The sequence below is a fragment of the Deinococcus metalli genome (genome assembly GCF_014201805.1).
Classification (GTDB): Bacteria; Deinococcota; Deinococci; order Deinococcales; family Deinococcaceae; genus Deinococcus; species Deinococcus metalli.
This window is the reverse complement of sequence record NZ_JACHFK010000015.1, coordinates 55,493-107,798: the sequence shown is the minus strand read 5'-3', so window position 1 is coordinate 107,798 and position 52,306 is coordinate 55,493. Positions and strand designations below refer to the sequence as shown.

57 protein-coding genes and 1 pseudogene (1 of these 58 only partly in view) are annotated in these 52,306 nt (G+C 65.5%); 29 read left to right on the top strand and 29 right to left on the bottom strand.

What is annotated here, in order from left to right; translation table 11 throughout:
• From HNQ07_RS21365 to HNQ07_RS21355, 3 genes are all read right to left on the bottom strand, one after another.
• The coding region (locus HNQ07_RS21365; protein ID WP_221275271.1) for an ABC transporter permease at positions 1-2,221 on the bottom strand (2,221 nt) is incomplete at its 3' end.
• A gap of 68 nt (positions 2,222-2,289) precedes the next feature.
• Complete coding sequence (locus tag HNQ07_RS21360) at positions 2,290-3,321, bottom strand: permease prefix domain 1-containing protein (RefSeq protein WP_184115605.1); 1,032 nt, start codon at positions 3,319-3,321, stop codon at positions 2,290-2,292.
• Positions 3,322-3,323: 2 nt separating this feature from the next.
• On the bottom strand, positions 3,324-3,650 hold the full coding sequence (locus HNQ07_RS21355; protein WP_184115603.1) for a PadR family transcriptional regulator: 327 nt from the start codon (positions 3,648-3,650) through the stop codon (positions 3,324-3,326).
• A gap of 183 nt (positions 3,651-3,833) precedes the next feature.
• Between HNQ07_RS21355 and HNQ07_RS21350 the strand changes: the two genes are divergently transcribed.
• Entirely contained in the window at positions 3,834-4,625 is a 792-nt protein-coding gene (locus HNQ07_RS21350) for a hypothetical protein (protein WP_184115601.1), read from the top strand.
• 50 nt (positions 4,626-4,675) lie between these two features.
• On the opposite strand, the gene HNQ07_RS21345 is transcribed toward HNQ07_RS21350, so the two are convergent.
• The 4 genes from HNQ07_RS21345 to HNQ07_RS21330 form a co-directional block, all read right to left on the bottom strand.
• Positions 4,676-5,824, bottom strand: a complete 1,149-nt coding sequence (locus tag HNQ07_RS21345) for a permease prefix domain 1-containing protein (RefSeq protein ID WP_184115599.1) — start codon at positions 5,822-5,824, stop codon at positions 4,676-4,678.
• Positions 5,821-6,141 (bottom strand): PadR family transcriptional regulator, encoded by a 321-nt coding sequence (locus tag HNQ07_RS21340; protein ID WP_184115597.1) that lies wholly within the window; start codon positions 6,139-6,141, stop codon positions 5,821-5,823. The genes HNQ07_RS21345 and HNQ07_RS21340 overlap by 4 nt, the downstream gene beginning before the upstream one ends.
• Positions 6,142-6,230: 89 nt before the next feature.
• Entirely contained in the window at positions 6,231-7,406 is a 1,176-nt protein-coding gene (locus HNQ07_RS21335; protein WP_184115595.1) for a permease prefix domain 1-containing protein, read from the bottom strand.
• 3 nt (positions 7,407-7,409) lie between these two features.
• Positions 7,410-7,733, bottom strand: coding sequence for a PadR family transcriptional regulator (locus tag HNQ07_RS21330; RefSeq protein ID WP_184115594.1), 324 nt, complete (start codon positions 7,731-7,733; stop codon positions 7,410-7,412).
• A 419-nt stretch (positions 7,734-8,152) separates the two neighbouring features.
• Between HNQ07_RS21330 and HNQ07_RS23885 the strand changes: the two genes are divergently transcribed.
• From HNQ07_RS23885 to HNQ07_RS21305, 5 genes are all read left to right on the top strand, one after another.
• Entirely contained in the window at positions 8,153-8,587 is a 435-nt protein-coding gene (locus HNQ07_RS23885; protein WP_191240087.1) for a GntR family transcriptional regulator, read from the top strand.
• Entirely contained in the window at positions 8,584-9,477 is an 894-nt protein-coding gene (locus tag HNQ07_RS21320) for an ABC transporter ATP-binding protein (RefSeq protein WP_184115593.1), read from the top strand. Before HNQ07_RS23885 ends, HNQ07_RS21320 begins: the two co-directional genes overlap by 4 nt.
• On the top strand, positions 9,474-10,307 hold the full coding sequence (locus HNQ07_RS21315; RefSeq protein WP_184115592.1) for a hypothetical protein: 834 nt from the start codon (positions 9,474-9,476) through the stop codon (positions 10,305-10,307). The genes HNQ07_RS21320 and HNQ07_RS21315 overlap by 4 nt, the downstream gene beginning before the upstream one ends.
• Before the next feature lie 232 nt (positions 10,308-10,539).
• Positions 10,540-10,746 carry a hypothetical protein gene (locus HNQ07_RS21310; protein WP_184115591.1) on the top strand — a complete coding sequence of 69 codons (207 nt, stop codon included), beginning with the start codon at positions 10,540-10,542 and terminating at the stop codon, positions 10,744-10,746.
• A 96-nt stretch (positions 10,747-10,842) separates the two neighbouring features.
• Positions 10,843-11,796, top strand: coding sequence for a leucine-rich repeat domain-containing protein (locus HNQ07_RS21305; RefSeq protein ID WP_184115590.1), 954 nt, complete (start codon positions 10,843-10,845; stop codon positions 11,794-11,796).
• 115 nt (positions 11,797-11,911) lie between these two features.
• Here the strand turns inward: HNQ07_RS21305 and HNQ07_RS21300 are convergent, their stop codons facing one another.
• From HNQ07_RS21300 to HNQ07_RS21285, 4 genes are all read right to left on the bottom strand, one after another.
• Positions 11,912-12,469 carry a type I phosphoribosyltransferase gene (locus HNQ07_RS21300; RefSeq protein ID WP_229832260.1) on the bottom strand — a complete coding sequence of 186 codons (558 nt, stop codon included), beginning with the start codon at positions 12,467-12,469 and terminating at the stop codon, positions 11,912-11,914.
• Between the two features lie 196 nt (positions 12,470-12,665).
• Entirely contained in the window at positions 12,666-13,565 is a 900-nt protein-coding gene (locus tag HNQ07_RS21295; protein WP_184115589.1) for an alpha/beta hydrolase, read from the bottom strand.
• Positions 13,566-13,700: 135 nt separating this feature from the next.
• On the bottom strand, positions 13,701-14,303 hold the full coding sequence (locus HNQ07_RS21290) for a uridine kinase family protein (protein ID WP_184115587.1): 603 nt from the start codon (positions 14,301-14,303) through the stop codon (positions 13,701-13,703).
• A gap of 11 nt (positions 14,304-14,314) precedes the next feature.
• Positions 14,315-14,617 carry a hypothetical protein gene (locus tag HNQ07_RS21285; RefSeq protein WP_184115585.1) on the bottom strand — a complete coding sequence of 101 codons (303 nt, stop codon included), beginning with the start codon at positions 14,615-14,617 and terminating at the stop codon, positions 14,315-14,317.
• A gap of 101 nt (positions 14,618-14,718) precedes the next feature.
• Between HNQ07_RS21285 and HNQ07_RS21280 the strand changes: the two genes are divergently transcribed.
• A complete protein-coding gene (locus HNQ07_RS21280) occupies positions 14,719-15,255 on the top strand; it encodes an HIT family protein (RefSeq protein WP_184115583.1) in 537 nt (178 codons plus the stop codon).
• A gap of 169 nt (positions 15,256-15,424) precedes the next feature.
• On the opposite strand, the gene HNQ07_RS21275 is transcribed toward HNQ07_RS21280, so the two are convergent.
• The gene (locus HNQ07_RS21275; protein WP_184115581.1) at positions 15,425-16,828 is read right to left on the bottom strand and encodes a toll/interleukin-1 receptor domain-containing protein; all 1,404 of its coding nucleotides are present in this window, start codon (positions 16,826-16,828) and stop codon (positions 15,425-15,427) included.
• Positions 16,829-17,280: 452 nt separating this feature from the next.
• On the opposite strand from HNQ07_RS21275, the gene HNQ07_RS21270 reads away from it, so the two are divergent.
• Positions 17,281-17,490 carry a hypothetical protein gene (locus HNQ07_RS21270; protein ID WP_184115579.1) on the top strand — a complete coding sequence of 70 codons (210 nt, stop codon included), beginning with the start codon at positions 17,281-17,283 and terminating at the stop codon, positions 17,488-17,490.
• Between the two features lie 298 nt (positions 17,491-17,788).
• On the opposite strand, the gene HNQ07_RS21265 is transcribed toward HNQ07_RS21270, so the two are convergent.
• The 3 genes from HNQ07_RS21265 to HNQ07_RS21255 all read right to left on the bottom strand — a co-directional run bounded on the left by HNQ07_RS21265 (position 17,789) and on the right by HNQ07_RS21255 (position 22,490).
• On the bottom strand, positions 17,789-20,812 hold the full coding sequence (locus tag HNQ07_RS21265; protein WP_184115577.1) for a Tn3 family transposase: 3,024 nt from the start codon (positions 20,810-20,812) through the stop codon (positions 17,789-17,791).
• 4 nt (positions 20,813-20,816) lie between these two features.
• Positions 20,817-21,374, bottom strand: coding sequence for a recombinase family protein (locus tag HNQ07_RS21260; protein WP_184115575.1), 558 nt, complete (start codon positions 21,372-21,374; stop codon positions 20,817-20,819).
• A gap of 222 nt (positions 21,375-21,596) precedes the next feature.
• A complete protein-coding gene (locus tag HNQ07_RS21255) occupies positions 21,597-22,490 on the bottom strand; it encodes a LysR substrate-binding domain-containing protein (RefSeq protein ID WP_184115573.1) in 894 nt (297 codons plus the stop codon).
• 80 nt (positions 22,491-22,570) lie between these two features.
• On the opposite strand from HNQ07_RS21255, the gene HNQ07_RS21250 reads away from it, so the two are divergent.
• The 4 genes from HNQ07_RS21250 (at position 22,571) to HNQ07_RS21235 (ending at position 26,283) form a co-directional block, all read left to right on the top strand.
• The gene (locus HNQ07_RS21250) at positions 22,571-23,710 is read left to right on the top strand and encodes a TDT family transporter (protein WP_184115571.1); all 1,140 of its coding nucleotides are present in this window, start codon (positions 22,571-22,573) and stop codon (positions 23,708-23,710) included.
• Between the two features lie 62 nt (positions 23,711-23,772).
• A complete protein-coding gene (locus tag HNQ07_RS21245) occupies positions 23,773-25,056 on the top strand; it encodes a molybdopterin-dependent oxidoreductase (protein ID WP_184115568.1) in 1,284 nt (427 codons plus the stop codon).
• Between the two features lie 351 nt (positions 25,057-25,407).
• Positions 25,408-25,773, top strand: coding sequence for a c-type cytochrome (locus HNQ07_RS24265; protein WP_229782269.1), 366 nt, complete (start codon positions 25,408-25,410; stop codon positions 25,771-25,773).
• A gap of 81 nt (positions 25,774-25,854) precedes the next feature.
• Complete coding sequence (locus HNQ07_RS21235) at positions 25,855-26,283, top strand: hypothetical protein (RefSeq protein WP_184115564.1); 429 nt, start codon at positions 25,855-25,857, stop codon at positions 26,281-26,283.
• 104 nt (positions 26,284-26,387) lie between these two features.
• On the opposite strand, the gene HNQ07_RS21230 is transcribed toward HNQ07_RS21235, so the two are convergent.
• The gene (locus HNQ07_RS21230) at positions 26,388-26,564 is read right to left on the bottom strand and encodes a hypothetical protein (protein WP_184115562.1); all 177 of its coding nucleotides are present in this window, start codon (positions 26,562-26,564) and stop codon (positions 26,388-26,390) included.
• A 56-nt stretch (positions 26,565-26,620) separates the two neighbouring features.
• Between HNQ07_RS21230 and HNQ07_RS21225 the strand changes: the two genes are divergently transcribed.
• From HNQ07_RS21225 to HNQ07_RS21215, 3 genes are read left to right on the top strand one after another with little or no spacing between them, the layout of a single operon-like run.
• Positions 26,621-28,258: a beta-propeller fold lactonase family protein gene (locus HNQ07_RS21225; protein ID WP_184115560.1), complete on the top strand. Its 1,638-nt coding sequence runs from the start codon at positions 26,621-26,623 to the stop codon at positions 28,256-28,258.
• A gap of 11 nt (positions 28,259-28,269) precedes the next feature.
• Positions 28,270-29,004, top strand: a complete 735-nt coding sequence (locus HNQ07_RS21220) for a plastocyanin/azurin family copper-binding protein (RefSeq protein ID WP_184115558.1) — start codon at positions 28,270-28,272, stop codon at positions 29,002-29,004.
• 29 nt (positions 29,005-29,033) lie between these two features.
• Complete coding sequence (locus tag HNQ07_RS21215; RefSeq protein WP_157451516.1) at positions 29,034-29,483, top strand: CHRD domain-containing protein; 450 nt, start codon at positions 29,034-29,036, stop codon at positions 29,481-29,483.
• Between the two features lie 48 nt (positions 29,484-29,531).
• Here the strand turns inward: HNQ07_RS21215 and HNQ07_RS21210 are convergent, their stop codons facing one another.
• The 6 genes from HNQ07_RS21210 to HNQ07_RS24255 all read right to left on the bottom strand — a co-directional run bounded on the left by HNQ07_RS21210 (position 29,532) and on the right by HNQ07_RS24255 (position 32,149).
• Complete coding sequence (locus tag HNQ07_RS21210) at positions 29,532-30,236, bottom strand: anti-sigma factor (RefSeq protein WP_184115556.1); 705 nt, start codon at positions 30,234-30,236, stop codon at positions 29,532-29,534.
• Positions 30,233-30,787, bottom strand: a complete 555-nt coding sequence (locus tag HNQ07_RS21205) for an RNA polymerase sigma factor (protein ID WP_184115554.1) — start codon at positions 30,785-30,787, stop codon at positions 30,233-30,235. The genes HNQ07_RS21210 and HNQ07_RS21205 overlap by 4 nt, the downstream gene beginning before the upstream one ends.
• Before the next feature lie 118 nt (positions 30,788-30,905).
• Positions 30,906-31,238, bottom strand: coding sequence for a hypothetical protein (locus HNQ07_RS21200; protein WP_184115553.1), 333 nt, complete (start codon positions 31,236-31,238; stop codon positions 30,906-30,908).
• A complete protein-coding gene (locus HNQ07_RS21195; protein WP_184115552.1) occupies positions 31,235-31,696 on the bottom strand; it encodes a putative iron-sulfur cluster-binding metallochaperone in 462 nt (153 codons plus the stop codon). Before HNQ07_RS21195 ends, HNQ07_RS21200 begins: the two co-directional genes overlap by 4 nt.
• Positions 31,697-31,729: 33 nt before the next feature.
• Positions 31,730-31,993 (bottom strand): MerR family DNA-binding protein, encoded by a 264-nt coding sequence (locus HNQ07_RS24260; RefSeq protein WP_229782270.1) that lies wholly within the window; start codon positions 31,991-31,993, stop codon positions 31,730-31,732.
• A gap of 21 nt (positions 31,994-32,014) precedes the next feature.
• Positions 32,015-32,149: a MerR family transcriptional regulator gene (locus HNQ07_RS24255; RefSeq protein WP_229782271.1), complete on the bottom strand. Its 135-nt coding sequence runs from the start codon at positions 32,147-32,149 to the stop codon at positions 32,015-32,017.
• A 461-nt stretch (positions 32,150-32,610) separates the two neighbouring features.
• Here HNQ07_RS24255 and HNQ07_RS21185 point away from each other — a divergent pair.
• Positions 32,611-32,874 (top strand): annotated as a pseudogene (locus tag HNQ07_RS21185) (hypothetical protein); the annotation flags it as partial.
• Between the two features lie 4 nt (positions 32,875-32,878).
• Here the strand turns inward: HNQ07_RS21185 and HNQ07_RS21180 are convergent.
• From HNQ07_RS21180 to HNQ07_RS21155, 6 genes are all read right to left on the bottom strand, one after another.
• Positions 32,879-34,036 carry a hypothetical protein gene (locus HNQ07_RS21180; protein WP_184115551.1) on the bottom strand — a complete coding sequence of 386 codons (1,158 nt, stop codon included), beginning with the start codon at positions 34,034-34,036 and terminating at the stop codon, positions 32,879-32,881.
• A 26-nt stretch (positions 34,037-34,062) separates the two neighbouring features.
• Positions 34,063-34,905 carry a serine/threonine protein kinase gene (locus HNQ07_RS21175; RefSeq protein ID WP_184115550.1) on the bottom strand — a complete coding sequence of 281 codons (843 nt, stop codon included), beginning with the start codon at positions 34,903-34,905 and terminating at the stop codon, positions 34,063-34,065.
• Positions 34,902-35,603: a hypothetical protein gene (locus HNQ07_RS21170; protein WP_184115549.1), complete on the bottom strand. Its 702-nt coding sequence runs from the start codon at positions 35,601-35,603 to the stop codon at positions 34,902-34,904. The genes HNQ07_RS21175 and HNQ07_RS21170 overlap by 4 nt, the downstream gene beginning before the upstream one ends.
• Positions 35,604-35,797: 194 nt before the next feature.
• Positions 35,798-36,949 (bottom strand): erythromycin esterase family protein, encoded by a 1,152-nt coding sequence (locus HNQ07_RS21165; RefSeq protein WP_184115548.1) that lies wholly within the window; start codon positions 36,947-36,949, stop codon positions 35,798-35,800.
• 568 nt (positions 36,950-37,517) lie between these two features.
• Positions 37,518-38,948, bottom strand: coding sequence for a replication initiator protein A (locus tag HNQ07_RS21160; RefSeq protein WP_184115547.1), 1,431 nt, complete (start codon positions 38,946-38,948; stop codon positions 37,518-37,520).
• A gap of 672 nt (positions 38,949-39,620) precedes the next feature.
• A complete protein-coding gene (locus tag HNQ07_RS21155) occupies positions 39,621-40,118 on the bottom strand; it encodes a hypothetical protein (RefSeq protein WP_184115546.1) in 498 nt (165 codons plus the stop codon).
• A 134-nt stretch (positions 40,119-40,252) separates the two neighbouring features.
• Here HNQ07_RS21155 and HNQ07_RS21150 point away from each other — a divergent pair, with 134 nt between their 5' ends.
• The 8 genes from HNQ07_RS21150 (at position 40,253) to HNQ07_RS21115 (ending at position 47,809) form a co-directional block, all read left to right on the top strand.
• On the top strand, positions 40,253-40,651 hold the full coding sequence (locus tag HNQ07_RS21150) for a hypothetical protein (protein ID WP_184115544.1): 399 nt from the start codon (positions 40,253-40,255) through the stop codon (positions 40,649-40,651).
• A gap of 407 nt (positions 40,652-41,058) precedes the next feature.
• Complete coding sequence (locus tag HNQ07_RS21145; RefSeq protein ID WP_184115542.1) at positions 41,059-41,460, top strand: hypothetical protein; 402 nt, start codon at positions 41,059-41,061, stop codon at positions 41,458-41,460.
• Entirely contained in the window at positions 41,453-42,208 is a 756-nt protein-coding gene (locus HNQ07_RS21140; protein ID WP_184115541.1) for a hypothetical protein, read from the top strand. The genes HNQ07_RS21145 and HNQ07_RS21140 overlap by 8 nt, the downstream gene beginning before the upstream one ends.
• Before the next feature lie 9 nt (positions 42,209-42,217).
• A complete protein-coding gene (locus HNQ07_RS21135) occupies positions 42,218-42,646 on the top strand; it encodes a hypothetical protein (RefSeq protein WP_184115539.1) in 429 nt (142 codons plus the stop codon).
• A gap of 49 nt (positions 42,647-42,695) precedes the next feature.
• Complete coding sequence (locus HNQ07_RS21130; RefSeq protein WP_184115537.1) at positions 42,696-44,519, top strand: type IV secretory system conjugative DNA transfer family protein; 1,824 nt, start codon at positions 42,696-42,698, stop codon at positions 44,517-44,519.
• 125 nt (positions 44,520-44,644) lie between these two features.
• On the top strand, positions 44,645-45,604 hold the full coding sequence (locus HNQ07_RS21125) for a hypothetical protein (RefSeq protein ID WP_184115535.1): 960 nt from the start codon (positions 44,645-44,647) through the stop codon (positions 45,602-45,604).
• Positions 45,601-47,205, top strand: a complete 1,605-nt coding sequence (locus HNQ07_RS21120) for a hypothetical protein (protein WP_184115533.1) — start codon at positions 45,601-45,603, stop codon at positions 47,203-47,205. The genes HNQ07_RS21125 and HNQ07_RS21120 overlap by 4 nt, the downstream gene beginning before the upstream one ends.
• A gap of 10 nt (positions 47,206-47,215) precedes the next feature.
• Complete coding sequence (locus HNQ07_RS21115; RefSeq protein ID WP_184115531.1) at positions 47,216-47,809, top strand: hypothetical protein; 594 nt, start codon at positions 47,216-47,218, stop codon at positions 47,807-47,809.
• 262 nt (positions 47,810-48,071) lie between these two features.
• On the opposite strand, the gene HNQ07_RS24250 is transcribed toward HNQ07_RS21115, so the two are convergent.
• The gene (locus tag HNQ07_RS24250; RefSeq protein ID WP_260323224.1) at positions 48,072-48,200 is read right to left on the bottom strand and encodes a hypothetical protein; all 129 of its coding nucleotides are present in this window, start codon (positions 48,198-48,200) and stop codon (positions 48,072-48,074) included.
• Between the two features lie 45 nt (positions 48,201-48,245).
• Here HNQ07_RS24250 and HNQ07_RS21110 point away from each other — a divergent pair, with 45 nt between their 5' ends.
• The 5 genes from HNQ07_RS21110 to HNQ07_RS21090 form a co-directional block, all read left to right on the top strand.
• Positions 48,246-50,129 carry an AfsR/SARP family transcriptional regulator gene (locus HNQ07_RS21110; RefSeq protein ID WP_184115609.1) on the top strand — a complete coding sequence of 628 codons (1,884 nt, stop codon included), beginning with the start codon at positions 48,246-48,248 and terminating at the stop codon, positions 50,127-50,129.
• Between the two features lie 236 nt (positions 50,130-50,365).
• Positions 50,366-50,827: an arsenate reductase ArsC gene (locus HNQ07_RS21105; RefSeq protein ID WP_184115529.1), complete on the top strand. Its 462-nt coding sequence runs from the start codon at positions 50,366-50,368 to the stop codon at positions 50,825-50,827.
• Complete coding sequence (locus tag HNQ07_RS21100) at positions 50,828-51,514, top strand: MIP/aquaporin family protein (RefSeq protein ID WP_184115526.1); 687 nt, start codon at positions 50,828-50,830, stop codon at positions 51,512-51,514.
• Positions 51,511-51,972 carry an arsenate reductase ArsC gene (locus tag HNQ07_RS21095; protein WP_184115524.1) on the top strand — a complete coding sequence of 154 codons (462 nt, stop codon included), beginning with the start codon at positions 51,511-51,513 and terminating at the stop codon, positions 51,970-51,972. The genes HNQ07_RS21100 and HNQ07_RS21095 overlap by 4 nt, the downstream gene beginning before the upstream one ends.
• Positions 51,969-52,306: the start of a metallophosphoesterase family protein gene (locus HNQ07_RS21090; protein WP_184115522.1), read on the top strand. Its footprint extends 382 nt past the window's final position; the window shows 338 of its 720 coding nt (coding positions 1-338); the start codon lies at positions 51,969-51,971; the stop codon falls past the right edge of the window. The genes HNQ07_RS21095 and HNQ07_RS21090 overlap by 4 nt, the downstream gene beginning before the upstream one ends.

Here is a 52,306-nt window from a genome sequence, read left to right as displayed (position 1 = left end):
GCGGCGCGTCCAGCGAGAAGGCGTTGGCGAGGGCGGGCGTGAGCCCGGTCGCCAGTCCCAGGGCGAGGATCGAGCCCAGCCCCCCCAGGGCCAGGCCGCCCAGCGCCCAGCGGCGGCGCAGCGCGGAGCGGCTGAGCCCCTGCGCGCGGTCGAGGGCCACGCGGTAGCGGGTGGCGTCCAGGTAGGCCAGGAAGCCGCCCAGCAGCCCGAAGCCGCTCAATAGTCCGGCCGCCAGGGCCAGCCCCAGGAACAGTCGGCCCTGCTGGGCGAGCCGCTCGAGCAGGGCGTCGATGCTGGGAGCAGCGGGCTTGAGGGAGAAGGCCAGACCTGGACTGCGGGTTTCCAGAGCGTCCCGGAGCCGGGTCTGGAGCGCCGGGCTGAGGTCTTCATCCAACCGCACCAGCAGCGTGGTCGTCCGCAGCACCCCGTCCGTCGGCCCCTTGCCCGTCATCCCCGGCAGCGGGCCCTGTTGCCCGGGCAGGCCGATCTCCGGTGGCACGATGACCTCCGGGAAGTCCACCAGCACGAAGCGGGTCAGGGCGTCCGGCAGGGGGTAGAGTCCGCTCACCCGGCAGAACCGATCCCCCACGCGGCCCGGTACGGACACGGTATCGCCGACCTTCACCCCATACGCGCGGGCCGAGTCGGCGTTCAGCAGGCAGCCGCCGGGCTGCCCCTGGCTCAGGGCGATCCCCAGCACGTCCAGCAACTCTGGGTCGCCGGTGACCAAGCGGTTGACGTAGACCCGCCGCCCGCGCACGTCCAGGAAGCCGTTGATGCGCTCCCCGATGGCGGCGGACGCCACGCCGGGCTGCTCAGCGAGCCAGCGGGCGTCATCGGCCGTGAGGACGCGGGTCGTGCTGGCGAGTGAAGTCCCTCTTCGGGCGTCGCTCGAGCCCGAGGTGGCGACTTCCAGCACCCGCCCGAAGTCGCGGGTGACCCGCTGGGCCTGGGCGTCCAGGCCCTCCTCCACCCCCAGGGCACTCAGCACGCCGCCCAGCGCGAGGCTCAGGGCAATCAATAGCCCGCCCAGCAGCGGGACGGCTACCTGCCCGGGCCGGGCGCCGCGCAGCAGCCCGGCGACGGACTCACGCAGCACGCCCGCGCAGATCAGGAGGGTCAGCCCCCCGAGGGCCAGCGGGGGAAGCAGGACGCCGAGCAGCAGGAGCTGAAGGGGCGGCGTCCCCACCACGACCCCGGGCAGCGCTAAGGGCAGCAAGAACACCAGGGGGGTGCCCAGAGTCGAACCCAGCAGCGCGGGCACGACGTTTCGACCCAGCTCCTCGCCCAGCAACCGGCCCCGCCGCCCGCCGAGGGCCAGATCAATGCCCAGCAGCGCGCGTCGTCGCAGCAGATTGGAGAGCGTCAGCGCGCCCAGCGACAGCAGCCCGGAACCCACCAGCAGGCCAGCCAGGAGGGGCAGTGAGCGCGCGCGCTGCTGAAGCCGGGCCCGGACGGCCGTCGCCTCGGGCGTGCCCCGGAAGGCCCGCAGGTCGGTGAGCTGCAGGCCCTTCAGGCGGGTGCGGGTGTACGTCTGCAGGAACTCCACGTCGGCGGGCGAAGGGCCCTGCCGGAACACCACCGTGACCGCCGGGGTCAGCAGGTCATAGAGGGAACGATCCTTCCCCGGGGCGGCCGGATCGACGCGCCGGTAGCCCCCCGCGTCGGGATCCTCGGGGCCGCGCCAGGGACTCGGGCGCACGATGCCGGTCACGGTCAGGGGCTCTGGAAGGACGTGCTCGTTGCGGATCACCGTCCGGCCGATCAGGCTGAGCGGGTCGTCGGCGAGTTGCCGGGCAACGGCCTCGCTCAGCACGAGCTCGGGAACGTTGAGGCCGGGGTCGCGGCCGGCGAGCAGGGTCAGCCCGCGCGCCTCCCGGTAGGGGCCCAGGGTGTCGATGGTGTCGATGCCAGTGACCTGCCGTGATCCCGCACGCAGCTGATTTTGCATGGACTGGCTCGGTACCGCGTACACCCAGGCCCGCGCTCCGAGTTCAGCCTGCAGAGCGCTCAGTGTGCCGGCCAGGTCATATTTCACAGCTTTTGGGAGCTGCCCGGGGCGCAGGTTCACGAAGCTCTCCTCCGCCTCAATCCGGAAGACCGGGCGGGTGTCGTTGAGGAAGGAGAAGGCGCGCCCGGTGGGCCAGGCGAGCCAGGCGGCCGCGGCGGTGATCAGCGCGAGCAGGGCGCAGGACAGCAGGGTGATCAGGAACCGGGGCATGGGGAGACCTCCTGGAAGGCCACAAGCCGCCCGGGGGCGGGTGCCGCCGGGAGCAGGGGGGGAACAGGTCAGGGTTGGAGGTCGGCGGGCACGGTGTCTGGAGCTGGAGTCCCCAACGGCACGTTCGTGAGGCGCACGAGCAGGGCGGGAATCAACGGGTCAGAAGTCGGTCGCAGCTCGCCGACCGTCGTCACAAGCGTCAGCTGAGCGTGGGGACTGTGCAGCCTGACCCGGCCATTGGTGCCCACGGGCGTGACGTCGAACGCTACGGAACCGTCCGCGTTCCGGGTCACCAGCATCACGACCTCCCCAGGGGCCAGGGCAGTGGTCAGGCGGTGCAGCGGGTCACTACTGGAACTGGGCTTGACGGTCACTCCCGCCATCCACTTCCCCACCAGCACGCGTCCCAGGCTGCGGTAGTAGGCCGCGCTGGTCATCTGGCCCTGGGCCGGGGAGAGGGTCAGCGACACGGAACCGGCCTGCAGGATGGGCATGCGGTTGTAGCCCCACACCCTCAGCCTGGGCTCGACCTGCATCAGCACACCTGTCAGGGTGGCGGCGCCGACGAAGGGTTGACCTCCAGCGGTCAGGAACGTCGGCACGGTGATCTGTTTTTCCTGCCAGATGATGATGACTTCGCCGTTCTTGTTCACGCTGGCCTGAACGCCCTGGCGTTTTAGCGCGGCGGCGACCTCTTCAGGCTGCAACCAGACGTCTCCCGGCGTGGAGGTCAGGCAAGAGGGCAGCGCTCCCGCGCAGTCCTGGAACGCGGCCAGCGGAGAGGGCACATTCAGCACCTCGGGGGCCGGGGCAGGCCGCAGGGCCAGCAGCGTCGCCGAGGCCATCAGCAGTCCCAGGGCGAAGGTCAGGGGTCTGACCTGGAAGACCCGGCCCATCCCCACGCTGACCCGGGTGGGCGCGCCGAGTTCCGTCAGGGCCTGTCCCAGGGCAGCGTCCGGCGAGTGGCCTGAGGCCTGCAGGTGGCGGCTGCGGGTGAGCAGGTGGTCTTCGAGTTCGTCCCACAGCTCCTGCCGGCGGTGGCGGGGCAGGCCGAGAGTGGCCCGGCGCAGGTAGGCGAGCAGGCGGGGGGGCGTGGCCACGCTCACGCGCCACCAGTCACGTGCCGCATGGCCCGCTGGAACGCTGCGTACTCCTGGCGTTTGTGCCGCAGCTGGGCCTGGCCCGCTTCGGTCAGCCGGTAGTACTTGCGCGGCTTGCCGTGGCCGCCGATCTCGCCGGTCTCGGCCACCAGCAGGCCGTCTCGTTCCAGGCGGTAGAGGGCCGGGTACAGGCTGCCCTCCTTGAAGTCGAAGTAGCCGTTCGTGCGGCCCTTCGCTTCCTGGATGATCGCCAGGCCGTAGAGGGGGCCCGCCTCCAGGATGGAGAGCAGGATCAGCTCGAGGTTGCCGCGCAGCAGGTCTGGGTTCATGTCCACCACCCTCCGTATTCTAGTCTGTCTATATAGTGTGTCTAAGAAGATGTAGATGTCAAGGGCGTAACCGAGGTGGGGCCGGACTCTGCACTGGATCGCCCCCGGATTCGTGAGCGCGCGTGCCCCATGCCGCCTCCACGCTGCTCACCTGCCGTCAGCTTCCACTCCCTAGCCTGAGGTGTGCGCCCCCTCGCCCTCGCGCTGTCCCTACTGGTCTCTTCTTCGCTCGCCGGCGGCGCCGAACCGCCCCTGCTGGGCACCCCGTTCTGCCTCGCGTCCGGCTGCCGCCTGGTGGCTACCCTCACGCCGGGGGATGAGGAGCAGGTGCTGATCTATGGATTGAAGGGCAGTCCGGCGGCTGAACTGCGCGTGTGGCGAGAGGGCGGGCGGGTCACAGTCGCCCGCTATGTCCTGCGGGACACCCAGGGCACGGCCCGCGAGAAACGTGCGGTAATGGCTGCCTTCTTCGGGGCCGCCTTCGGCGCGCCGTTTACGGCGCCTGACGTGGACACCCTGTACCGCCTGATCCGCGCCGACCTCGTGACCGTCCCGGTCGGGGGGCAGCGCTTCATCCTGCACAGCGGCTTCGACGCCGTGTCGCCGGATGGTCAGCGCTGGGACTGGGCCGTCACGGCGACCGTGGATCTGCCCGCCGCCGTGCGCCTCCGCAACGATCCCTGGGGCAAGAAGCCGGTGCTATCCTTCGTGTGGGACAACCAGCCGGCGTCCCGGGCGGCGTTACTGACCCTGACTCCAGCCGAGCAGCGCCGCTTCGACGACCTGGTGGGGGCCGACCGCGCCCAGGTGTTCACCGGCCCCTTCAGCGCCTCGTCGCCGGCGGCCGAGGTGGCCCGTGACCCAGCCGTGCGGGCGTACCTGGCCGAGCAGGATCGGCAGATGCGGGCCCTGCTGGGGGATCGCTACGCCGCCTTTCGGGAGTGGATCCGGGCGTTCTACACCTGGCCGCTGTAGGCGGGGGACAGACCTCAGACGGGTGATCCACCGGAACCCCGCTCATTCCCTCAGGTCGGCGGCGTCAGCCGCTCTCCCGTCACCGGCCGCACCCTGATGTCCCGCACGTCCCGGGTGTCCAGCTGCCAGATCAGGACGGCCGCGCGGCCCCTTCTGGTCGCGTTCAGGAAGGCGGCGGGCGAGGCGACCAGCGCGGGCGTCTGCCCTGTCCACACATTCGGGCGCAGCGGCACGCTGCCGCCCCCAGCGGCCCGCACCCGCAGCATCAGCCCGTCACAGCGCGGCCTGGCTTCCGGCAGACAGTCGAGGTTGTCGACCAACGCGAAAAGCTGCCCATCACTGTTCTGGAGTGCCAACCGTGGGGCCGCGCGCTCGTCGAAGGTCGCCCCGACGATGGCCAGCCCGCTGGACGCTCCCCGGGGCAGCGCGTGGGTGAGCGCCGGGGTCACCAGCTGCAGGGCGCGGTGGGCGAACAGATCGGCCGCGTGCACCGGTGCCGCCCGGGTGCCGAGCGGCACCTCCAGCGGGCCGAGCATCAGGGTGGGGTTGAGCAGGCCGCGCAGGGCGACCGGGACGCTCAGGTCGTCCAGGATGGACAGCAGCCGGTACTTGTCGAGCAGGGCCTCACCACTTCTGGAGTGCAGGGCCATGGAGAGATCCAGGCGTTCCTCCCGGTGCTGGCCAGGAAAGCGGACGTACAGCGAGTACGTGTTGACGACGCGGGTCTGGGCACCCTGGGCCTCGAGTGCCCGGCGCAGGTCGGCCAGCCGGAAGACTCCGTGGTCGGTCACCCGGCTCGCCTTGCAGGTCGCCCAGGCACCGGGCACTGCCCACCACGGAGTCTGCGGGGCCGGCCGGCAGCTGAGGTCGGTGCCCGGCTGCACCAGGGCGGCCAGTGCGCCCGCGCGCGGCATCTGGATCATGCCCAGCGTGATGAGGCCGCCCAGGCCGCTCAGGGTCAGGGCCAGCAGGGTGAGGCGCGGCACGCTGTACAGCCGCTGCATGCCCCGGGCGAGGCGAACGGGATCGCCAAACTCCCGCAGGGCGAGCTCCAGGGCGTGCTCGGCCCCGTGCCCGGCGACCTGATGCTCGGCGGCGCGCTCGAGCACGCTGCCGCGGAGTTCCTCGCGCACCCGGCGTCCGTGGGCGCGGGGCAGGCCCCGGCTGGCCCGCCGTAAGTAGGCTTCCAGCGCATTCACCTTGACCCCCATCGGGCGGTGAGGCCCTGGTGCCAGCGGCGGTAGGCCTCGCGCTTGGCGTCCAGCGCGCCCTGCCCGGCGTCCGTGAGCCGGTAGTAGCGCAGGGGGTGGCCGCCCCGGACGCTGGGGCGGGTGTCGCTCTGGAGCCAGCCGCGCGCCTCCAGGCGGTGCAGGGCCGGGTAGAGGGTGCCGGCGTTCAGGTCGAGGTCGCCGCTGGTCAGCTCGCGCAGGGCCTTGGCGAGCTCCAGCCCGTAGGCCTCGCCGGCTTCCAGCAGGGTCAGCAGGGAGAGGTCGAGGTCACCGTCATGGGTGGGCATGGCTCAATATAGCTCAGCGATATCGGAAGTTGATGATGAATTGGGGGAGAGCAATTTTCGCCCAGCCAGGAGTGTGACTGGGCGGAAATCTATCGGGCGTCGGAGTTGGCTTGAGCGGGAGTGATGATGCCCTCCCTCAGCGCACTCAGTGGGATGTTGGTAATCCGGACGAGCAAGGCATTGAGGCGACCACCCGCAGCGGGGCCCAACAGAGCTGGATCGGAGACGAAGCGGAGTCGGGCCTGATCGCTGTTGATGGCAACGGTGCCTGCCGTCCCGACGGGCGCGATCGACACACGGTAGTCCGTCGACGTCTTGGCGCCGGTGGCAGCTGGCCGGGTCACCAATAGCACAACCTCATCGGGCGACAGGGCAGTCGACAGGGTGTGCGTGTATCGGGACTGTGCCGGCGCGACGCTGCGGCCAAACGTGGTCTCATTGACCGATTCCGGCAGAATGAAGTCCAGGAGCGGCAGGGTGATGCTGTTGTAAAACAGCTGACCGACCAGGCCGGCTGGCGTCCGACGCGTGTCAAAGGTCGCTTGGTGCCCACCGATGAGTAGCGCCGGCTGCGCGTAACCCCTGAGCACGGTGGTCTGAGGGTCAGTGATTCCGAACAGCGTGCGGGCGTAGAAGTAGGGTTTGCCGGCACTCTGGAAGGACACCGGCACCTCCGCCCAGCCGGTCTTTGTCGTGCTGCCCAGCTGAATTCTGTACCACCCAGTAGGCTGGCGCTTGACGCTGCCGCCGAGCGCCTGGGCCAGGCTCAGTAGGGTATCCAGGCTCAGCGACAGCGTCTGAGCGTCCGAGGCGCTGGGGGTGGTGCAGGTGACGCCTTGGCCCTGGTGCACCACATTTGCGTACGTTCCGCTGGGAACAACGCCCTGGACACAGGAGGGGGCGACCGGTTGCACAGTCAGCACAGGAAGGGTGATGACGCCCCCACCGCTTCCCCCCGCCAGCGCGTACAGCGCGGCACTGAGCGCGAGGGCGGCGGTTGCGGCAGCAATCAACAGTTTTGGCATAGCGTACACCTGGGTCATGCCCAGGGTCACCCGGCTGGGTGAACCCAGTTCACGGGTGGCCTGGAGAAGGGCGTGGGTGGGTGAGAGTCCGCCCAGTTCGAGGCGCTCGGCGCGGCTCAGCAGATGTTCTTCAAGTTCGTCCCAGAGGGCCTGTTGCTGGGCTCTGGGTAGGCCCCAGGTGGCGCGGCGCAGGTAGGCCGTCACGGCGGCCGGGCGGGGGGTGTCCACGCGGGAGGTCACGGCTCAACTCCCGCTCAGACGCTGCACGGCGCCGGTGAAGGCATCGAATTCCTGGCGCTTGGTCTGGAGCGTCTGCCGGCCGATGTCGGTGATCGCGTAGTACTTGCGGGGCTTGCCGTTGCGGCCGAGCTCCGCCAGCTGGGCGGCGAGCAGGCCGTCCTGTTCGAGGCGGTGCAGGGCCGGGTACAGACTGCCCTCCTTGAAGTCGAGGAGTCCCCCAGTGCGGTCTTTGGCCTCCTGGATGATGGCGAAGCCATACAGGGGCCGGGTCTCCAGGATGGTGAGCAGGATCAGGTCGAGGTTGCCGCGCAGCAGGTCGGGGTTCATGGGGCCTCCGGGAGAGGGTGGGCGTCGACCGCGTGGCGTCCCGCGCGGCTGCGGCCCCTACAGAGCTCTGTCTGTCTACATAGTCCGCCTGAGGAGATGAGTTGTCAAGCCCAGTCTGCCTGAGGAGTGGACAGCTGGGGTCTTGTCCTGCCCTGAACCGGTGTCCTGGGTGTGGCGGCCCTGCCGGAAGGCTGGAGGAGCCACTGCACGAAGCGGTCTGGCACTCCTCGTCAAAGATTGGTCAGGGGTGTGGTGGCTTCCCGGCGCAGCGGACGGTTACCGACAGGGCCATCTGGATCTCCGTTTTATTTCACCTCTTTCCCCCCTGCAGCCGAGATGGACACCTGGAAGGTGTACGACGCTTTCCCAACTCCCGCCCTCTTGACACGCCCAGCCTATTGGATCAATGTATCATTCTAATGACACAAGACCTTCCAGATGGGCGTGGCGTCCTGGAGTGGATCACCCCGCAGATCAATCCTCACAGCGGCGTCCCCATCTACCTGCAGATCACTCAGGCCTTCGTCCGCGCGATCCAGCGCGGCACCGTTCGCCCGGGCGACTCGCTGCCCACCGTGCGTCATCTTGCGGCCACCCTGCGCCTGGCCCCCAACACCGTCACGCGCGCGTACGCCGAATTGCAGCGTCAGGGCCTGATCGAGAGCCGGGCTGGGGCGGGCACGACCGTCCGGACGGCGCCCGCGACCCCCTCGGTCACTGAGGCGGGCCGGCAGGCCCTGGTTGAGGAACTGCATGACCTCCTGCACCGCATGACCGCGAGCGGCCTGACGCTGGCCGACCTCCGCGCCCTGTTCGAGCAGTTCACCCTGTCCAGGGAACGGGAGGCCCTGTGACGGCGTTGCAGGTGGCGGGTCTGGTCGCCCGGCACGGTCGCCGGACGGTGCTGCGCGGGGCCGATCTGCAGGTGCCGCAGGGCTCGATCACCGCGCTGCTCGGCCAGAACGGCAGCGGCAAATCGACCCTGATGCGCAGCGTCCTGGGCCTGCATCCGCGCCAGGGCGGCACCGTGCGCGTGCTGGATCTGCCCGAGAACGTTACTGGCCCGCAGGTGCGCGGGCGCGTGACGTACGTGCCCACCGGTGGCGCCGTCATGCCGCAGGAAACGGCGCGCACGCACTTTGAGTTTGGTCGCCGGATTTACCCGCGCTGGAGTCTGGAGCGGGCCCTGGAGAGTGCCGCCGATCTGCACGTGCCGCTGGATCAGCGGGCGGGCCGCCTGAGCACCGGGCAGCGCATGGGCCTGGCGCTCGCCTACGCCCTGGGCAGCAGCACCGAGTTGCTGCTGCTCGATGAGCCGACCAACGGGCTCGACCCGGATCACCGCCGGCGACTTGCCCAGCTTCTCGTCGCCTACGCGTCCAACGGCAACAGCGTGCTGCTCAGTTCGCACGTGCTGCCTGAAGTCGAGGGGCTCGCCGACCGTGGAGCGTTCCTCAGAGGCGGCCGGATCATTCTTGAGGCCGACCTCGACGACCTCCGCGCGCAGCACACCATCGTTCAGGCCATTCTGCCGGACGTGCTGCCCGCCGGCGCCATCCAGCGTCTCCGGGCCGTGCCGGGCGTCCAGGACTGTGAGGTGCAGGGCCGGACGCTGACCGTGCAGGTGCAGGGCGAACCCGGCGCCCTGCTGGCCGCCCTGGCCGACCTGAAGCCGGTGGACGTGCAGAGCAAGCCGCAGCCCCTGGCCGACGCGTACGCCGACCTGCTGGGCGGCGCGGCGTGATCTGGCTCGAATGGCGACACGTCCGCCCTCCCCTGGCGCTGCTCGCTGGGCTCGCCCTGCTGCTGGGGCTCGGCTACGCCTCGCGCGCCCTGCCCGGACTGCCGCCGTTCGCGGCGGTGCACGAACTCGGCCCGTGGGCGACCGGCGCCGCCTGCACCCTGTACGCCGGGCTGCTCGCCGACCAGGAATCGACGTGCACGGTCACCCTGCTCTTCGCCGGCCGGTGGTTCGACTGGTGGGCGCCGCTGCTGGCCACGCTGGTCGGGGCGCTCTTCGGCAGTCGCCTGAACAGCGGCCTGGGGTTCCTGCGGCTGCAACCGCTCTCCACCGCTCGGGTGCTCGGCGTCCGGCTGCTGGCGGGCGTCGCGGCCGTCACCGTCACCGTGCTGATCGGTGCGCTGCTCACCAGTACCCGAGGCGCCCTGGACTTCTCGTGGTGGCCGGGCAGCGCGGTCATGCGCTCGGAGTTCTGGGGCGGCACCGGGCTGGTCTGGGGGCGCGGCCTCAGCGTGTTCGTGCTGGCCGGCGTCCTGACCCAACTCGTGCCTCCAGCCGTCGCGGCGCTGAGTGCCATCGCCGCCAGCCTCGCTGTACTCGGCACCCCGGTCGACCCCTTCGTGCGAACCCTCACGCTGGTCTACACGCCGGAGCAATTCGGCGAGCTGGCCGGGCGGGAATCCATTCCGCTGCACGTCGTTCAGGCCTTTATCGCGGCACACTCGCCCAGCCGCACCGAGACCGCGCACCTGCCCCTGGGATGGACTGTGGCAGTGCTGATCATGCTGGCGGCGCTGCTGGCGGTGCTCTTTGCGCGGCCCCGGCAGGAGTGACTGGGAACCACTTCTGGCTGGCGGCGACCGTGATCACTGACTAGAGGAAGAATCCCTATCCCGGCGGCCTGTTGCTCTCGGCAGACTGCGCGGCATCACGGAGACGACTTCGCCAGCCCCCCTCGACGCCCCTCCCCCTGATCCGCACCAGGCCGCCACACCGGTTCTTCGGCTCCGTCCGGCACACCAGATCTGGTACCCAGGTTCGGACGAGGACGCCGAGCAAGGGTGCATGGCAACGCCCCCTCACCACGCCGTGCCCGGGCCGGGCCTGACCATGCCGGGCATGACACCCTCCAGAACCCGCACCATGATCCTCCCCGTCGCCAGCTGCCCCGTCAAGGGTGAGTCCCGCTTCCTCGACGGTGATCGTCCCTGGATCGTCCGTCGTCTCCGCGTCCTTCCCGACGGCCGCGTCCAGGTGACCCTGACCCGCTGACTGTTCCTCACCCCGCGGGGTGAGGCGAATCCTTCCGTCCTCCGTTCTCCCCGTACCTTCGTCCCGGCCGGTCGTGCCTCACCGCTACAGTGACACATGACCAGCACGCCCCGGACGGCCGTCCCACTCCACCAGCACACCCCACGTGAGCGGGGCGCGGCCCTGCTCACGGCGCTCGATCACGACCCCACCTTCGTGACTGATCACCTCAACCTCAACGCCTCCGCCCTCACGACCCTGCCCGAAGCCCTGCGCCGCTGTTCGGGGGCCAGGGTCTTGAGCGTGTACGACAACGGGCTGCGCGACGTCCCGGCGTGGCTGTGGGGGTTCACGCACTTGCATACCCTCAACCTCTCGGCGAACGCCTTCGAGTCCCTGCCGGACGCGCTCGGCCAGCTCACGAACCTGGGCATGCTCGACCTCGGCCACAACGCCCTGAGGGCCGTACCAGACGTCTTCGAGACCCTGGGGCACCTGGAGTTCCTGTACCTCAGCAACAACCACCTGACGGAGCTGCCCACGTCACTCCGTACCCTGGCGCGGTTGCGCTACCTGAACGTGACTGACAACGCCCTGGCCCAGCTACCGGACTGGCTGGGGGAGCTGCGCGGGCTGCAGGAGGTGCGGGCGTACCACAACCAGCTCACGGCCCTACCGGAGGGCGTTGGCGATCTCACGCGGCTGCGCGAGCTACACGTCATGAACAACCAGCTCCGTTACCTGCCGGACGCCCTGGGGCGCTGCGCGCGCCTGGAGAAGCTGAACGTGCAGGGCAACGGGCTCGTGTCGCTCCCGGACTCCCTGGGCGACCTGGGCCAGCTGACCGAACTCGACCTGCGCTTCAACGCCCTGACGGAGCTGCCCGAGTCGCTGGCGCGCCTCACGTCCCTGCGGTTCCTGGACTTGCGGGCCAACGCGCTGACCACCCTGCCGGAGGGCCTGGCGGGCCTGCCGAGGCTGGAGAAGCTGGACGTTCGCTGGAACCAGCTCACGGAACTCCCGGTCGCCTTTGAGGCGCTGCGGGAACGCGGGTGCCTGATCTACACCTGAGGACGATGCCGGCGACCACGCCACCACGATCAGGTGCAGGGATGTCCTGGGGCTGAGCATTCCACGCGCCCCTGATACCGTCACAGCTGGCCCCAGGGCGGGGTGGATGGGTGCCCTACTCGCGGACATCGACGTGCTGGACGGCCTCGCCCTCCCGGCACAGGGGACATATCGCCGCAACGTACGTCTCGAACGAAGCTGGCAGCAGGGTCACCAGGGGCACTGGTAGCGCGGCCCGGCTGACCCACGCGCTGACGCCGAGCACCTCCTGGCCCTGGGTACGCAAAAAGTCGACGACCAGCCGGCTTCCCTCCCCCGTGCAGATGAGGTCATCAATGTAGACGACCCCGTACCCTGCCTCAGGCTCATGCATGCGGTGCCAGCGTAGGTCGCCGTCGGTGAGGACGTACGCCACCGGCACGTCCAGTTCCCGCGCCACGAGGGTCGCGAGCACCGCGCCACAGGCCGGGGCCCCCACCAGCAGCGTCACGGCGGGGAACGCCTCTCGCACCTGCGCGGCCTGCCAGCGGGCGACCTCTTCCAGCACCCTCGGATGACGCATGACGCTGCCCTTCTCGATCCACCCATCGCTGTGTCCGCCGCTGCGGAAGACGGTGTGCCCGGGACGCAGCGCCCCGTGATGATGAAGGAGTTCCTGAAGGTGGTGTGACACGGGCCTGAGCATCGCAGACTCGGCGCCCTTCCGCTGTGGGCGTTCGGTAGCGCACCCGGCTGAACGCGGCGGGGGTGGTGCTGGTGGCGGCTGGACTCGGGGCGTGGCTGGGGCTGTGAGGGGAGGAGACGCTGAGCGTGGCGGCGGCAGGTGGTGGGGGCTGCAAGCGCGCTCGGCCTCACGCTGTTCACGGGGATCAGGGCGTGGACGTGCCCAACCAGTCGAGGGCCTCGGCCCTCAGCTCCTCCCAGTGCGCCGGCACCTCGTGGCCGCCTGGGTGGATCCAGACCCGCACCTGGAGCCCCACCTCCTCAAGCCGTTCTGCCAGCTTCAGCCCCCCTGGGGTATACCCGTCTCCCTCCCCCAGGATCAGGGCCACCGGCACCGGCACCGGACGATCTGGCAGCCAGATCGGACGGGCCGCCACGCTCGGCACGATGGCGAGCACGCCGACGGCGGGCACTCCGCCGGTCAGGACGCCCCGGAGTACAGTGCTCCCTCCTGCGGACAGGCCTGCCCAGAGGGGGTGTCCGCCCACCGCTCTTGCCCACTCCTGAAGTTCCCCGTCCGCCTGCGCGAGGTCATTCCAGACGGCCATTCCCGGCCCCACGTACTGGCCACTTCCCGCCAGGGCCACCCGCCAGCCCTGGTCAACCAGGGAGCTGAACAGCGGGCGCGTCTGTTCAGGATCGCCAGTGTTCATGTGGAGCGCGACCAGCGTGCCCCCCGGTGCCCTGGACGGCTCGATGATTTCCAGGGTGGCGCGGTGGTGGGCGGCCTCCCGGTGGAAACGGGCCGTCCACTGCTGTTCCAGGGCGGCGAACTGAAGATCGGTGCGAATGGCGTCGAGGTCATGATCCTGAAGCCGGATGGACGGGAGCCAGTGTCCGTGCTCGTCCACGGCGCTCAGGGCCCGCAGGGCGGCCGACGTCTGTCCCAGCTGGCACTGCAGACAGGCCTTCCAGAACTGACCGCGCGCCCACTGGTCGGCCGTCAATGAGGCGGGCGGATCATCCAGGATCGCCAGAGCGGCCTGGGGGGTGGCGGCGGCCCTGAAGACCAGGGAGTGCCAGGCGTCGAACGACGAGGGAGGCATAGCAGTGTTATAGGCGCGCAAGGGTCAGCGTGTCCGGTCGTCTGCGGCGACATCCGGTGAGCCCGGCGGACTCGGCGTGCGGCGGCGTCCTCCCCCGCTGGAGCGCCACCAGGGCCTGTGGCCCGACAGACCAGATCAGCCAGGAGGGGGCGTCACAGAGATCAGGCCCAGAGCGGCCAGCTGCTGCAGCGCCGCCTGCACCAGTTCCTGTGGCTCCAGCAGGCCGTCAAGCACGATGTCGGCGTGCCGGCGGGAGGGTGCCACGAACAGCAGGTGCCCGGGTCGGCCGCTCTGCCGGTAGTTCCGGGCGACCACCGCCGCGTCCGCGCCCTGTCCCACCTTGCGCACCAGCTTGCGGACGATGCACAGGTCGATGGGCAGGTCGACGAACAGCGAACTGTCCAGCCGCGCCCGCAGGCCCGGCAGGGCCAGCGCGAGGTGCCCCTCGACGATGACCGTGCGCACGCCGCCGTCCTGACCCAGCCGATCCAGCTCAGCCAGCAGCCGCCCCACATCGATGGAGGCGGGATGATTGAGGTCGAGGTGCCGCGTTCCGCTCTCGGCGTTCGTGACGAAGACCCCCCGCGCCCCGTCCTGAAAGTTAAAATCATCCAGGTGCAGCACCTGGGCGCTCAGCGCCTCGACTAGACCCTCGGCCAGGGTGGTTTTGCCCGAGCCGGCGCCGCCCCCGAGGCCCAGCACCCGGGGAGCCGTGCTGGCACCGCGGCGGCGGGGCATCCGCGCCTGACTTACACCGCCACCTGATCCGTCTGGTCATAGAGCACGCCAGCGCGCCGCACGAACGAGAGGAAGAGGGTCAGGGCATCGATCTCGTTGCGCTGCGGCGTGAGGTTGAGGGGTCGGAACTGTCCGGCATGATCCAGCGCCAGCCAGGCCCCGGAGGTCAGATGCACCCCATAGAGGGGCGGCGTGCCGGGCCGGCTGACGTCCAGAATCTTGAAGGCCACCCGGCGCTCATGGCCGGTGATGTCCTCGAACACCAGCACGTCGCCGGCCTGCTCACGGAGGGTGTATTCCAGAAATCGGGTCATGCACCAGCGTATCTCGTGGGGAGGCGGTGGCTCCCGATCCGTGACGGTTCAGCGCTCCCACGTCCAGCTGGTCATCGGCAACCCCGGTGCTACGGTCAGGCATGCGCCCCCGACAGGCCTACGACCTCGACGCCTCCGTCCGCCACACCCAGGACGGCCCATGCTTCATCTGTGCCTGCCTCGAGGGGCACCCCGACTATGCCCACCACCGGGTGTTCGAGGATGACTTCGCCGTGGCGTTCCTGGCCCGCTCCCCGGATGCCGGGGGCCGGGAGCTCGTCCAGGCGCTCGGCTACGTGCTCATCGCGCCCCGTGAGCACCGGGAAGGGGTGATTGCCGACTTCACGCCCAGGGAGTACCTGCGGCTGCAGACCGTGGTGTACCGCGTGGGCCAGGCCCTGGAGCAGGAGCTCCCCACCGAGCGGGTGTACGTGTTGTCGCTGGGGAGCCAGCAGGGGAACCGCCACGTGCACTGGCACGTCGTGCCGCTCCCGCCGGGGGTGCCGTACGCGGCGCAGCAGTTTCATTTCCTGATGGCCGAGCATGGGGTCATGGAGATGGAGCCAGGAGAGCTGCAGGAATTGGCCAGCCGGCTCAGGCGCCGACTTATGCTGCTTCATGAGGGGCCGGCTGACTGACCGGGGCTTTGATGACTCCCCTTCGGCGAGGTCGCCCTATCACCACTGGCTGACATGATCGATGTGGGCCGACTGCATCAACAGAACCCTGAACCGGCTTGACCCAGCCACGTCCGTCGGACTGACCGGCCTCGGCACCCTCAAGTCGGGGCGTTTCCAGCTGCCGTTCTCAACTGGACTCGGCGACAGCGCTGAGGGTGTCGAGGGCCAACACAGAGCGCCAGTTGAGGCGCCCGCCGGGCCGCTTGGTGGCGAACGCCTCCAGGCGGCTGACCAGCACGCGGGGCGGCACGCCGAACACCTGCTGGAGCGGGTGGAGGGTCGGCACATTCCGCACGCGCTGGAACAGTGCGGGGTGGTGGTACAGCCAGATCCGCTCATTCGTCCAGGGCCAGCCCACCTCTGCTAGATCATTCGCGGCCCCCCAGACGGCCAGTACCACCTCGGCCTGCACGGCCTCCTCGGTGGGCAGGCCCGTGCCGGCCCAGATGGCCTGGGACTGTTCGCTCAGGAAGCGGTCATCGCGCAGATCCTTTGGGGGGTAGGCCAGGTAGTCATACGGCAGCCAGGCACGCTGGTCATTGATCCGGTACTGCTCGTCGATCAGGGCGTGCACGGCCTCATACCGGCGGTGCCGCAGATGCAGGGCCACGGCCCACACCACCAGTTCCCGCGTGAGCAGGCGGCTGACGTCCTGTGCGGGCAGCAGTCGAGCATTCAGGTTGAAGGTCAACACCCGACCAAACAATTCCGAGAGCAGCGCGAGGGCTGTGTCCTCGCCGTACTTCAAAAACGCGTCGAGGGCACGTCCATAGGCGCTGACCAGGGGCAGGCGGCGCTCGATGGCCCGTCGGAGCAGCTCCGTGCGATTGACGTGGTACTCAGCGGCGCTGGGAAACAGGTGGTCGTCGTCTCGGGTGAGCTGCGTCAGGAGAGCCTGCAGGTGATCTTCGAGCGCCGCCAGGCCCAATTTGGTCTTACCCTGCTTGAGGTGGTAGCCCACCTGTGAGCCGAAGGCCTGCACCTCGGTGCCGAAGGGGGTGTCCGGCGCCAGCAGATGTTCTGGCGCCCGTGGGCTGTTCGAGCGGACGTGGGCGGGCTGGCCATACGCGAGGCGGCGCAGCTGTTCCATATGCTGGTCGTCCCGTTGCGGATCGACCATGTACTCGTATTTAGCCGTGGCGAACATCGTGGGCATGGGCTGCGCGGTGTTTGCCGGTAGCTCGAACAGGATCGGCACGATGCGGGCGGTGGTCAGGTCACCCCGGGCCGCGTGGGCATACACCTCGGGAGTCAGGATGGTGGCCTCCGTGCCGACCCCGCCCTCTCCCAGCAGGCATTTGCGGTGGTAGGCGCGGTCGACGAAACAGAGCACCTTGTCGATGGCGGGGTCTTCCACCATCTGCTGCATGAAGCGGTAGAGGTTGGTGCCGGCGGGCTGATAGCGATCCATCTCCAGATACACGCCGTGGGCGTCGAGGAAGTCCGCCAGCTGGTGAACGCGTTCGACCGTGAGGGGCAGCTCCCAGCAGTACGAGATAAAGACCTTCGGCCGGCCGTCGTCCATGGGCATGCGTCACTCTATGCGGCACGGCTAGTCACGGATGGAGTCAATATATCTGACGAGATATGAGTGCAGAACCCTCCCCATTGCACCGCGTTTACGCTGCCTGAGCCTCTGCGTGTGCCCGGAGCACCTCAATCCTGTTAGACAATGACGAATCAGCGGGAGGCAACATGCGACCTAGGCAGCAGCGGCCAGGGTGGACGAACATACTCTTGCAGCTGTCGCCTCAGCCTTAGAAAGAGCGGGTGAGACGCTTGGGAGGCGGGAGGACGAGCATCCAGAAAAAGAGGCTGGGCAGAAAGGCAGCAGCTGAATGTGGCCAGGCCAAGAGTTACAAATATCTATAAATATACGAAGCATGGGGGGAAGGCTCAGTGCCGGACAATCGCTGTCCAGCAGCCTCGCCACACTAGACTGAGCACGTCCCCTTGGTGGGAACTCTGAGGTGGTGACCTACGATGGCCCGCACGAAACCAATCCCCCGCCCCAGATACCAGCAGACCTACCCCGATCACCTCGCCACCGCCGAGCAACTCGGGGCGCTGGGGCTCAAGCCCGGCACCAGTGAACCCGACGCCATCCTGGAGTACTCCCGGGCCAACTCCAGTGGCCTGTGCGCGCTGTATGAACGCAGGAAGGCCGTGCCGGTCGAAGTGGAGTCGGCGTGACGAATCAGACAAAGGAACACGCCGCTTTACCGCCCCTCGCCGCCGAGGCCCTCGCCGCCTTACTGGATTCCGTGCGCCAGAAATGGCGACGATATGGAGCGGAGTTCATTGGGGAAGCACACGAGGTCAACCAAGCGGCAGGGTGCGCCTTCGCCCAGACCTTCGTGCTCGACGACGTCCGGTACGAACTTGTGCTGGACGAGCAGGCCCGGTTGCTGGTACAGGAATGGGTGCCGGGGCCAGGGAGCGAATGGGGTCTGACTAGCGAAGGAACAGAAATCCGCCCTTGGGTTCCAGATCACAATTCAATCTGCTCAAGGTACGCCTGCACGGTGTCAGGATCACGCAGGGGACGCAGTTGACCTTGGGCAATCTCCTCTGGCAGCTTGAATTCGTAAGTTCCCAGCATGCGGATATGCCCATGCAAAAGCGGCGTCAGGCGGGAGATGTCCCGCTCGTTCTCAATCTTCCCGGCCTGTCTCAAGTCGTCCAGGGCAACGCCCATATACCGGGTGTTCCATAGCACGATGGCATTGACCACCAGCCCCAGCGCGCCCAGTTGATCTTCCATCCCTTCCCTGTATTTCTGCCGCAGTTCGCCCTTCCGTCCGTGGAACACAGCCCGGCCCACGCCGTGCCGCTGTTCGCCCCGATTGATCTGCCGCAGGATGCGCCGCCGGTACGCCTCATCCCCGACGTAGTTCAGCAGGAACAGGGTCTTCTCGACGCGGCCAAACTCAGCGATAGCCCGTCCCAGACCCGACAGGCTGCCGCCGCGTTGCAAGGTTCGCATCACCGCCGTGGCTTTGACCTTGCCCAGCTTGAGTGATCCAGCCAGGCGCAGCATGTCTTCCCAGTGGGCGGCGATCAGCCGCTCATCGACGACGTGGCGGCTCAGGTCATCCAGCGCGCCGTAATCGGCCTCGCGGTCCAGTCGCCAGAAGCGCTGATCGGGCAGATCGGCGAGCCGGGGGCTGAAGCGGTAGCCCAGCAGCGCGAACAACCCGAACACCACGTCGCTGGAGCCGTGCGTATCGGCCATAATCTCGCGGGGGTCAAGGCGGGTCTGCTGTTCCAGCAGGCCTGCCAGGATGAACAGCGAGTCGCGCAGCGTCCCCGGAATCACGATGCCGTGAAAGCCGGTGAACTGATCGCTGGTGAAGTTGTAGTACGTCACGCCACGCTGGGAGCCGAAATACTTGCGGTTCCATCCGGCGTGCAGGGTCCTCACTGGCACCACAAAGCGCAGCCCATCGGCGGATGCCACTTCACCTCCGCCCCAGGTGTGCGCCAGCGGCAGGGCGAACTGGGCGTCCACCAGGCGGGCATTGGCCGCCGTGATGGTCTCAGCGCGGACGTAGTTCTGCTGAACCCATGACAGGCGCGACAGGGTGAGCGCCTGAACCTCTGGCGCGGCCACCGCCGCCAGACCGATGTTGCACGCTTGGGCCAGCAGAACCGCTGTGACACTTAAAGGCAAGTCCCGCAAGGTGGAGGTGCCATCGGTGACGTGGGTAAAGGCATCGGCCAGCCCCGTAAAGGCATGCACTTCCAGCAACAAGGCGGCCAGCGGCACGGCGGGAAGACGCTGGGCCACCGCCTGCTGAAGCCGCTGAAGGCTGGGCGGATCAGGGGCTGGTTCCAGAGGCGTCAGGCGTAGCCGGGTTCCACCCGGCTGCCCATCCAGTTGCAAGGCCGTGTTTTGGGGCAAGGTGCGCTCCACCTCGCGGTAGGCACCATCCAGCTCAAGGCGCAGACGTTCCAGCTCTGGTTGGGGATCCAGCGAACGGTTCAGGGCGCGGCACACATCGTCGCTCACGGCGTCCCAGGACGCTCCTTGCAACAACTCGGCACGGGGATCGCCGTAGCGGTCACTGCCAGGGGCAAAGACCTCACGCCGCCGCAGGGCCTGTTGAAGCCGCTCCAGCAGACACAGGGTGTACGCCTGATGATCAGTCTTCCCGCCGTGCGGGAAAACCCGCCGCTGCCAGACCCGCGACACGAATCCCCTGGGGGCGTCTTTCCACTGCGGTCTATCCCGGCCACTCGTTTCCAGCTTTCTCAAAAAGGTCCAGGCGTCTAGCAGGGGCCGGGCGCTGGCCGTGCCGTCCAGCTCGACGGTATGGAGAAAGGCAGGCAGGAAGCGCCGCACAGTGCCATAAGCGTTGCTCAGCGCTTCTGGGCTGGTGTCGGCATCCTCGCTCGCCAGTGCGCTGACGGTGGCTACAGCCTGACGGAGTTCACCTGCACTCACCGCGCGGAAAGCCAGCTCGCGCAAGTCTCCATCTGAAATGGTTTCGTCTAGCAACACCCGCACGGCGTCACGTAGTCTCAGTGCAGCCTGGTCCAGATCCTTGAGTGTCCGTAGCCGTTCCTGCTTACGCCGCACTTCTCCCGTTAGGGTGAGGTGGGTCATAAATTGATCGAACAGATCCAGGGCGTCGTCGGTGGCGCTGCGCTCCAGGGCTTGCAGAAAGATCAGCAACGTGGCCTGACGACGTGCCGGGACCATCCGCAGCAGGGTCTGCGCCCAGGCGCTCTGCGCGTGGCGGGTCAATAGGGCCTGCCGTGACTGGGGAACCTCGCTCAGATCAATGTCGCTGACTCCAAGATCGCGAATCTGCTCAATGCGGTGCAGCGCGGCTTTCAGAGCGGGTGAGGAGATGCGTGTGGGGGAGGTGCGAAGCACCTCCAGCGGCGTGAACCGCGCGTCTGACGGAAGGATGAGCAGATTTTCCAGCGCCTGTCGTTGTGCCAGGCTGAGCTTCTGGCTGAGCTGTTCAAAGGTGCGGGCATGAAAGCGTTCGCGCACGCGGGCCATCAGTCGGGCCAGGACGGTGACGCCTGGCAACACGACTTTCCGGCGAATTAACTGGGCCGTGGCAAGATCAAAAAGAACCGATGGCCGCAGCGCACTCAGTGCCAGTTGAGCGTACAGCCAGCGAATCAGTCGCACGGCCTGCCCGCCGTCAAAGTCACAGTAGCCCAGAGCAGCCACGATGATCCGGCGGTGCTGGTAGCGGGTTTCCTCGCGCAGGGCGTAGCGGGCGATCACGCGGGCGGGCAGATGAAGTTGATCAGCGACGTGGCGGACCACGATGGACGGCACCTGCACAGGGTTGGGCAGGAATGAACCGAGAAAGCGCAGGGTGCAGAGCTGCACGGCAAAACCGAGCTGGTTGTGATCGCGGCGGCGTTCGGCAATCAGGGCCAGTTCGGCTTCGCTCAGGAAAAAGAAGTTGCTGAGTTGTTCGGGGGTGGGATCGCCCGCGTAGCGTCCGTACTGTGCGGCCTGTTCGTCGCTCAGAAACTCGACGGGCATCGCCTTAGCTCTGGCGTTGCAACAGTCGGGTAATGGTGCTGGGATGGACGCCGAACAAACGGGCGCACTGGGCCGCAGTGCGCTGCCCAGCCCCCACCGACTCACGAATGTCCTGCTCCTGGTGCGGCAGCAACTTGCGCTTGCGCCCACCAACGCGGCCTTCCAATCGGGCCTGTTCCAGCCCTGCATTCGTTCGCTCGCGGATCATGGCCCGCTCAAATTCGGCGAACGCTCCCACCATCTGCATCATCATTCGGCCTGCGGGCGTGGTGGTATCTATGGCCTCAGTCAAACTTCGGAACCCCACGCCTTTCTCTCCCAGCAGCTCCATCAGGTGCAAGACATCCTTGAGGCTGCGGCTGAGGCGATCCAGTTTCCAGACCACCACCACATCTCCGGCGCGGAGCTGATCCAGCATCTTGTGCAGCTCAGGACGGTCCCAGCGGCCACCAGAAGCATGTTCGGTAAACACGCGCTCTGCTCCTGCCGTCTTCAATGCACGAAGTTGTGCGGCGGTGTCCTGCTCATTTTGTTTACTGACGCGGGCGTAACCGACTTGCATGGAGCCTCCAGTGTTGCGAAAACGTGTTGCCAGTGTAAATCATTGTGCAACAGAGTTTCGCAAGGCGGGGAGGCTGTCGGGATGGGAGCAGCCAATTCGTTGCGTTATCGGGCGTTTTTGCACGCCTCGTCCCGGATCATTCAGATGGCTCTTCCTCTCTCAGACCTCCGCAAAAGGTTGGCTGACAGGCGGGGCCGAGATCTGGGACTCCCCTCCCCTCCCTCATCCGGCGGGTTCCAGGAAAGTCACGAAGACCTGCACGGCCCTCGACAGCAGTTCAGTGGGCGCGCCCACCACGTCCAGCCGGCGGTCCAGGCCGGGCAGTTCCAGGGGCGGACTGGCCAGCACCCCCGCCGCCACCTCCCGCCGGACGATCAGTTCCGACATGAACGCCGCCCCCAGGCCGCTGATCACCGCCTCCTTGACCGCCTCGCTGCCCGTCAGGGTCAGAACCTCCCGCGTCTGAATGCCCGCTCGCTCCAGCGCAGAGCGCGCCACTTCAAGGGTTCCTGATCCCGGCTCCCGCCAGACCAGCCCCAGCCCACTCAGGTGCGCGGCGTTCAGCGCCGAATGCTGGGCCAGCGGATGCTGCGGGGCCAGCACCAGCCGCAGCGTATCCTGGGCGAAAGTGCGCCGGATCAGGTCGGCAGGCAGCGTTCCGGCCACCCCCTCGATCAGTGCCAGCTCACAGGCCCCGTCCAGCAGCGCGGCCAGCACCTCCCCGGTGTTGCCCTGCTGCACGCGCAGGGTGACCCCCGGGAAGCGGGCGTGGTACTGCGCCAGCACCCCCGGCAACAGGGCTGCGGCGATGGTGCTGCTGGCGGCGATGTTCAGCGTGCCTGTTTCCAGGCCGCGCAGATCGGCGGCGTAGCGCGTGGCCCCGGCCAAAGCGCGTTCAACGGCCACCGCGTGCGGCAGCAGGCCCTGGCCCGCCGGGGTCAGCCGGACGCCGTAACGGTGGCGGGTCAGCAGCGGCTCGCCCACCGCCTGCGTCAGCAGCTTGATCTGGCTGGACACGGCGGGCTGCGTCAGGTTCAGTTCGCCCGCCGCCGCACTCAGGTTGCCGTGACGGGCCACCCGCACGAAGGTCAGCAGATGATCGGGGTTCAGGGGCATGATCCAGATATACACCAAATTTGGGTTGCTATAGCGAATGGCTATTTGAGTTTATAAAAAGGCGGGCCTACGCTGACGTCATGATTGCCCACCCTTCCGCACCAGACACTTCCAGAACTGCTGCCAGCGACGTGCTGCGCGGGCTGACCCCCAACTGGTTTACCGCCAGCATGGGCACCGGCATCGTGTCCCTGATGCTGCCCCACCTGCCCCTCCCCGGCACAGCGGCGCTGGGCGAGGGCCTGTGGATCTTGAACATGCTGATCTTCGCCGCGCTGACCGTGCTGTCGCTGGCCCGCATCCTGCTGCACCCGGCAGACAGCCGCGCCACCCTGCTGCACCCGGCCCAGAGCATGTTCCTGGGGGCCATCCCGATGGGCCTGGCCACGATCATCAACGGCCTGATCGTCTTCGGCGTGCCGCGCTGGGGCGTGGACGCGGCGCTGCTGGCCCGTGACCTGTGGGTCTTCGACGCCGCGCTGTCGGCGGCGGTGGGCCTGCTGGTGCCGTACCTGATGTTCACCCGCCAGGACCACGCGCTGGAACGCATGACGGCGTTGTGGCTGCTGCCCGTGGTGGCCTCGGAAGTGGCCGCCGCCAGCGCCGGGCAGATCGCGCCGCACCTGGGCGTGGCGGCAGCCACGCCGCTGATCTACGGCGGCTACGTGCTGTTTGCGCTGTCGGTGCCGCTGGCCCTGATGATCCTGACCGTGTTCGTGCTGCGGCTGGCCCAGCACAAGCTGCCGGGGGCCGAGCTGGGCGTGAGCATGTTCCTGCCCCTGGGGCCGCTGGGCACCGGCGCGCTGGCCCTGCTGCAACTGGGCGAGGCCGCCCCCCGCGTGCTGGCCGCGCAGGGCCTGGGGGAACTCGGCCCGATCCTGACCGGCGCGGGCCTGCTGGGCGGCCTGGTGCTGTGGGGCTTCGGAACGTGGTGGCTGGCGCTGGCCACGCTGACCACGCTGCGTTTCATCCGGCAGGGCCTGCCGTTCAACCTGGGCTGGTGGGCGTTCACCTTCCCGCTGGGCGTCTTTACAGCCTCCACCTTCAGCCTGGGCAGCCTGACCCACCTGGGCTTTTTCACGGGCCTGGGAGAAGTGTTTGTCCCCGTGCTGGCGGTGCTGTGGCTGCTGGTCACGGTCCGCACCGCGCACGGCGTCTGGCGTGGGGAACTGCTGGGAAAGGTGCCCGCCCTGCCCGCCATCGGCCTGCCCCGCGCTTGAATATCGCGTCTGACACCCTGCACCTCAGCCTCTCCCCCCACCCCGTTCCAGGAGGTCCACGTATGTCCGATTCATCCGCTCCACTCACCCGCCGCAGCGCTCTGGGACTGCTGGGCACCGCTGGCGCTGCCCTGACGCTGGGCCGCAGCGCCCTGGCCCAGCAGAGCCTGCCCAGCGCGCCCGCCCCCACCTTCAGCGGTCCCGGCCCCCTGGACGCCTGGAACGGTCTGGGGCCGCTGATCGCCCTGCCGCAGAAGGTGCCGCTGATCCGCCTGGTGGACCGTCCACCGCTGTACGAGACGCCGCGCAGCTACTTTCAAAGTGCGTTCACGCCCACCGCCGCATTCTTCGTGCGCACCAATCTGTCGGGCTTTCCGGCCAGCGTCGACCTGGGCACCTGGCGGCTCAAGCTGAGCGGCAACGTGAACAAGCCGGTGTCGCTGAGCCTGGCTGAGTTGCTGCGTGACTTCGAGGCGGTCAGCGTGAACGCGGTGATGCAGTGCACCGGCAACAGCCGCGCCCGCTTCCAGCCGCGCCGTCCCGGCGGGCAGTGGGGCAACGGCGCGATGGGTTGCGCCACCTGGACCGGGGTACGCCTGCGGGACCTGCTGGACCGCGCGGGCCTCAAACCCGGCGGCGTACAGGTGCAGTTCCAGGGCCTGGACACCGGGGCAGGTGCGCCCGGCAGCGGTGGGGCCAGCTACCAGAAGAGCCTGAACCTGGATGATCCGGTGCTGGACGAGTGCATCGTCGCCTACGCCATGAACGGCCAGCCGCTGCCGCTGGTCAACGGCTTTCCGGTGCGGCTGGTAGTGCCCGGCTACTTCGCCACGTACTGGATGAAGACCCTGAGCTTTATCCGGGTACTGACCCAGCCGGACGACAATTTCTGGATGACCACGGCGTACCTGCAACCCGACAACGCCCGGGGGAACACGACGCCGCAGGCGGTCAAGGACAAAACGGTCAAGCTGCGCCCGGTGGGGAGTATGCCCGTGCGCTCGTTCATCGTGACCCCGGACGAGACCGTCAAGGTGCCCGCCGGACTGCCCATGACCGTGCAGGGGCTGGCGATGAGCGGGCGCGGCAAGGTCAACAAGGTGGAGGTCTCCAGCGACGGCGGCAAGACCTGGAGCGCCGCGAAGCTGGGCGAGGACCACGGGCGCTACGCCTTCCGCCCCTGGACCTTTGCGTGGACGCCCAAGAAACCCGGTCAGTACACCCTGGCCGTGCGCGCCACCGACACCAGCGGCGGAAATCAGCCGGACGGGGCCATCTGGAACCCGTCGGGCTACCTGTGGACCACGGTGGAGCGTCAGACGGTCACCGTGGGCCAGGCCGGTTAAAGGAGCGTCATGAAATATCCTGAATTGATGGGGCTGCTGTTTCCCCTCGCCGTCCTGGCCGTGGTGGTTCCGGTGGTCACGCTGAGCGTCCGCAACAACAGCGTGCCAGCCGCCACGGCCACCACTGGCGCAACTCCGGCTACGGCCCCCGTCTCCGCCCCTGCCCCCGCACCGTCCCCAGCACAGGCTGCCCCAGCAGCGCAGGCCGCTGCGAATCCCAAATCCGCCGCAGTGTCCGCGTCGCCTGAAACTGCGTCCGGCAGCGCTGAGACGGCCAGACCACAGACCTCCACGGCCCAGACCGCCACAGCTCAGACCACCAGCTCCCAGACCACCCAGCCTCAAAACACGATGGCCCAGTACGCCGAGCAGATGCGCGGCGTGATTGACCAGGCCGCCAGCGGCGCGTACACCACGGACGCCAGCTACGCCATCGGCCCCATTCCGCAGGACACCCCCGCCCTGGCCGAGGGGGAAAACGTGGAACTGGTCCGCAGCAATTGCAGCGTGTGCCACGCCACCACCCTGATCACGTCCCAGCCGCCTCTGCCCAGCGAGGTCTGGCACGCCGAGGTCTACAAGATGAAGGAGAAATACGGCGCGACGTTTATCAGCGACGAGAACGCCGACAGGATCGTGACCTACCTGAGCGCCCACTACACGCCGGAAACCCGCAAAGCGGAGAGCAGCACTGCGCCGGACCGCACCAGCCCGTGACACAGCGCCAGAACGCAACACCGGGACAGTGGCCCGGCAGGATGGGGACGCCCTGGACGTCCCCGTTCAGGAGGTTCCCAGATGAATAGCGCCGCCCACCACCGCCCCCGGATGCTGGCCTCGTTCGCCAACCACATGATCGGCGTGCTGGACGATCCTGATCACGCGGAGGCTGCGCTGCGTGACCTGCGGGTGCAAGAACACCTGCGCGATCAGGATCTGGAATTGCTGATGGGGGACGCCGGCGAGGAGCGCCTCGACTTCACGGGCGAGCGGCACGGCCTGCTGGCCCGCCTGCGCCGCAACGTGCAGAAACTGACCGACGAGTACGAGCATGCGCGGCGCTACGAGCTGGAACTGGCGCGGGGGCACGTCCTTATCGTGGCCGCCGTGCGGTATGAAGTGCAGGCCCAGCGCATGTGTCACCTGCTGCGCGCCCACGGCGCTCACTTCATTCACTATTACGGGCCGCTGATCGTCGAGTCGTTCTGCCCGGACCCGGAAGCCTGACCGCGAGGGGCGAGACGTAGTCCTGGTTCCTGGGCGCGTCGCGTGAGACCGTCGTGACCGGGCCAGCGTTGATCTGATCGCCCCCGGTCCACTGGAATTCGCCTTCAAGAAAAGGAGAAACCTGCTTTTGATGGGCGGGCGATCAGACGCGGCGTACTGTTCCAGCGCGGCGCAGCTTTCGAGGCCAGCGCAGGCAGATCGCAGTATTCATAAAGATCCGGTAAAGACGGTGGTGCATCCACAAAAGGCACGCGGGGCATACGGGTCATGAAGCCGTTCACCCAAGCAGTCTGCTCCGCCTCTATGCCATTTCCGAGCCGTCCCTTCTGAGGTTGTCATGTTCCAGATTCACCGTCCCGTCCTCGTCACCGTCCTTGCCGTCAGCCTGACCGGCGCACTTGCTCTGGCGCAGCAGGCCAGGGGGGGAGGCACCCCGCAGCCCCCGGCGCTCAGTGGCCCCGCCCTCTCCGCGCGCGACCGGGTCTATACCGCCGACCAGACCTCGAACACCGTGACCGTCATCAACCCCGCAACCAACGCCGTGATAGGCCAGATCCCGCTGGGCCATCCCCGGCCCGGGGTGCTGGGGGCGCTCGACGATATGCAGGTCAATGTCCACGGCCTGGGCTTCTCACCCGACGGACGCTATCTGGACGTCATCAGCAACGCCTCGAACGGCGTGACCATCATCCGTACCCGCGACAACACGGTCATGGGAACGGTGTACATCGGGCGTGGCCCCCACGAGGGGTTCTTCACGCCGGATGGCCAGCAGGTCTGGGTCACGGTGCGCGGCGAGGATTACCTCTCGGTCATCGACGTGGCGAGCATGAAGGAGGTTGACCGCATCAGGGTGGCCGGGGGTCCCGGCATGGTGGTGTTCAGCCCGGACGGGCGGCGCGCCTTTGTGGATTCCAGCCGCACGGCACAGCTCGACGTGATCGACGTCCAGACCCGCAAGGTGATCGCCCGCGTGCCGGTGGTCAGTCCGTTCTCGCCCAACCTGGTGGTCACGCCGGACGGCAAGGAGGTCTGGTTGACCCACAAGGACGTGGGCAAAGTGAGCGTCATCGACGCCCGCACCTTCAAGGTGCTGCATGTGCTGGACACCGGCAAGGTCACCAACCACGTGAACGCCGTGACCACCAGAGCTGGCGACTTCATCTACGTTACGGTGGGCGGGGAGGACGTCGTCAAGGTGATCAAGCGTGGTCCGCAGCCGCAGATCGTGGCCACCATCCCCACGGGCTTCACGCCCCACGGCCTGTGGCCCAGCGGCGACAACACGCGCGTGTATGTGGGCCTGGAAGACCAGGACGCGGTGGACGTGATCGATACAGCCACCAACACCGTCATCAAGACCATTCCTATCGGGCAGATGCCGCAGGCGCTGGTGTACGTGGCCAATGCGGTTCCCAGCGGCCCCGGCACCCAGAACCTGAAGACCGTGCGGGTGGGCCTGCCCTCGGTGAAGATCAAGCTGGGCGTGCCAGACAAGCCCTTCGCGTTCCTTCCGGCGGCCCTGAAAGGTCTTTCTGCCCACGTCATCGTCCGCTCCCTGGAGGGCACCGACGACCTGACCCTCAAGGCCGATGGCCTCACGCCCGGCGCTCAGTACAACCTGTTCCTGACCGAATCGGCGGTGGCCCCTTTCGGGATGATGCAGCATGTGCTGGATTTCAAGGCCGACGCCAAGGGCAAGGCTGAGGCGAGCGCGATGACCAGTGTGTTCGATGCGTTCACGCTGCGGGGCACGGCAAAGGACGGGAAGCCCGACGGTGCGGCCATCAAGGCCAGCAAAGTCAACCTCGACCACCTGGTGGTCTGGCCGAAAGACCCCCAGACCACCGCGAAGCTCTTTGCCAATCAGGGTCAGCCGTATGCCGTCTCACCTTTCGACACCGATCTGGAAGCAGGTCCAGCGATCCTGAGCGACAGCAACGACGCTGCCGCCACCAGCCCCCTCACGCGCTAAAAGGACCTGTCATGCTGAGCCTCATCCGTTCCATGTTGCTGCCCGGCCTGCTGCTGACCCCTGCGGCGGCTCAGACCCAGCCCGTCCAGGCTCCGACAAGCCAGGTCTTTCCCTTCACCGTGGTGGGCAAAGTTGCCCAGGCGGCTGGGCAGCTCAGCGTCCGCACGGTCTCGGCGGCCCAGTCGTTGTCGGTGCTGAGCCTGCGCGGCCTGATGCCCAGTACGGCCTATGTGGCCCACTACCACGCCCTGGGAGCGGGCGGGGGCGAACCCTGCGCGTCCAACGGACCCATTACCCTGGGCTTTCCGGCCTTCAAGACCGATGCCCGGGGCCAGGCCACCGTGAGCCTGCGGGCCGATCCCGCACGTGTGCGCGGCACCCTTGGGGCCTACGTTAACGTCCACACCGCGTCTGATCTGACCGACATCCCCCTGTGTGCCGCTGTCCTGAAGACCGCTGCCACGCCAGCCAGTACCGCGTCCCCAGCAACGGCGATAACGGTCAACATCGCCGATAACCGCTTCCAGCCTGCCACCCTGAGCGTCAAGGCGGGCACCACGGTGACCTGGGTTCATACTGGGCAGGTCACGCACAACGTCCTGTCGGTACAGGTGGCTGACCTGCGCTCACCGGACCTGCGTCCAGGGGACCGCTACAGCTACACGTTTAAAACGCCTGGCACCTACACCTATTACTGCTCGTACCACGAAGGCATGAGCGCCGCAATTACGGTGACCAACCGCTGAGGCGGAGTCAATGCACCATGGAGGAACGTATGTTTGTACACAAGATTGTTCTGGGACTGACCGCCACCGCCCTGCTCGGCTCATGCAGCATGATGATGGGGGCCGGGGGCAGCACCTACACCTTCAAGCACAAGGCCAATGCGGCTGACCCCACGGCCATGGGCAAGGCCGTGGCCACCACCAAGGACGGGATGGTCAGCACCACCCTGACCCTCACGGGCCTGACGCCCAACAAGGCCTACATCGCGCATTACCACGCCTTTGGACCGGAATCGAACACCGATCCGTGCGCCTCTAACGGCCCAGTGACCCTCGGCTTCCCGGGCTTCACGGCGGATGCCAGCGGCAACGCCACCACGGCGGTCACGGGCGACATGGCCAAGATTGCCGGTGACCAGGGGGCCTACCTCAACGTCCATTACGCCAGCGACCCCAGCGTCGTGCCGATCTGCGCGCCGGTCAAGATGACCAAGGGCTGAGCGCCCACATCGGGGCGGCCCACACGGAGTCGTGTGGGCCGCCCTTGGTCATCCACCGGGCAGGGTGACACGGCCCAGCGGGTGGGTCGGGGCCGGGCTGCCCCCGGCGGGTTCCACGCTGATGCCCACGGACGCGTAGCCCCGCCAGGCCACCTGCATCACGGTTCCGCCGGTGAAGCCCAGACTGACCGGCTTCCTGGCCTGCACCGCGTCGGTCTGGCGGCCCCACGCCTGGTACACCTGTCCGTCCGGCGCGGGAGTCAGGAGGACCACCAGGGCCTGCCCGTCTGCGCGGACGAGCAGGGTGCCAAATGCCTGGCCGTCCCGTGACGCGAGCGTGAGCCGTGACGCGCCCCGCGCTTCCCACTGCTGGACTGTGGCCTGCTGGGACGGCGCGGTCATGAGGCGGGTCCCGATGGTGCCCAGCGCCAGCACGATGACAGCGGCGGCGGCCAGCCACGGCCAGCGTCCACGCTGGCCGTGGGGTGATCTGCCGACTGGCTGCCAGAGCTTGCTGGTGCCAGGAGTCGCGATAAGACGGCGGGCCTGAATGCGGTCCCAGGCGTTGTCCGGCAGGGCCGCCCCGGGCAGATCGTCGGCCAGCGAGAACAGCGCGTCGCGCAGCCGGGCCACCTCGGCGCGGCAGGCGGGACAGGCGGCCAGATGGGTTTCGACCGTGTCGGCCTCAGACCCGTCCAGATCTCCAAGGACGTACCCGGGCAGCAGGTCCGTGGGATGGCCGTAGGCGGTCATGGCTGCATCCTTTCACGCAGTTTGAGCAGGGCGCGGCGCAGGCGACTCTTGACGGTGCCCAGGGGCAGCCCGGTGCGGACCGTGAGTTCGGCGTGGGTGAACCCACCGAAAAACATGTCCTCAAGAAGCTGCCGGTCTGACGCGTTCAGGGCGCTCAGGGCGGATTCAATCAGGGCCTGATCCAGGGGGTCATGCCTGGGAGCGGATGCTGGCAGATCAAAGGCTGGATCGCACAGCGCGCCGTCCCGGGCCTGGGGCCGGGCGCGCCGGGCGCGCAGGCGCTCCAGGCACAGGTGATGGGCGATGGTCAGCACAAAGGTCTGCACCGTCCCGCGCGCCGGATCGTAACGCCCAGCCTGCGCTTCCAGGCGCAGGAAGGCGTCCTGGAGGACTTCCTCGGCGTCCTCTGGAGAGGCCAGCATCCGCAGGCACACACGGTAGGTCACGCCAGCGAAAGCGTCGTAGAGGGCTTTGAGGGCACCGTCCTGCCCCTGCTGGAGTTGCGCGATCAACCGCTGATGATCCAGAGCGGTCGGCAGGGTGGCGGGCATAACCGCAGTCTGCCGCACCGACTGCCCTTGCCGGGCATGAAGCCCAGAGGGAAGGGCAGATGCGGAGAAGATGGGCATACCTCTTGTATGCGCCCAGAGGGCTGGCTGGATGCACCGCTCAGGCAGGGAGGGGAAACGCTGCGCCTTGGATCAGCCCCGGCACAACCGAGCGACAGAACTGGTGAACGGCGGCGCAAATCTGGCCATCATCCACAAACGGCTGAGACACCAGCACTTTCAAACCACGCTCCGCTCCGCCGAAATCAGCGGTGGGGCCGCAGACCAGGAAGGGCGGCCATAGCGTTGCCAGCGCAACTGAAACGTAGGAGACCTTCACGAATGGCGGCGTGCCTACAGCGCTCGTCCCAGGAACAACAGCCCGACTACCAGAAGCGGCACCCGCGCTCAACACTCCATCTCCGCCGATCACCACGGCGTCGTAGCGCGTCATGTTCGCTCCTGGCGGTTCAGACTCCGCAGAACGGTCACGACATTGCCCAGGCAGCAACTGCCCTGCGGGTTGTTGACCTCGCACCCGCAACGCCCGGCCTGCACGTGCGCGCGGATCGACGCCTCCAGCGCCTGACCCGTGCCTGTCACTGCGGCCCGTTCAAGGTCAGCCCGCGTGTGAGCAAAGCAGTAACAGACCGGAACTCCAGCCGCCTGATCCTTCTGGAAGACCGGCACCTTGAGATCTCCCGTGCCGTAGGTCTGAGACGGGCTGAAGTACACCACGTCGCAAACCGGGTCCGGGCACAGCCGGAAGGTCTCTTCCGGCGTGAGTCGCGCCAGGGCAGGCGGGGTCAGCAGGGCCTTGAGCGTGATCAGCGGCACCGCTTTTCCACGGATGCCACTGGCCGGACAGGCCGTGGCGTCGTGGACTTCGGGGGCGCAGCAGTTGGATTCCATGCCCGAAGCTAAAGTCTCCCCCCAGGGGGAGAGTCAAGGGACCGCTGGATTCAGGTACACGCAGCCGGGGGAATCGCACTCGGGATCAGGGTGCGTCTGGGCATACGCCAGCCGCCCGGCGAGTTCCGCTTCCAGCGCCTGAAGCTGGGTCAATTGCCGCCGCACCGCCTGAAGATGCACGCGCAACTCTTCGTGCACCTCCGCGCACGGCTTGTGGCCGTCTGCGCGCACGCGCAGGATGCGGGCGATCTCGCTGAGGCTGAATCCGACATGCTGGGCGGACCGGATGAACTGCACGCGCTCGACACTCTCGGTGCTTTACGTCCGGTAGCCGCTCGCGGTGCGCCCATGCTTCAGCAGGCCGAGGTCTGTCCAGTAGCGCAGGGCCTTGACCCCTTCACCGGTTTCGGCGGCCAGGTGTCCGATGGAGAGCGGCGCAGCTTGAGCGGTCATGCCCCGAGTGTCGCAAGTTTGTGGTCAGGGCATCGTGGGATGGGTTGCCCCGCCCAGGCTGACTGGAAGTGAGCTGGCCCCTTCCAGTGAGGGCACTCCCCGGTAGCCCTCCCCAGGTCTTATTTTCGTTCAGGATTGAAAATTTGCTGGATCGTGCCTTGACCCCTGCGAATTCAAACTCCCCAAAGAAATTGCCCAGGGCCGACTGCGTCCCCTGCGCGATCCTGACACCGTGCAGGCGTATTTTGAATAGATTGAATTGTAATCCGAGTGACAAGGGCGGATTCCTGTTCCGCTGCTAGTCGCACCCCCGAATCGGCCATCCTGCGGCCCGTCGCCCATCCCCGCGGTCTCCCCTACCCTAGAGGACTGAAACGGGTGAACGGGTATCGGGACTGAGGGGGCAGCTCCCGGATGCAAAAGACTGTTGCTGATGGGTATCAATGCCGACGAGCTAAGCCCTGGGCATCCGCCGCGAGATTCAGGATGTGCAGGACGTGCTGATCGCGGCAGCCGACAGCTCGCTGAAGCACGCGCCTCACACCCAGGACGACCTGATGCAGGAGGAGTGGACGCGGGCGTACAGCCGCGAGACCGCCGCCTACCCGACCGGCACGCAGAAGCAATGGCAATACTGGCCGAGCGTGGATAGAGTGGACAACGTGTACGGCGACAGGAATTTCGTGTGCAGCTGCCCGCCGGTTGAGGATTGGGTGGAGGCGTAAATTATCACCATTTGCGCTTTAGCTGCCCTCTTCTTCTAAGTACTAGCATATTAAGCGCATCAACAACGGCTTCCTGACCTAGTGAAATGTCTCTAGGGGCAGATTTTATACCAGAGCTTTTCAATAACGTAACTTGAGTGCTTGCATGATCAAGTTTAGCCAAGTAATTACTCATCGTTGTATCAAATGTAGCCAACTTCAAGGTTTCTGCCTGATTTCGCAAACGATCAAGGTAGTAAAAGAATGCTATGTTGAATTCGGCAATGAGTGAAGGTTGCGTCGCAATATATATTTTTTTGCCTGGTTCTACGTCATGCGGATGTTTCGGCAATATAGCCCCTATTAACCCCGATTTTTTCGCAGCATCCAGAGTATTTACCTTAAATTCACTGAAAAGATCTGGGGAGTAGATCCATATAGATTTGTTTCTGAATTCCGCCTCGCTTTCCATGAATTTATCCTGCGGGAACACCCTAACATTCATCCAACTACCTGAACAAATATAATCGACATTCGCACATGCCAAAGATAGCATCTGTTGGTTCGAGTATCCAAAGACTACTATTTTGCCCCTAACTTTTAGTCCAGCACAAAGCTCCATAGCATTCGTCATCCAAGTCTCGTCGCTCACTATATAGTTACTGTCTGGATGCTCCAAAACTACGTAGAACCCGTCAACGTCCCATTTGTTCGAAGCGTCTAGAACCGCCTGTATTTGCGAATCGTCTCTTACCGCCTTACCGCCTAGAGCAATAGTCATTAACATTTTTTCTTGTTTTTGATGCTTTTTTGCAGACTCTCTTATCATCTCTTGATATTTCAGCCACATTACATCAACCCTAGGAGCTAATAGGCCAGGTAATATTACATACTTAGTATCTAATTCAGCATTTTTCTTCAAGATATCTATAACTAAACGATCAAGTTGTCCAGAAGACCAAAAAGCCATAGTATCATAAGTAGAGGGCCAAAAAGAATAATCCTTCAATTTTTTCAGATCGGAGTGAGGTAAGTAGAATTGTGGGTCAAAACAAACCTCACCTCGCTTTTTGTGTATTTGTTTGCTGAGTCTAAGCATAACCTCTTCTTTGACGTCTCTTGGACTCAGAATTACTAGACCCTCCCCCCAGTGGGCCAACAAATCTAATGTGAGTTGCTTCATACCCCATCCGTACTGGAGTGCTAATTTCACAGTTTTTCCATGATTTGGTTGATCCATTCGGCAGCGTCAGCAGCAGAAATCGGCCTGTGTTCTTGAGTAGGCTGCGTTAATTCATAAATAAGATCTTCAAATTCACCGTCCGATGTAAAACCAGAGAGCTTAGGTAAGCGCTCATTTTCCACTTTGTCCAAAACGTCTAATGGGCCCTTAGCATTATGGTAATATGGGTTTCCTCCGGTCAAACACTCATATAGCGTAACTCCAACAGAAAAGAGATCTGATCGTGAATCTATCTCTCCTTTTCGGTTTCTAAACTGCTCCACTGGTGCATATCCGGGTGTTGAAGCTCCCATTACATCACTAGTATTTGTAAGAGAATCCATTTCTAAATGTCTTGCTATGCCGTAATCAAAAAGCCATAAAGCACCGGCATCATCAATCATAATGTTGCTTGGTTTAATATCTCTATGCACTATATTTTTGGATTCAGCTTCAGCTAATATATCCAACAACGCATGAGCATATGGAATCACTTCATCAAACTTCAGACTACCCTCTATTTTTATCTTTTCTGATAAAGTAGTGCCACTGATCTTTTGCTCAATCACGTAAAATACTGTGCCAACAGTTGTCGTTATCTCGCCACTTTCAAAAATTTTGGGCGTATTTTTTATAGCCATTAATGTCATTGCCTTAATCTCTCTTTCGATTCTTTGTATGTCCGAGCCGGATTCAAACAGCTTTAATATAACATCTCCAAACTGTGAATGTGAGATGGTATAGACCGCCTTTTGACCGCCGGAGGTCAGATAGATAGCATTTGAGACGTCATCGAAGAGAGATTCAACATCGCTAGCTGATAAAATCATGCGTTCACTTTACCATTTGAGAAGAGAATCATTTCATTCATCATCCAGTATCCGTATGTTGGAACTAAATCGTGGGTGCCAACATGCTTCATCTGTTCTCCGTTAAATATTACGCCGACACCTAATATCCTTGCTTGGTCAATTATTTTATCTTTATTATTGTTCTCTCTAATTAATAGATAAACTTCCTCACCGAGCCAAAAGTAGTTACTGGCTTGTATTATTCCGCCACGCCAATCATGAATTTTCGCTTCTATGGTCAATATTCTATCTATAACACCTTTTTTCATCTTTGAGTAGGCGAAAAGTTTCCTCCCTTTATGGTAAATCATTTTTTCAGATATCAGTTTATCAATAGATTTTTTACAGTCATGACTAAACGTGCTTACTATATCTTCCAAATCCGCGCCGCTGCTTTGCATTATGTACTGCATAATTTTAATATCTTTCTTAGAGAGAACAGACCTTCGATGCGAAAAGTCACCGAGTTTCGATCTATTCCAATAGACCGCCACGACATCTGGTGCGCCCGCGTTAAATCGAGGCTCCACTAAAACGATTAAATCCTGATTTCTATTTGGCTTAGGCAGAGAATGCTCAATGAAATTGCGAACCATCTCATATTCTGGCCCTTCAGTCGGTTTCCTGAACTTAAGGCCAGTAGTGCCCTGAGATGAGTGGTCAAATATAAGTGTCATAGATTGAGAACATTATAGGGAACAAAAACTTGGCCGTGAGCAAATTTGACGGACTAGGCTTTGGCCGTCCTCAACACCCTGCAAGCGACCGCCTAAGCTATCGGTGCCGCGCTCCAGCCTGTGCTTTGGCGGGGTGAGGGGGCGCGGTGGGGGATGAGCGGCAGGAGTGGGGCTGGCGCTTAGATGGAGCGCCCCTACACGCGGCATTCGCGCTCATCCGGCAGTTCCGCCGCCGCCGTGGTGCGCGGCCACCACGCCAGTAGGTCAAAGTCACTCAGCGGCCTCAGCACCTGAAACGCCTCCGGCTGCGCCCGCCAGGCCACCTCGTCATAGCGCGTGCCAAGGAAACGCCGAAGGCGTGGGGGCGTCGCCGTCCCCATCAGATCAAACACGGCGGAGTTCTCGTTTAGGAACTCCACCTCTACAAATGGCGCTTTCGGGGCCTCAACCCTGAACCGTCCCAGCACGCCCCCTGGTGCCGTCAGGGACTTGGCGCGCAGCTCTCCTTCCCCGAACAGCATGCCCAGCGAGAGGTACCCCTCCCCCAGCGCCTCCCGCAGCACATAGCCCAGGGCCGGACTGCCGAAGAAGTCCTCGCTCACCGCCACATGCTCGTTGTGCGCCCACAGCACCGTCAGTCCCTCCTCCGTCAGCGCTTCCAGCAACATCTCGGCCATGAAGCGGTCGCGCCGCCCCAGGCCCTCGGGATTCCGCTCGTCCAGGTACACCTCGGCATGCCGGCGCAGATGCCGGGCGTCGTGCCGGATATAGGCCAATGGGTGGCTCGTCTCCAGGGCACGCAGGGCGTCGACCAGCTCAGGAGCGTCGGTGGCCGGAAGTTCCTCGGCGGCGAGACAGGTCAGGGCCAGGCGCAGGTCAGGCTCGTGTGTTAGCAGCAGGGCCGCCAGTCGGATGGCCACGCGCGCAGGCCGCTGAACGTCCACCCCCACGAAGCGCACGCGCTCGGCCTCAGGCAGCCGGGCATTGTAGGCACTCAGCCACTCGATCACGGCCAGCACCTCGGCGGTCTCCCAGATCCAGTACTCCTGGGCGAGCAGGGCTGTCCGGGCGTCGCCCTCACCGTGACGGACGTAAGCGTCGATCAGTTCGGCAGGGCCGGCCGCACACTCGAAAGCGAGGACACGCAACAGGCCCCGGTCGGCGAGCAGGCGCAGCAGGCGGTGCTTGAGCACGAAGGCCTCGTGGGTGCCGTGCGTCGGCTCCCCGAGGCCCACGACCTGGGTGCCGCGCAGCACTTCCAGCAGGGGCAGGAAGTCAGCGTCCGGCAGGGCTAACGGGTCGGCGCTCAGCGGGCATAGGCGTGGATAGGCGGAGGTGGAGGTCATGGACGGCTCCAGGATATGGGCCAGGACACCACGGCCGCGACCAGATCCTCGTCAGACACCCAGAACGCGGCCACGTCTGCGGGGCCCTGACCGTCCGCCTGCTCCCGATGCGGTTGCCGCCAGGCCCACTTGAGTGATGATCTTTTAAGAAGTAAAAGCTTTAAAAGAATTGATTGATCATCATCAAGGAGGGTATCTCCCCGCATGCAGGACGGTAAATTCTACGATTTTCCCCCACAAACTACGAGGATTTCCCCCACAAACTACGAGCTTTTGGCCCGATTTTCCCCCACAAACTACGAGCCTGACCCCCACCCCTTCCCCCACAAACTACGAGCTTTTTCCCCCGCAAACTACGAGTCTGACCGGAGAGAAAGGAGGGGTCTTATTCCCTCTCAGGCGTGTTTTCCCCCGCAAACTACGAGCCTTTTTGCCCACTTTCCCCCGCAAACTACGAGCCTGCCCTGCTCGTGTCGCGCTCAGCGTCTCAGACGCTCTTTTTGAACTTCTTCCCCGGCAAACTACGAGGATTCCCGCCGCCCTTTCCCCCGCAAACTACGACACCCGGTCAAGGCGTCAGGGAGGGCGTCCAGGCGTCCCGCAGCAGGTCACGCACTTCCTGATACACCGCGTCCTGAGCGGGCTGGCCCTGGCTGAGCGCCTGTATGGAGCGCCGCACGAGCTGCCGGCCGTCGAGCTGGCCCTGGGTGAGCCGTTCGCCCAGCTGGCTGCGCTCGGAAGCGTCCAGGCGTCTGAGCAGCCCGGTCAGGCTGAGCTGCCGCAGCACCCAGTCCAGCAGGGCCTGGCCGCTCAGCTCCGCCACCTCACCCTCGTACTTCGCCTCCAACTGAACGAGATCAGGCTCCGGCACGGCACGTGCTCCAGCCGGTCGGGGGGACGCCGCCGAGGCCCCAGGGACGGCCCCGGCGTCCAGACCGGCATAGTCCTCTGGCCGCGTCACCATGGCCACCATCAACCCACCCCGGTTGCCCACCTCGGTGCGGGCAGTCTTGAGATAGTGGTCGAAACGCACCGCTGCCTGCGCAATGCGGTCAGGAAAGACATTGGTCAGGCGCAGGGCCATCCCCCGCTTCACGCCCCGCGCGAGGAGTTGCTCGACCAGCTCGGGCCGCTGGGTCTGGGGCGGCTCACCGAACACGTACTCCAGCGCCGCGCCCATGCCCCGGCCGCGCCACACCACGTCCTGGAGGTAGTGCCGCGCCACCAGTTCGCTGTGGGCGCCCGAGAGCGCGTCGCGCACCTTGTCGGAGCGTGCCGAGAGGATGCCCAGGCTGTCGGCCCAGTCGCGCAGGGCCACGCTGAAGCCCGGCGCCAGGCCGTCGCTGCGCGCCTCGTCGAAGCGCCGCGCGTCCAGCTGACGGTACAGCGCCCGCACCAGCGGTTGGCTCAGGCTGGTGTAGAAGGCCACGTCGAGCGGCTTGATGTAACCGGCCCGCAGGTTCTCCATGATCGGATCGGCCAGGCGCACGGTCAGCACGCTCGCGCCGCCCAGCTCGCTCTTGGCGTTGTAGGCGAGGTAGCTCACCTGACTGAACATCTGGGTGCTCCACATCTGGGCGCCCTGCCGGTACCAGCCCTCCTTGACGGTGTACTTGGCATCGGTCAGCCGCTTGAGGGCCGTCTCCAGAATGCGGTAGTACTGCACGGTGGTCGGAAAGCCGCTGGCCTTGAGCAGCCGGTAGGCGCTGGTGCTGAACTTGCCGTCGCTGGGGAGCCCGGCCTCGAAGCACAGGCTGATCAAGCCCACCATCACGTCGTTGTCCAGGCCGTGCGGCACCGTCTGGCCCTCGGAGACGGTGCAGACGATGGAGGCGGGCCGGCCGTCCGGTAGCGTGACCGCCCGCGACCAGGTGCGCAGGGTGGCCGGCACGGTTTTCTGGGCGCTGATGAGCCCCAGGCGGCCGAGGTTGCGTTCGTCGTGACCGGTCATCCCGGCGTCCCCGGGCAGGGGAACGGGGCGCACGGCTTTGGGGGGCATGGCACCATTGTACCGGGCGGATCCGGCGGGCCTGAATCCATCTGCCTGACTGCCGGCCAGCGGTGGCCGCACACAGAGGGACGATGTGGACACGCTCTGGTCAGTGTTCGGCCGTCGAAGCGGCCGCAGGCGCGCCTACGGATCATGGTCGATCTCCCCCAAACGCTGACCAGATCTCCTCAGAAATGACGGGATGTACGGGGTCAGAGCGAGAACCGCTCGGCTGACCACAGTCATCACTGGTTCGCTGGTGGTGCACACTGGGCCGCCGCGTTATGGCGAGCGTCCCAGCACCCGCGCCACCCGTACCTCCTTCCTCGTCTCCGCCCGTCACCACCCGGAAGTACGGCACAGTCGACTCCGGCACACCCAGGGCGATCAGAGCGCAGGTGCGTGACCTGACCAGCAACACACCGGCATGCCTGCAACCCGGAGGGCGCCACGGACAAGCCGATGACAGTGCTGTCATGTTCTGCCTGGGCGGGGCGTCCCGGCCACCGTCATCCCCCACAAGGCTCGCTTTTGATTGCGAACCGCAGTTGGTGAAGGTCTGGGACGTGCACGGCATGGTGCGGAGCTGGAAGCCGGAGACCGCGTGAATCTGCCCCACGGGAGGGGTAGGCCGGGCCGCTTTCGAGAGGCCCACGCCCACGGCCGCCCTCACCACGAGCATCAGCCGGGAACCAGACAGACCTGCGTCCCTGAAACGCCGAACAGCAACCGCTCCCGCACATTCTGTGTGTGGCTGTCGAAGAACCCGACGAAGGAACCGCGCTCGAACGTGGCCACCATGAGCTGTGCATCTCCCTGCGGCACCCACGCGAGCTTGCCTGTCAGCAGCACCAGGTCTTTGCCAAGCTTCAGGCCCGAGCCTGTGAACGCGAGCGACAGCCCTTCCAGCACGGCGTCCGTAATCTCATCCTCGGGAATACCCGCATTCAGCAGTCGTGCGCCGGCTGGAATGACGGGCCGACCGTCGGGGTCAGCGCGGAAAGCCAACGCAGTACAGACGGAGGCCTGGGGTACGGGGGTGACCTCTTCGGCTTCAAGAACCGGCAGCAGATTGGCCGTTACTCGGGAGGCTACCGTGAGCGATTGGGCGAAGGCCGCACCTCCATCAGTTGAGATCAGCAACAAACCACTCACCAAGACTATGCGAAGATTTCCCATATATCTACTCTAATTGAGACTGCGTCAGACAGCAAACGTTCTAGACATACTGTGTGGAGATTGAGAGGCAGCGCCAAACATAACCCTGCTCATCCGGCTTGAGGAACCCACCTCATTCCGCGTACCATGTCGCCATGACCAGCGCAGTGAACACCCGACCGGCCCCCGTCGCCTTTCTGTCTGACCTCATCGCTGACATTCCCAGTGACCGTCGCCAGCGCTTCATCATCAACCTGAAGAACGCCATACGCATCGGCGTGTTCGACGGCGCTCCTGTCAATCACCTCTTCGACATGGAGTACGTCGGCCGGGGTGAACACAGCCGACCCGCGAGGAAGACGGCCTCGGAGCGGGAGTACGCCGTGGAGAACACCGCCGAGTTTCAGGCGTGGCTGGAGCAGCAGACCTCGGCTCCCCTGCGGCTGTCCCCATTCGCCACGAAAGACGCCATCCTCAGCGGCAGCGTCAGCATGAAGGACTTGGCTGAACAGTTCCGCCGACGCACGGGCAACCGCAAAGGCAAGCGCAAGTAAGCCTGTCACTTCCCCCAGAGAGGCACATGGTGGGGTTGCGTGTGCCTTTCTGCTCTGGCCTGGCCCAATCACCCGGTAGACCAGCCAGCGCAAGCACCAGCAGCAGCGGGGCAGAAGGCGGGTTGCGAGATCGGCGTTCAATCAGAGCGCGAAGGCACGGGCCCGTGCTGGGGTCTCCTGGGCCAGGATTCCTCCCGTTCTAGGCGAGCGCGGTGTCGTGGGTGTGGGGCGCCTGGGACGAGGCGACTGCATGGAACCCCTCTGAACGCTCCCCTCCAGCGGTGCTACGGGGAGCAGAGGGGTTAGGGCAGGATAAGAGACGTCTACGATGGAACATTTCTGCATACTAGAACGAGAAATGATCGTCTACGACTTGTTTTTTCGTCTACGATTTGTATGCTTGTGGTATGGCAAGGATTTCGGTGAGTGCTCGTGTGGAGACAACGGTATGCGAGCAGATAGACAAATTGGCGGTGTCCAACGGCATCACGCGGTCGCAGATGGTGGAGGAGCTGCTGGTGCTCGCGCTGGGGCAGCAGGAGACCGAGCTGGCGTCCACCTTTCTGATGCCGAGGTTAGAGGGCATTCTCACGGGCCTGTTTGACCGGCATCTGCGAGACCTGCGACTGGTGATGGTGCACGCGGCGGTCGAAAGCAATATCGCGTCGAGACTGACCCTATTCAAGTACAAGGAGGACAACGGATACGACGTCAATCAGTTGTCCGGCCTGCGCGATCACGCGTACAAGACGGCCGTGAAAAACCTGCGCCGCAAGGGCGTGAGGGAGGAGGATCTGAGCGATGAGTAACGGCTTGGGGCGGGGCAAGGAGGTTCGCTCCTCACCCCCGCGTGCAGCGCAGGTGCAGCGGATTCAAATGCGTGCGGCGCGGCGCGGGGGCGGCCCAACGACACGGGTGGTGATCAAGGCGAACTACGTGCGCGTAGGCGGCCCGCGCGGGCCGAGTGCGGCAGGAACAGGAAAGGCGTTCGCTTCCGCCAACTACATGATGTTTCGCCCCGGAGAAGACGGCGCACATCGGCAGGCCTTCAATGGGAAGGAGGTCATGGATCCCGATGACGTGCATAAATTTGTAGGTGAAAGCTGCAAACATTTCCCATATGCTTACCGTGTGGTGATGAGCCCAGATCACAACTTCGGAAATGAGACGACCCAGGAGTGGGCGGCGCGAACCTTGACCGCTGCCGGATACACCCACTTCTTCGTTGTGGCTCATGCCGGGGAGAAGGGACACACGGAGCATCCCCACGCACACGCCATGGTGTTCACCGACGGCAAGCTCACCCGTGACGACTTCAAGGATCTACGCGAGTTTGGCGACGTCCAGGCGAAGGTCATGGAGATGCGTTTCGATCACGACCGCCACATGAAGGAGGAGCTCTGGAAAGCGCAGCGGCAGGAGGCGTTCACGAAATGGCTGGAAGCCAAACGCGAAGTCAGTTCGCAGGGGGTCGAGGACGGAGGCGGCTCTCGGAAGGAGGATCGTGAAAAGGAAAACACCAAGAAGCAGCAGGCTTCGTTCGGAATGGAGATGTGAGGTGCGGTCATGATGCACGTTGACCAGCGCCCACGCCTGCTCTTCATGATTGGACTTGCCCTGATCGCCGCGTCACTGATGACGGGCTATTCGGACGCTGCCGAGGCCTGGACGAGACTCTTCAAGAGCATTCAGGAGCAGTACCACGCCCGTTACGGCGTCCAGCTGGAGCCGCTGAACTACATCTCGGATTGTGTGACCAAAGCGAGCTGCCGCCGCGCTTACATGAATGCCTGGGGTGTGCCGTGGTGGGAGCTGCTGCTGTTGCACACGAACGCAGTTCTTGGATTGACCTTTGTCGGCTACTCGCGGTTCTGGCGTCCTGAGCAGTGGTTCTACCGACGTGCGCGGGTGGACTCCGGGCGCATGGACGAGTGGCGCGATAAGAGCAGCAGGCAGCCCAAAGACACCTTGAGGGTCGTCAGGCCGAAGGAATGACCCTCCCGAGACGGTGGAGCGCGCCCGCATTGATGGAGGAGTTCGCAGAATGATCATTCACTATCACTGGTTCCTCCTGCGCCTGCTGTCGTTTTACGGAGCAGTGGCGCTGGGGTTGCATGCCGTTTTGAGCGGCGGCCTGGTCTGGCTAGCGCCTGCGCTGGGAATGCTGGTGTTTGGCATCTGGTTTTTCGATGGTCGAGATGCAAAGTTTCGCGCGATGTACAAAGCGCACTGGGCCAGGCCGGACGAGATCAAAGACGCCATGGTGAAGCAGCTCAATGGAGACGAGGTGCTGCTGGGGTATGCCTACGACAAGATGGTGGGCCTGCGCGCTGGTTTGGCCGGGCGCAAGGAGGTGGGGCACGTGCTGTTCGTTGGGCCGACGCGTGCAGGGAAGGGTTTGAATGCCACGTCGAACCTGCTGAACTGGCGCGGCAGCGTGGTCGTGATTGACATTAAGGGCGAGTTCTACAACATGACGGCGGGCTACCGCAGTCAGGTGATGAACCAGGACGTGTACGTGCTGAACCCGAGCACGGGTGCCCCCAGCAACCAGTTCGACCCCTTCGCGGAACGCGATACGCCCGAGCAGTTGCAGGCCACGGCTGAAGCGATTCTCAACCCGGACGGTGACGGGAGCAACAAGGCCTTTGCCTTGCGCGCCAGTTTCATTCTGACCGCTGCCATGATGGTGGCCAAAGAGAAGAATGTGCCAGTGCTGCCCTTCATTCGTGACTGCCTGGGCATGGGCTGTGAGCGTGCTTGCCTGATGCTGGAGAAGGAGAGCAGGGATCCGGAGGTTCACCGCAATCTGAGCTTCTTCGTGGGCATGAAGCCGAGCGAGTACAACTGGGAAGGGTTTGGCAATGATAAGTTCCTCAATAACAGTTGGATCAATCTCATTGCCAAGATGAAATACTTGATGTCACAGGGCATCATCAACATGACCAGCGGGACTGATTTTAAGGCAACGGATCTGCTGAGAAAGCGAACCAGCCTGTACATGGTGTTCCGAGAGAGCGACCTCAAGTACACAGTTCACAGTTTCGGTGCCGTCATTTTGGCCATTATTGAGTCGATTATTAAGAGCTACGACATGGAACCGAACGGCGAATTTGTACCTATCATGTTTGTCTTCGACGAGGCCGGACGCCTCGCGGTGCCGATGCTGGACGACTTGATTTCCACGGTGGCCGGACGCGGCATGATCGCGCTGGTGTACGTGCAGGCGCTATCGCAACTGGACAAGAATTACGGTGAGGACGGCGCAGACACGGTCAAGAGCGGCACTCACACGAAGGTCTTCTACACGCCGAAGGATCCGGGAACCGCGAAGTACATCAGCGAGAGTTCCGGGCGGTACATGTTCGGCGACAACCGCACCTCAGAGAACTCGGACAGCGGCCGTTCTGACACGACAGGGCTCAACTCCCGCGAGCTGATCACCACCGACGAAGTGCTAGAAGTTTCGCTGGGCAACGTGCTCATCAAGAGCAACGAATTTCCGATGATCGCGGGCTACCGCATGGAGCCGTTCACGCTGCCCCAGGCGAAGGTGGCCAGGACGATGAAGCCGCCGCCCATCAAGCACCGGACTCCGCCAGTGGTCATGCCAACGGAAGAGGTGGTGCAGGCCGCGCCGGTGACTGAGCCCGAGGTGGTGACGGTGGGTGGAGAGGGTGCCGGTTCGCCGGCCCCCGCGAGACGCCCGGTATCGGCAGCGCTCACGCTCAACGATGCCCCGATGGTCGAAGCGGCCACCGACTTTGACCTGGAGAACGACGTGCCTGTGTCTCCTGCGCCGCAGGTGGACGTGGACGATCTGGCCGACGACCTGGCTGCGTTTGAGCGCGCCATCCGCCGGCCCTGACTTCTACCGCCCCGCTTTTCACGTAAACGATCACGAGATAGGGTGTAATTATGAGCATGAACATTTCTGCACACTCGGCCCCGCATATCGCTGTCCTCGCCCTGGCTTTACTGCTCGGGAGTGCCATGCCTTCTGAGGCCGCGACCAGCGACGTCTACTACCGGACGGTGTCCATTGACCAGGTGCTCAGCACGCGCCCGGCCACGGTGGTCGTCTCGCCGCTGTATCAGGTGACGGTGCAGGTGATGGGTGCTGAAGTCACCGGCATCAGCATGGAGCTGAGCAAGCAAAAGAACTTCTCAGTGTCCCGCGCTGAGAACGGGAAGATGATCTTCCTTGATGTGCTGGTGGGGGCCGGGGGAGCCGACCTCAACCTGATTCTCGATGACGAGACGGTGCTGCCCATTCGCCTCCAGGTGGCGAACTCGCCCAGCGGGACGCGGGTGTACAAGTTCATGACGGCGGACGCCCTGGCGGCCCAGAGCGCGGCTCAGACCTTCAAGGAGGAGAAAGTGCCCCCCGCGCCCACGCCCACGCCCGTTGCGCCAGCCGTCAAGTCCGCGACATCACCGACGAGCGTCCGCCCGGCCCAGGCACCGGCCATCGCCAAGACCACGGCGGCACCCGCCACACAGCCCAGGGCAACGGCCACGACGGCACAGCCTCCAGCGGCGGCCACACCCGCCCCGCGTCCCGCCGCCGTGCAGGCTACGCGCCCCGTGACGCCCCCCGCAGCCACGCGGCCCGTCGCAGTCACGCCACCCCCAGCCGCCGCCCGCCCGGTGGCGGCGACACCCACCCTGGTGGTCACGGCCTGGCGCGATGGCAACGACGCTCTGGTGGCGTACATGCTCACCAGCCCGACGGGCGGAACACTGTTTTCTAACGTGAACACCTTTCAGGTCACGGACGGCCGCACTCCTCTGACGCTGGTGCCGGTCACGCTGCCCCGCAGTAGCATGGCCCCCATTCTGGGCCTCATGCGCGTGAAGAACGCCCCCAGCGAAATCACTGCGTCCCTGACGGCGCAGACGCTCGGGCCCGCCCGCAGCTTCACCCTCTCCCACAAGGTTGCGGTGAAGTGACCACTCTGCGGCAGCGGCTCCTGCTCACCACCCTCGCGCTTGCCTCCTCTGGAGGCGCAGCGCTTCCCCAGCTCCCGCCCCTGCCCACGTCACCGACCGCTGCCCCCAGCCTGCCGGCTGCCTCAGCGCCACCCGGGGTGCTGCCAACGCCCAGCGCTCCGGCAAGCGGCACACTGGAGCAGGCGAAGAAGAATGCCGGTGACGAACAGCCCGACTACGGCGGGCTCCAGCGCTACCTGTTCCATTTCCCGGATTTCCGGGCCGGAGCCCTACCCAAAGGGCGCATTCCCTACCTGAGCGTCACCGATACGTCGCTGCGTCAGGCCCATGAGGAAAATCTGGCCGCGTGCCAGAAGGCCCGGGCTGAACCCAAGGCCACCGACCCCAGTACGTGCCCGAAGATCGAGTGGAGCGTGCCCTACTCCACCGACGCGGCGAGCGTGACGGCCGCAACCGATATGCGCGCCGCGTGGCAGCGGTACGAGGACCGCTACTACTGGAACGCCATGATCGAGCTGAACAACCCCGTGCTGTACCTGACGCAGTGCGTGGTGGATCTGTCCTCAAAGCTGAAGACCAACGAGGCGACGTTGAAGGTCACGGTGGAAAAGGAGGATCTGCCGAAATCCAGGCTGCTCGGAGGCCGCGTGCCGCTCAGCACCCACGACAACGCCCTGCACCTGGACAGCTACCTGCCCTGGCCACAGACCAATCCGGCTGACCGCTGCAGCGGCGTCAACGTGAACCCGATTCCCGACGTGCCCTTCATGTACCTGCCGGGCACGTGTTTCTACGTATTTGGGGTGCCCACCTTCTGCTTACAGGGCGACCGCAGATACGCCACCAACCCCGCCGCGCCTGCGCCGCTGTACTTTGATATGAACCAGGCGCAGCAGCGGGTGCAACGGGCCGTGAAGCGCGCGCACGGCAGCTATTTTCTGGACTACCAAAAGGACGTTGTGGCGGCACTGTTCAACAAGAAGAACCCCTCCTTCTTCGGGTTGCCCTGGAAAACCCTGACTCCGGGCGACGGTGCGGTGGTCGCGCCGGTCATGAACCATGGCGTCAACCCCAAGCCATTCACGGATCTCGCGCAGCTCGTGCAAGACGCCTTCAAGAGCAAGAGCACGCAGCTCTACTCCCTGAACAGCTCTCCGTACTACTTCCAGTCGACGTGGCGCAGCCCCAGCCTGAGCGCCCACCTGCTGCCCGGCCGTCACGACGCCCTCGGAAGCCCGCCCGGACTGTGGGCCTTCGAAGAGTTCAAGCGCACCCTGCCGCCCACCAATCCGGCCTTCCAGGAGCGCCTGGGCTACACGACCTTCTTCCAGGCCTTCAATACGCTGCACACCACGCTCCTGCCGGAGCCGGTGACGGCCAAATTCCTGCGCCCCATCACATACTTCGCCACCGGCATCATTCAGAACTACCCTGCAGGCACCGCGGTGCTCCCTCAACCCATGTTGGTGCCCCCCTATGTGGCAGGACTGCCCTTTGCCGGGATGCAGGCGCATTACGACTGGCGCAGCGTGCCGGAGGGTTATCACATCCCCCGTGTGAAGGGCCAACCAGCCTTTGACTATGCGCCACTGATTCGCTGAGGAGCCCGGCATGCCCCAGCGGAACGCTCAGCCTGCAACCCGCCCCAGGGGCACAGCAACGCCGTGGCCGCAGCGGCAATCGGCAGCGCGCGTGCTGCGTGCCGACGACCCCGAAGCGGCGCCCGACTCACACCGCCGACTCCATGCACAGGTGACTATGCGAACGTTTCTGACTTTTCCCCTGGTGCTGATCCTGGCCACCCCAGCCCAGGCACAAACGACCCAACCCGCGCTGGTCAAAGATCCTGCCGCTGTGCTCAGGCTGGTGCGCGGCGAGGTGATGATGGTGGGGGCCACCTTCCCCAATGCCACCTTCCAGAAGGGCATTCTGGGCCTGCTGCGATCCAGGGACATCACCAGGCTGACCGTGCTCACCACGGCGCAGAACGCGGCGACCTTCGCCCCGCTGCGTGCGCTGGGGGCCCGGGTGTATTACCTGCCCGTGACCGGCGTGACCATGACTGGCAACGTCGTGTTCGCCGGGGCGGACACAGCCATCATGTCCAACACTCCTGGGCAGTGGTACGTCGTTCGCGGTGCTCAGGTGGGCGCACAGGGCCGCGCCAGCATGGGCCTGTACTTGAAGTCCGCAAAAAAATACTGAGCAACACCGGGGAAAACCAGCGGATCTATCAACAAGACGTAAGGCACAACCAATTTGATTGGTTGTGCCTTTACGTTCGCAGCGCTCAGACGCTTGTAGGACGGCTTGCGGCACCCTGGGATGGGCTGAGCCTAGCGGTCGCCGAAGTCCAGCGGCGCGCCGCCGAGCACCGGCATGGCCTGGCGCACGGGCCGGGGCTCTGTCCGCACTTGCGCTGCGTGGGGCAGGGGCCGCGGGCTAGGCTGGGGCTGGGTGGGCCGCGTCACCGGTCTCCGAAGTCCGTGGAACCGTTCGCTACAACTGCCGTTCTCATGTGTCCGAAGTCCGGGGGGCCGGCGAGGGCGGTGGAGAGGACGAGCGCGACCAGCACCAGCATCAATTTCTTGGCCATGCCCCACCGTACCCCGCCTCCCGTTTAGGAACGAAAACCGTGACCATGACGCCCTTTGAAGACGCCCTGCAGGCTGGACAGTACGCCACGATCATCGACGGCCTTCTGGGTCAGGCCAGGACGGCACGAGAACACGCCCTCCTCGGCATCGCTCTGCTCAGGAGCGGCGAGCTGCCCCAGGCCGAACTGCCCCTTCAGCGCTCGGCCATCCTGGGTGACCCCGAGGGCACCGTCGAGTTCGGCAACCTCGTGCGGCTGCTGGGGCGGTTCGACGAGGCCCGCGCCCACTTCGAGGCGTGCCTGCCCACGCTGCTTGACCCGGAACTCCAGCTGCGCGCCCTGCGCTGGTGGGGGGCGGCTGCCTTCGCGGCCGGCGACACTCACGAGGGGCTGCTGAAAATGGAGCGCGCCTGGCATGGGTATGTCGCGTATGGAGACGACGCGCTGACCGCCCGCGTCACCCAGTCCCTGGCGCAGATGCACGCGGTGCTGGGCAACACGCCCCGCGCCAGGCTGCTGCTCACCGAGGCCATCCGCGCTCTGCCCGTCGCGCCCGACTCTGCCCCGCGCCTGAGCGCGCTCAAATCCCTGCTCGACCTGCAGGTCAAGGACGGCGAGGTGGAGGCCGCGCGGGGCACCCTGGCGGGGGCGAAGGCACTGCTCGTGCTCTCCCCATCGCCGCGCCTGGCCGCCTACCTGGCGTTCAGCGAGGCCGAGCTCTGGCGGCTCAGCGGGGCCTACGCGGAGTACGCGGCGGCCCTGGAAACGTTGCTTCCCGTGGCCGACGCGCTGGGGGATCACCACCTGCGGGTGTGGGTGACCTCCCGGCTGGCCGAGCACCACAGCCTGCGCCCTCAGCACGGCCGCGCCGCCGAGCTGCTGCACGGTCTGGGGCTGCCCGTGGCCCAATGGTCGGCCCACCTGTGGGCCACCGACGGCGTGCTGCGCCGGCGCCGGGGTCAGGACGATCAGGCCGCCGAGAGTTTGCGAACGGCCGCCCGGATGTTCCGCGACTCGGGGGCCATCCCCGAACTGATCCGGGTGCTGCTGCACCAGGGGGCCGCCGAACTGCGCCTCGGGCGCCATGAAGATGTGGCAAAAGCACTCTCCGAAGCCCTGACCTCGATGCTGACCCTGCGCGCGCTGCATGAGGTCAAGCCAGACCTCGAAGAACTGTCCGAGCTGGTGAAGTACGCGGTGCTCGAACCCGAGCTCTCTCCGTACATGGAGCCGCTGCTCGACCGCCTCTCGCACCTCGCAGGCACGCCGAGGCTGCCCGAGGACGGCGCCATGCGGCTGCGGGTCACGACGCTGGGGCGCACCCTGGTCACGCGAGACAACGAGGCGATCCGCTTCGCCTACCCCAACAGCCCGCTCCTGCTCGCCTACCTCGCCCTGGAACCCGACCAGACCCGCGCGCAACTGCAGCTGACCCTGTTTCCCGAAAAGGACGCCCAGAGCGGGGCCGGGTACGTGCGTCAGTGCATCTGGGACTTGCGCGACAAGCTGGGCCCCGAGGCCGTGACGTGCGCGGGGCCGTTCCGGGCGCCGGCGTACCGCCTGGGGCCGGGCATGGCGGTGGAGCTGGATGTCGAAGAATTGCTCACCGCCATCGCCCACCACGAGGTGGCCCGGGCGCTGGCCCTGTACCGGGGAGAGTTCCTGCCGTGGGTGGAGCACTCGGACTGGGTGGCGCAGAAGCGCGACGAGGCGCGGCTGGCGCTGACCATCGAGCTGCGCCGGGAAATGGAGCACGCCCGCACGCGGGGTGACGAGCGGCGGGTGGTGCTGTACGCCAACCAGCTCCTGCAGGCCGATCCCCTGGATGTGGACGCCCTGCGTGAGCGGGTGCGGGCGGCCACGGCGGCCGGGGCGCCGGCGCCCGAGCTGGCGCGCTACACGGCCGAGCTGGGCCGGGTCTTTCACTAGGCAGGTCACCACGGCCAGAAGCGAACGCGCCAGCCGGGCCGACTCGATAACGGGGTAACCTCAGGGCCGGAACCATTTTTCCCGCTTGGCGGCCAGTTCGCCCTCGGTGACCCTGAATCTGGCGGTGTGTGTCGGCCACTCCTGCGGGTGACCCTCCACCGGCCCTGGCCGAAGCCACCAACCCCCTTGACCTCCAGCTGACATAATGAATTGGCTTGATCTGTTAGGCTGCCGGCATGATCCGTGTCCTGATCCTGTGCACGCACAACAGCGCCCGCAGCCAGATGGCCGAGGCCCTGACCCGCGACGCCGCCCGGCGAGCCGGACTCGATCTGGACGTCCATTCCGCCGGCACCGAGGCCACCCGCGTCAAGGATGAGGCGAAGACCGTCATGGTCGAGCTTGGTCTCAGTCTGGATGCGCACACCAGCAAGACCCTCTATGACGTTCCGGACGCCATGAACTTCGACTACGTGGTCACGGTCTGCGACAGCGCCGCCGAGTCCTGTCCGGTCTATCCGGGGAAAACCGAGCGTCGTCACTACCCCTTCACCGATCCCTCTGGGGGCAGCCTCGACCGGTGGCGCCAGGTGCGCGACCAGCTCCGGACTCAGTTTGATGCGTTCGTGCAACGCCTGAAGGACGGCCAGCCGGCGCCGCCCAGCTATGACGACAGCCCCGCCGTGCTGGTCACCTGAATGGACGTCCCCCTGCACCGCGCGCTGACGGCCGAGCTGATCGGCACCTTCGCCCTGATCTTCTTCGGCCCCGGAGCCGCCGTGGTCGACGCCCAGACCGGCGCGCTGGGCCACGCGGGCGTGGCGCTGACCTTCGGGCTGACCGTCACGGTGGTCATCGCCGCGCTGGCCCCCATCAGCGGGGCGCACATCAACCCCGCCGCCACGTTTGCCCTGACCCTGGCGGGGCGTTTTCCCAGGTCTCGGGTGCTGCCCTACGTCGCCGCGCAGCTCGTCGGGGCGGCGCTGGCGGCCTTCGTGCTGCTCGCGCTGTTTGGGATGAAGGGGAACCTCGGTGTCACCGTGCCCGCTGGAAGCGCCGGGCAGGCCTTTGTGATGGAGTTGATCATGACCGTCGTCCTGCTGCTGGTCGCGCTGCGCAGCGGCCTGCCCTGGGCGGTAGGCGGCGTGGTGGCCCTAGAGGCCATGATGGGCGGCCCCATCACCGGCGCGAGTATGAACCCGGCGCGCTCGTTTGGCCCGGCGCTGGCGAGCGGGATCTGGACGGCCCACTGGCTGTACTGGGTCGCCCCGCTGCTGGGGGCCGCGCTGGCGGTCGCCGTGAACCACGTCCTCAGCCCCCGCCAGCCCGTCGAGGCGGATCCGCACCGGGCGCAGGAATTTGCGCCGCAAGGAGACCACGCATGACCGAGCCTGTCCCCACCCAGCCCGTCACCGGCGCGTCCCTTCGCAAGCCCCGCGTGCTGTTCATCTGCACCGGCAATACGGCCCGCTCCCAGATGGCCCAGGTGCTGCTGGAACACCGCGCCGGCGACCGCTATGACGTGGTCTCGGCCGGTCTTGAGCCTGGCGAGGTCAACCCGCTGACTGTTCGCGCCCTGCAGGACGCGGGCCTGCCCACCGACCACCTGCATTCCAAGGGCGTCAAGCCCATGATCGCCGAGCATTTTCACTTTGCCATCACGGTCTGTGACCGGGCTGAGGCGAGCTGCCCCATCTTCCCGAATGCCCGCTACCGCCTCGCATGGCCCTTTGAGGATCCGGCTGCCGCGACCGGCAGCGATGAGGAGCGCCTCGCTGTGTTCATCCGGGTGCGGGACGAGATCGACGCGCGGATCCAGGACTGGCTGGCTGAGCGCGCATGAGGATCGCGGTCTTCGGCGACGTGCACGGCAACCGCTTTGCCCTGGAGGCCGTGGCTAACGACATCGAGCAGCACCGCCCGGACGCCTGGGTGAATCTGGGAGATCAGCTGTTCGGCGGCGCCGATCCGGCGGGCGCGTGGATCCTGCAACAGGAGCTCAAGGCCCGGCATGGGGTTCTGGAAGTGCGGGGCAACACGGACGAGCGGCTGGGCGAGACGCTGACCGAGACCACCGTCAAGCGCGCCATGCTGGAATGGCTGCACGGGGTGCTACCACAGGGCGCGGGAGCGTACGTCGCGGCGCTGCCGACCCGCGTGACGCTGGCGGACGGCGC

Coding starts and splice junctions, on each gene's coding strand:
- HNQ07_RS21355 (WP_184115603.1), bottom strand. CDS start 3,650: ATGAACCCAGACCTGCTGCGCGGCAACCTCGAGCTGATCCTGCTCTCC.
- HNQ07_RS21340 (WP_184115597.1), bottom strand. CDS start 6,141: ATGCCCACCCATGACGGTGACCTCGACCTCTCCCTGCTGACCCTGCTG.
- HNQ07_RS21330 (WP_184115594.1), bottom strand. CDS start 7,733: ATGAACCCCGACCTGCTGCGCGGCAACCTCGACCTGATCCTGCTCACC.
- HNQ07_RS23885 (WP_191240087.1), top strand. CDS start 8,153: ATGACACAAGACCTTCCAGATGGGCGTGGCGTCCTGGAGTGGATCACC.
- HNQ07_RS21310 (WP_184115591.1), top strand. CDS start 10,540: ATGGCAACGCCCCCTCACCACGCCGTGCCCGGGCCGGGCCTGACCATG.
- HNQ07_RS21305 (WP_184115590.1), top strand. CDS start 10,843: ATGACCAGCACGCCCCGGACGGCCGTCCCACTCCACCAGCACACCCCA.
- HNQ07_RS21295 (WP_184115589.1), bottom strand. CDS start 13,565: ATGCCTCCCTCGTCGTTCGACGCCTGGCACTCCCTGGTCTTCAGGGCC.
- HNQ07_RS21290 (WP_184115587.1), bottom strand. CDS start 14,303: ATGCCCCGCCGCCGCGGTGCCAGCACGGCTCCCCGGGTGCTGGGCCTC.
- HNQ07_RS21285 (WP_184115585.1), bottom strand. CDS start 14,617: ATGACCCGATTTCTGGAATACACCCTCCGTGAGCAGGCCGGCGACGTG.
- HNQ07_RS21280 (WP_184115583.1), top strand. CDS start 14,719: ATGCGCCCCCGACAGGCCTACGACCTCGACGCCTCCGTCCGCCACACC.
- HNQ07_RS21275 (WP_184115581.1), bottom strand. CDS start 16,828: ATGCCCATGGACGACGGCCGGCCGAAGGTCTTTATCTCGTACTGCTGG.
- HNQ07_RS21270 (WP_184115579.1), top strand. CDS start 17,281: ATGGCCCGCACGAAACCAATCCCCCGCCCCAGATACCAGCAGACCTAC.
- HNQ07_RS21265 (WP_184115577.1), bottom strand. CDS start 20,812: ATGCCCGTCGAGTTTCTGAGCGACGAACAGGCCGCACAGTACGGACGC.
- HNQ07_RS21260 (WP_184115575.1), bottom strand. CDS start 21,374: ATGCAAGTCGGTTACGCCCGCGTCAGTAAACAAAATGAGCAGGACACC.
- HNQ07_RS21255 (WP_184115573.1), bottom strand. CDS start 22,490: ATGCCCCTGAACCCCGATCATCTGCTGACCTTCGTGCGGGTGGCCCGT.
- HNQ07_RS21250 (WP_184115571.1), top strand. CDS start 22,571: ATGATTGCCCACCCTTCCGCACCAGACACTTCCAGAACTGCTGCCAGC.
- HNQ07_RS21245 (WP_184115568.1), top strand. CDS start 23,773: ATGTCCGATTCATCCGCTCCACTCACCCGCCGCAGCGCTCTGGGACTG.
- HNQ07_RS24265 (WP_229782269.1), top strand. CDS start 25,408: ATGGCCCAGTACGCCGAGCAGATGCGCGGCGTGATTGACCAGGCCGCC.
- HNQ07_RS21235 (WP_184115564.1), top strand. CDS start 25,855: ATGAATAGCGCCGCCCACCACCGCCCCCGGATGCTGGCCTCGTTCGCC.
- HNQ07_RS21225 (WP_184115560.1), top strand. CDS start 26,621: ATGTTCCAGATTCACCGTCCCGTCCTCGTCACCGTCCTTGCCGTCAGC.
- HNQ07_RS21220 (WP_184115558.1), top strand. CDS start 28,270: ATGCTGAGCCTCATCCGTTCCATGTTGCTGCCCGGCCTGCTGCTGACC.
- HNQ07_RS21215 (WP_157451516.1), top strand. CDS start 29,034: ATGTTTGTACACAAGATTGTTCTGGGACTGACCGCCACCGCCCTGCTC.
- HNQ07_RS21210 (WP_184115556.1), bottom strand. CDS start 30,236: ATGACCGCCTACGGCCATCCCACGGACCTGCTGCCCGGGTACGTCCTT.
- HNQ07_RS21205 (WP_184115554.1), bottom strand. CDS start 30,787: ATGCCCGCCACCCTGCCGACCGCTCTGGATCATCAGCGGTTGATCGCG.
- HNQ07_RS21200 (WP_184115553.1), bottom strand. CDS start 31,238: ATGACGCGCTACGACGCCGTGGTGATCGGCGGAGATGGAGTGTTGAGC.
- HNQ07_RS21195 (WP_184115552.1), bottom strand. CDS start 31,696: ATGGAATCCAACTGCTGCGCCCCCGAAGTCCACGACGCCACGGCCTGT.
- HNQ07_RS24255 (WP_229782271.1), bottom strand. CDS start 32,149: ATGACCGCTCAAGCTGCGCCGCTCTCCATCGGACACCTGGCCGCCGAA.
- HNQ07_RS21180 (WP_184115551.1), bottom strand. CDS start 34,036: ATGAAGCAACTCACATTAGATTTGTTGGCCCACTGGGGGGAGGGTCTA.
- HNQ07_RS21175 (WP_184115550.1), bottom strand. CDS start 34,905: ATGATTTTATCAGCTAGCGATGTTGAATCTCTCTTCGATGACGTCTCA.
- HNQ07_RS21170 (WP_184115549.1), bottom strand. CDS start 35,603: ATGACACTTATATTTGACCACTCATCTCAGGGCACTACTGGCCTTAAG.
- HNQ07_RS21165 (WP_184115548.1), bottom strand. CDS start 36,949: ATGACCTCCACCTCCGCCTATCCACGCCTATGCCCGCTGAGCGCCGAC.
- HNQ07_RS21160 (WP_184115547.1), bottom strand. CDS start 38,948: ATGCCCCCCAAAGCCGTGCGCCCCGTTCCCCTGCCCGGGGACGCCGGG.
- HNQ07_RS21155 (WP_184115546.1), bottom strand. CDS start 40,118: ATGGGAAATCTTCGCATAGTCTTGGTGAGTGGTTTGTTGCTGATCTCA.
- HNQ07_RS21150 (WP_184115544.1), top strand. CDS start 40,253: ATGACCAGCGCAGTGAACACCCGACCGGCCCCCGTCGCCTTTCTGTCT.
- HNQ07_RS21145 (WP_184115542.1), top strand. CDS start 41,059: ATGGCAAGGATTTCGGTGAGTGCTCGTGTGGAGACAACGGTATGCGAG.
- HNQ07_RS21140 (WP_184115541.1), top strand. CDS start 41,453: ATGAGTAACGGCTTGGGGCGGGGCAAGGAGGTTCGCTCCTCACCCCCG.
- HNQ07_RS21135 (WP_184115539.1), top strand. CDS start 42,218: ATGATGCACGTTGACCAGCGCCCACGCCTGCTCTTCATGATTGGACTT.
- HNQ07_RS21130 (WP_184115537.1), top strand. CDS start 42,696: ATGATCATTCACTATCACTGGTTCCTCCTGCGCCTGCTGTCGTTTTAC.
- HNQ07_RS21125 (WP_184115535.1), top strand. CDS start 44,645: ATGCCTTCTGAGGCCGCGACCAGCGACGTCTACTACCGGACGGTGTCC.
- HNQ07_RS21115 (WP_184115531.1), top strand. CDS start 47,216: ATGCCCCAGCGGAACGCTCAGCCTGCAACCCGCCCCAGGGGCACAGCA.
- HNQ07_RS24250 (WP_260323224.1), bottom strand. CDS start 48,200: ATGGCCAAGAAATTGATGCTGGTGCTGGTCGCGCTCGTCCTCTCCACC.
- HNQ07_RS21110 (WP_184115609.1), top strand. CDS start 48,246: ATGACGCCCTTTGAAGACGCCCTGCAGGCTGGACAGTACGCCACGATC.
- HNQ07_RS21105 (WP_184115529.1), top strand. CDS start 50,366: ATGATCCGTGTCCTGATCCTGTGCACGCACAACAGCGCCCGCAGCCAG.
- HNQ07_RS21100 (WP_184115526.1), top strand. CDS start 50,828: ATGGACGTCCCCCTGCACCGCGCGCTGACGGCCGAGCTGATCGGCACC.
- HNQ07_RS21095 (WP_184115524.1), top strand. CDS start 51,511: ATGACCGAGCCTGTCCCCACCCAGCCCGTCACCGGCGCGTCCCTTCGC.